We start from the raw sequence: 57,671 nt of genomic DNA, 5'->3' as shown, positions 1-57,671 counted from the left end.
AAGCCTGCTGGATGAATTCTTCGGAGGTTCTCCATTTGGCTCCTTCCAGAATGTGGATAAGCCGTTGCGCTCCCATCAGGTAAGGGTGAATGTTAAAACCCTGCCGGCACAAAACCGTCCACCCTCATTTACTGGCATGGTAGGCTCCTTTGAAATGAAGACCGAGCTTTCGCCTCTTCAGGCGAATGTTAACGAACCTGTCACCCTTTCCATCTCCATTTCAGGGAATGGCAATCTCAGGATGCTGGAACAGCCTGATGTCCAGTTTCCGGTTAATTTGGAGGCTTTTGATCCCAATATTACTGACAATATCCGCGTATCAGCATCCGGGGTTTCAGGGAGCAGGAGTTTCGAATACCTGCTAATCCCACGGACAGGTGGAACGTTTGAAATTCCGGCCATCCAGTTCAGCTATTTCGATCCGGTCGGTGGTCGGTATGTGACCCGGACAGGCGAACCCTTTTCCGTTGAAATTTCAGGATCGGCGCAGGCTATGGGTGAAGGCCCGGGCGGCGTCAATCAGGAAGAAGTCAGCTACCTGACCTCAGACATACGGTTTATTCAAAACAAGGTGTTTCGTCTTAAACCGATTGGTTCCATGTTTTTCCGCAGCAATTTATTTTATGCCCTTCTTTTGGGGACGATCGTCTTGTTTGGCTTGTTCCTCTTCGTGTGGCGCAGGCACATTCGCATCCATGGCGATACAGCTCTGATGCGCAACCGCAAAGCCCGGAAAATGGCTGCTAAGAGGCTGAAGAAGGCAGGTGCCTTTCTTGAAAAAGGAAAAAGCAATGAATTTTATGATGAGATTTTCAGGGCCTTGTGGGGATATCTTTCTGACAAGTTTAATATCCCGGTTTCTGAACTGAATAAAGAAGAGGTATCCTTGGTCTTTAAGCAAAAAGAAGTTTCACAAGAAATGGCTCAAAAGTTCCTGGAGGCCCTCAATGAATGCGAATTTGCACGCTTCGCTCCGGGTGCCCCTGAGGTGCGCATGGAAGAGATCTATCAAAGGGCAATGGACACCCTTGTAACCCTGGAAAAGGAATTGAAAAACAAAAAATCTTAAGTTATGGGCAAGCAGGTGATTATCCTTTTCTTTGCCATTTTCTTTTTTGGGATACCAGTTCGTGGGATTGAACCCAATGAACTGATTGAGCAAGCTAATCAAGCTTATGTAAATGGTGAATATTCCTATTCCATTGAACTTTACGAGTCGGTAATTAAACAAAAACTAGAAGCGCCTGAGTTGTACTATAACCTTGGCAACGCCTATTTCAAAGAGAACAAATTTGGCCCGGCCATCCTTAATTATGAGCGTGCCCTCAGGCTAAAACCCTCAGATGAAAACATCAGGTTTAACCTTGAAATTGCCCGATCACGCATTGTTGACCAGATCAATCCTGTCCCCCTGATTTTCTATGAAAATTGGTGGAAAAGTTTCTATTCGTTGTTCAGCCCCAACACCTGGGCTGTATTGTTGATCCTTTTGCTGGTGGTCTCCCTGGTTCTTTTGGGTATTTTTTTCTTCTCGTGGATTCGTGGGATCAAAAAAACCACCTTCTCTCTGGCCGTCCTGTTTTTGCTCCTGACATTTGTATGCATGGGTGCTGCCAGGGCGCAGTACTATCATTTATTCCAGAAACAGGAGGCTATCGTAATGACTCCGAGGGTTACAGCCAAAAGTTCCCCTGATGAAACCAGTCCTGACCTGTTTGTGATTCACGAAGGGAGTAAAGCCCGCATCACAAATGAGCTAGGCGAATGGTATGAGATAAGGCTGGTCAACGGGAATGTGGGTTGGCTTAAAAGATCGGCGGTAGAAATCATTTAAGCAAAAAGCCTGCACTTGAAAATTCTCAAGGCAGGCTTTTTCAGTGGAATCAGGGAGCAAACCCCAATGGGGTTTATCAAATGGAAGCAATAACCCTTTACCGTCCGCTTCCTCCACCTTCTCTTCCCCGGCGTCTGGCCTCCTGGAAGAGCATTTTGTTAAAATCATGCTCGGCTTCATAAAGCAGGGCAATCTTTTTTATCGGAAGGATTTCTTTAAGTCTCTGGTGATACTCTCTTTTAATGGTCGAAGATTCTTCGAAGTAAATGATCTGGTCTTCAGCAAACCTTGCAGCCTCATCCTGACTCATTTCAGCAACCTCTTTCCCTGACCATTTTTCACGGTGAGCAATCGTAAGATCATCCCTTTTTTTGTTGTATTCATTGTATACAGGCCAAAAATCCTTGGCTTCGCTTGGGGTTAGCGCCATTCGTTCTGTCAGAAAAGCGATACGTCTTGATTTGATAGCCTCCATCCGTGAATCCTGTGCAAGGAGGTTCAGGTTTCCGAACAGGAAAAAGAGAAAAAGAATAACCATTGGAAAATCCCTCTGATTAACCAATTTATTCATTGCCTGTTTTTTCATCCTGCTTAGTTTTTGGGTTGGTAATCAATATCCTGCTGAGAGATTAATTCAATGGGTTCAATTCCGCTGTAATGAGCAGCATCCAGAAGATAATCCAGCATAAAATCTTCATTGTTACCTGCGGCAGTAGGTAATGCCTGTGGATCTTCCAATTCCGGATTTTCAATCAGGTCGTAAAGAAGCGTACGGTCCATCTCCGAAGCCCTTGCAAAATAATCGTCATACATAAAGTCTTCGGAATCGGCCAAGAACCCTTCTTCCTTTCCATTGCGGAGCAACAAAAAACTAACAACTAAAGCGATGAGCAATAAAAAGGATGCAGCCATACTGATTGCAGCGCGTAACCGGATGACCTTGGCTCTCCGGAAAGGTAATGCTTGCTTATCTTGCCCAATCCTTTTACTCAAGGATTGTGAAAACGAATCAAAATAACCATCAGGGACCCGAAAACCGGTTTCCTGGTTTTGGGATGCTAGTGCTGGCAATCCCAACTCATGCAATTCCCGGGTTATTTCATCTTTATCTGGGTTCATTCTTGTGTCCATTACTATTTTTAGATTACAATAATAATCAATGGTTTAATCACGAAGTCAGAAATTTTTCAATTTTTTTTGCGGCGTGATGGTACGAGGCCTTCAGGGCTCCTTCCGAGGTGTCTAAAATCCGCGACATCTCTTCGTATTTCATTTCATCATAATACCGAAGATTGAAAACGACTCTTTGCTTTTCCGGTAGGGTCAGAATGGCTTGTTGAATTTTTTTCTCAATCTCCCTGCCTTCAAAATAGGCATCGGTTTCCAATGAATTGCTGAGTTGCTGTTCAACATCTGTGAGGGGCAATAGAAAACGCTTTTTTTTCTTTTTAAGGAAAGATAGGGCTTCATTGGTTGCGATCCTGTACAACCACGTAAAAAGGCCTGAATCACCCCTGAAATCAGGCAGGGCTTTCCAGGCTTTGATAAAAACCTCCTGTGCAACGTCATTGGCATCCTCGTGGCTGATCACGAGCCGCCGGATGTGCCAGTATACTTGTTCCTGAAATTTTCTGACGATCAGGTCGAACGCATATCGGGGATTTTCCGATTCCTGGAAACGCCGGATTAACTCCTCGTCAGAATAATGCGTCATTTTTTAAAAATGCTTCGACTTAATCGCTAATACTTTATAGGCTGCCTTAACAATACTGGCGCCATTCAGTCCGTATTTTTCCATCAGCTGGGCAGGTGTGCCGCTTTCTCCAAAACGATCATTGACCCCTATCAGTTCAACAGGGGTGGGTTGATTTTCGGCCAATAGGCGGGTTATCGATTCCCCCAACCCCCCATTTACCTGGTGCTCCTCAGCAGTAACTACACAGCCTGTCTTTTGAACTGAATGTAAGATGGTTTTTTTGTCCAATGGTTTAATGGTGTGAACATTTATTATCTCCGCACTGATTCCTTTCTGGTAAAGCATTTTTCCTGCTTTCAGGGCTTCCCAAACCAAATGCCCGCATGCAAAGATGCTGATATCAGTTCCCTCATTGAGTATGATGGCTTTCCCGATCTCAAAGGGTTCATCTGCACCGGTAAAATTTGGAACGGAAGGTCTCCCGAAGCGCAGGTAAACAGGTCCTTGATGGTCGGCAATGGCTATTGTGGCTGCCTTCGTTTGGTTGTAATCGCAGGGAACCACCACCGTCATATTGGGCAGCATCTTCATCATGCCAATGTCCTCAAGAATCTGATGGGTTGCGCCATCTTCTCCTAGTGTCAAGCCTGCATGGGAAGCACAAATCTTTACATTCTTTTTTGAATAGGCGATACTCTGGCGAATCTGATCATATACCCTGCCCGTGCTAAAATTCGCAAAAGTACCGGTATAAGGGATCTTGCCCCCAATCGTCAGGCCAGCAGCAATCCCCATCATATTGGCTTCTGCAATTCCCACCTGAAAAAAACGTTCAGGAAAAGTCTTTTGAAAATCATTCATCTTCAGTGAGCCAGTCAAGTCAGCACACAAGGCAACCACGTTGGGATTCCGAAGGCCCACCTCAAGCAAACCTGCTCCAAAACCTGATCTCGTATCTTTCTTTTCAGCGTAAGTGTATTCCTTCATCATGAGCACTTTTTTGGTTTCTTAATGTTTGATCAGTTGATATCCACGCGCACCGTTTGCCCGGATTCAATAACGAATTTCCTTTCGGTTGAAAAGGCCGTGTTGCTTGAGACCCTTGATCGGTATACCAGCCTGTAACTGCCTGGTTGCAGGTAAATGGTCTCATTTGAAATATTTTCGCGTAGGGAATAAATTTGGGTTAGCCCTCCCCCAGTTTCCTGAAGAATATTCGCATAACCCGGGGCGCGAAGTCTGATCACTGCAATGCCCGGCTGGGGAATTTCAACCTGGGTGGTGTAGTTTTGTTTTATTTCAACATCCTTCACATATACCCTAGGCAGGGAAAGCACTTCAATATCATATTTTCCAACAAGGTATTTTTCAGTATTTCCCAATTGTTGCAATTTCAGGGTTTCGCTATTCCCTGCTTTCCTCACGATGGCTTGGTAGTTCATGGAAACCTGTCCGCTGGTGCGGATGTTCATCAACCCCTGCGGTGCATCCACCGCAATGATGTTGTGCCGCCCTGATTGAATCCGGATATTTTTTAATTCAACCTGGGGAGTGGTATGGACCACCATTCGGTAATCCATTGAAGGGATCAGGAAAAAAATGGTATCGGGCAACCCTCTGTAATTCAAAGTATGAATGATACTTTCCAGCGGCCTTCCCGTTTCCTGGTCAAAGAAAGAAACGGCGATGTTGGTTTCAGTAGGTTTACCTTCATTGTCAATCAGGTTGATTTGCGAACTGGTCCTTCCCAGGACCTGCGAAATGATAACATTCATGCTGGCTTTGAAGCCAGATTCAGTAGAAGCATCAAAATAATGCCCTACACAATCGAAGGCTTCCCTGAAATCTCTTCCAATGCCAATGACATAGGGTTTAAGGAAAATGCCTTTTTGCTGAAGTTCACGCGAAACGACACATGGGTCACCCCCACATTCTTCCAGTCCATCGGTGATCAATATAATGATATTCCTGCAATTACTGCAAGGAGGGAAATCGTCTGCCGCACTCGCCAGTGAATTGGCTATCGGGGTGCTTCCCTTGGGTTGAATGCTTCGCAACTTAAGCCTTATTTTGCTGATTCCGTCAGGGCCAAAGGGCACCTCCAGGCGGGTATCATTACAGTCTTGAGGAGGGTAGCGTTTCTGATGCCCAAAAACCCGCAGGGCCACCTCCAGGTTATCAACGGTTTCCAGACTATCAAGCAAATTAGTGATCACGTTGCGGGCGATATTCATCCGCGTATCGCTTTGCCATCGGGCAAGCATACTGTGAGAAGCATCATAGAGGATCAGGATCCGGGTCAAGGGAGGTGAGGCATATTGCGCATGACTCTGGCCAGCAAAAAGACCAGAAATACCAAAAAACAGGACCCATATGATCAAATGCTTCCTCAAATGCTTGATTGTAAAAAAAAATTTAAAATCCTATACTCAATAATCCCCGAAGGTTTCTTCCAATTGCGCAAGGGCTTTGACCAGTTGTTCATCGTTGGGAGGACTGCCGTGCCATTTATGCGAGCCTTCCATGAAATCAACCCCTTTGCCCATAACAGTCTTCATAAGGACAATAACTGGTTTTCCTTTGCCACAATGTTTCCTGGCTTCTTCCATGGTTTCGAGGACTTTTTCAACAATATTGCCGTCCATTTCCAGGACATGCCAACCAAAGGCTTCCCACTTTGCCTTCAGGTTACCAAGCGGCATAACATCATCAACAGGACCATCAATTTGCTGCCCGTTATAATCTACAACGGCAATTATGTTATCAATATTTCTTCCTGCAGCAAACATTGCTGCTTCCCAAACCTGTCCCTCCTGCATTTCTCCGTCACCCAGCAGACAGTAAATGAGGTGCTGGTCCCCATTCAGTTTTTTAGAAAGGGCAGCCCCATTGGCAACACTCAGCCCCTGCCCAAGCGATCCACTGGCGACCCTGATTCCCGGGAGACCTTCATCAGTGGCCGGATGGCCCTGTAAGCGGCTGTTGATTTTCCTGAATGTGCTAAGTTCACTAAGATCAAAATATCCGCTGCGGGCAAGCACGCTGTACCATCCAGCCGATAAATGACCGTTCGACAAAAAGAAAAGATCTTCATGCTCCCCGTCAGGATGAAAATTTGGCGAATGCCGCAGGATAGAGAAATACATGGCTGATAAAAATTCCGCACATCCCAGCGGGGCTCCGGGATGTCCTGACTGCACGGCATGAACCATGCGCAGTACGTCTCTCCTGACTTGGGTTGCTATGGCTTTAAGCTTTTCGATTTCGGTCATATCTTTTTCTTTTTGATTGGACAAAGTTACAAAAATGAACATAGGTCAAAGCTGTGTTTCCCTGATCGCGGCCAAAAAATGATTTGCTGTGGACTTCGTAAAAAAAATTTTTTTCAGTCCGGATTTTTCAATAATTTTACCCGTCATCCATTACATACTTCTATATACCTGAGTGCATTATCTGGAAAAACCCGCAAAGGTCCATTTCTCTATGAAAAAATTCAGCGCCCTTGTTTTAATAGCTTCCCTCATTTTGCTTGTCACTTTATGGGCAACCCGGAAGTTTTCTTTTGAATTTTCATTCTTTAATGATTTGAACTTGCTTCACTGGTTGAGCTCATTAGTCAAAACAATAATAGTTCTTCTGGCCTATATTGCAGGCTTTTTTGCAATGTTAGTGATCACATTTGCTGATATTGTCTCTTCAATGATCTGGAAGGTTGAATTCCCGCTGATGCATCTCGTATATGACAAATTTTTCTTGGAATTCTCCAAGGGCTGGTACTGGGATCAGTTTCATGGGGGCTACCTTTTCACATCAGGGGTTTTGATTTTGTTGATCACCCTGATTATTCTTTCCATCCCCGACACGAAACGCCGGGCACGTTATATCTATAATCCTGCCCAATTTGCATCCCGCAACTAATCCGCTTTCAACTTGCGGTATTTTATTCTTTTTGGGCTTGTGTCTCCAAGTCTTTTCTTTTTGTTTTCTTCATATTCTGAATAACTGCCTTCAAAATAGATTACTTGAGAGTCGCCTTCAAAGGCCAGGATATGGGTTGCAACACGGTCAAGGAACCAGCGATCATGCGTAATGATTACAGCACACCCTGCATAGTTTTCCAGGCCTTCCTCGAGGGCCCTTAAGGTATTGACATCGATGTCGTTGGTAGGCTCATCCAGCAGGAGTACGTTAGCCTCGGACTTCAAAGTCATCGCCAGGTGCAGGCGGTTACGTTCACCTCCTGATAGAACCCCGCATTTCTTTCCCTGGTCTGCTCCACTGAAGTTGAACCGGGCCACATATGCCCTGCTGTTCATTGCACGCCCCGAAAGGTTGATTATTTCATGGCCTCCGGAAATGACTTCCCAGACATTTTTTTCGGGATCTATTTCTGCATGCGACTGGTCGACATAACCAATTTTAACAGTTTCCCCAACACTAAAGGTTCCTTTGTCGGCCGCCACCTGTCCCATGATCATCCTGAACAACGTGGTTTTTCCTGCCCCATTGGGGCCAATTATTCCAACGATGCCAGCTGGAGGAAGGGAAAATTCCAGGTTCTCAAAAAGCAGTTTATCGCCAAAGGCCTTGTTTACCCCGTGGGCTTCAATGACCTTGTTTCCGAGCCTGGGCCCATTGGGGATGAAGATTTCCAGCCTCTCTTCCTTTAGTTTAACGTCTTCATTGAGCATCTTGTCATAAGCCCCAAGCCTGGCCTTAGCCTTGGCATGGCGGCCTTTGGGACTCATCCGAACCCATTCCAGCTCCCGTTCCAGGGTTTTGCGGCGTTTGCTCTCAGACTTTTCTTCCATCTCAAGCCGCCTGGCTTTTTGTTCAAGCCAGGAGCTGTAATTTCCTTTCCACGGAATTCCCTCACCGCGGTCAAGTTCAAGGATCCACCCTGCCACATTATCCAGAAAATAGCGGTCATGCGTTATGGCGATTACGGTGCCTTTATATTGCTTAAGGTGGATTTCCAGCCATTCCACACTTTCTGCATCCAGATGGTTAGTAGGTTCGTCCAGCAGCAGGATGTCCGGTTCTTTCAGCAGCAGCCTGCATAAGGCCACACGGCGTTTTTCTCCCCCGCTCAAATGCTTGACAGGGTTATCGGGTTCAGGGCAGCGAAGGGCATCCATGGCCCGCTCAAGCCGGCTGTCAAGATCCCAGCCATTATGTTGTTCAATGAGGTCCGATAAAAAGCCCTGCCGTTCAATGAGCTCGTTCATTTCTTCATCGGTCATGGGCTCGGCAAACTTCAGATTCACCTCATCATATTCCTTCAGGACACTGACCAAATCCGCTACTCCTTCCTCAACAATTTCTTTTACCGTTTTCGCAGGATCCAGTTCGGGTTCCTGTGGAAGGTATCCAACCGAATACCCTGCCGAAAAGACTACTTCACCCTGGAAGGACTTTTCCTCGCCGGCAATGATGCGCATGAGGGTTGATTTCCCCGATCCGTTCAAACCTATGATGCCAATCTTTGCCCCGTAAAAGAAGGAAAGGTAAATGTCCTTCAGGACTTGTTTGTTGTTTTGGGGAAATAACTTACTGACCCCAACCATTGAAAAAATAATCTTCTTGTCGTCGCTCATGTCGTTTTATGAAATTATGATTTAATGCAAATTTCTATAAAAAACCGCTTCCTCCCAGGAAAAGATAAAACAAATCGATTGGAGCGAGCTGGTTCCCAAATTAAAGTGGGCAACCAAGGCGTAATGAAAATTAGGTGGTATCTTTACCAAAAAAATTTTGCGCTCTGAAATCCATAAAACAGCAATAAAATTGCATTCTTATGAAGCCCAATGAAATTAAGAAATTCCTTTTGGGAGTGGAGTTGTTCAGCGATCTGGAGGAAGCGGAACTGGATCATTTTACCAGTGAAATTGAATTCAGGCAGTATAAGAGTGGAGAACTCTTGTTCTCAGAAAATGCGCCCGGACAAAAATTCCTTTATCTGATTTATTACGGGGAAGTCGAATTGTTTAAGCAAACCCCATACGGGGAAGAAAAACGGCTATCCTTTTTTGGAAAATCTGACTTTTTGGGTGAAGGTACCATGATTTCCGACGCCCCCCACAGCACCAATGCCCGGGCCCTGAAAGACACCCAGGTCTTGTGTCTTAGCGGTCAACGCTTCAAGGCCATGTTTGAGACTCACCCCCAGGTGGCCCTTAAGGTGTTTTTGCGTATTGCAAGGATCATCTCCAGACGCATGCGGCAGAGTAATATGCGACTGGTTAATGTGGCTGCCCAGTATGAATCGGGGCGTACCCGCAACGAGCACGACCTTTTGGGCGACCGCGAAGTACCACACGAGGTTTATTATGGCATTCAAACCATGCGTGCCATTGAAAACTTTAACATTAGCGGGGTGACCCTAAGTTTCTTTCCCCTGCTCATTGAAGCGCTGGCCATGGTAAAAATGGCTGCCGCACGCGCTAACCATGACCTTGGACTTCTTCCAACCAATATTACCAATGCCATTGTAAGGGCTTGCCATGAGATTATCAATGGCAAATTTCATCAGCATTTTGTGGTCGATATGATCCAGGGTGGTGCCGGAACCTCAACCAATATGAATGCCAATGAGGTCATAGCTAACCGTGCACTGGAGATCATGGGACATGAAAAGGGTGACTACCAATACTGCCACCCGAATAACCACGTAAACCTTTCTCAGTCGACCAATGACGCTTATCCCACGGCCATAAAGATCGCCCTAATCAACAGTAACAAGAAACTGGTTGAAGTGCTTGAAAGGCTCATAGAGGGATTCCTGCATAAGGAGAAGGAATTTGAACATATCATAAAAATGGGCCGCACACAGCTTCAGGATGCAGTGCCCATGACCCTTGGACAAACCTTTGGGGCCTATGCTACCACCCTTGAGGAAGAAATCAGCAGGCTAAACGAGAATGCCAGCCTCTTCCTGGAAGTGAATATGGGTGGTACGGCCATCGGAACGGGAATCAATGCTGAACCCGAATACAGCGAAAAGGTTATCAAACACCTTGCCCATATCACCGGGATGAAGGTTAAACTGGCGGCAAATCTGGTGGAAGCTACCCAGGATACCGGGGCTTTTGTGATGTATTCTTCTGCCGTTAAGCGACTTGCTGTGAAATTGTCAAAAATCTCCAACGACCTCAGGTTGCTTTCCTCAGGACCTAGGGCAGGGCTGAACGAGATCAACCTTCCTCCCATGCAGCCCGGTTCTTCCATAATGCCGGGAAAGGTTAACCCGGTTATCCCGGAAGTGGTTAACCAAATCGCCTTCAAAGTCATTGGAAATGACCTGACCATTACCCTGGCAGCCGAAGCAGGGCAGCTTGAACTTAACGTGATGGAACCCATTATCGTCCAAAGTTTATTTCAGAGCATTGAAATGCTTAAAAATGGTATGACCACCTTCCTGCACCGCTGCGTGAAAGGCATTACCGCTAATGAGGAACACTGCCGCAATACAGTGATGAATAGCATTGGCCTTGTAACTGCACTCAATCCTGTGCTTGGGTATGAGACCTGTACCAAGGTGGCTAAGGAAGCCCTGGAGAAAAACAAAGGGGTATATGATCTTGTGCTCGAAAAACAGCTCCTGACCAAAGAGGAACTGGATGAGCTCCTTCTGCCCGAAAATATGATCAAACCCCAAAAGTTCAGAAAAACGGACAGATAAAACCGTCGTCATTATTACGGATAAAAGCCTGTGATTTCATGAGGTCTTCCGCTACCCTGCCCCCCTTTTGGTTCAATGGATGGAAACATCATCTGGGTTTTCTGTGTAATGAGGTTTCAGGGCTAAAAAGCACTGATCAGGAGGGCTTTAGACAATTTTGCTTAAAGTTAAACATAATGGGTGCTTCGGTATCAGACTTTTACCATGGCGCGATGGATACTGGGGAAATCGCATCCGAAATTACCGGGAAGTTGATGGCTTTGAATCTATTCGAAAAAGCCAGATTTTTTCAGTGGATTGATCATTTGGAAATCCAGTTCAGGGAACTGACTGTTTCAGATGGATCCAGATGGACTTTACTTAAAGGGAAAGATAAGGTCTTTTATTTGCACATTCATCCCTCAAGGCATTCCCTGCACACCCTCCGGATCAAAACCAGTATCCTAAAAAGCGCTGTGGCTTTGGTAGCTTATGAGCACTTTTTCCGGGTAATGGTTTCCTCACCAGATACAGTGAATTTCCTCCGCATGGAATATCTTGGGTTTTCACCTGTAAAGGAGGATCAAATGAAGGGCATTTGGGGGCTTGCCCAAATGCTACGCGACCGTTGCAAAAAAACCTAACGGTTCAGGTAAAGAAATAGCAGTAAAACGGGAATGATTACCCCGGCAGCTGTGATCCAGGCGCCTCTCCGGGTGATTCCGTTCTTTCCCTTCAGAATAAACAATCCCGTAATGGCCAGGATCATTAATCCAGCAGCATATAAATCGGAGAACCAGGTCCACAGTTTCTTAGGGGTGTTGTAATGCAGAAAGTTGACTTCATGAAGGATGGGTCGGCGTTTTATCTTTTCAAAGCTTGCTTCACCACTTTCGAGATTAACCGTAAGGCTTCCGCCTTCAATGAAAATACGAAGGTTGTTTTCGGTTTTTACCTGTGTGCGGTATTGACCCTCCTCTCCGATCTGTTCAAGGTAAAACAGGGAGAGCTCCTCGCCTTCTGTGCCTTTCCGGGGCTGTTCCAACTGATACTTTTCCTGGGTAATGTTATAATTCGGGTTCCACTCATGACGGTGGTTGAGTGCAATCCCGGAAAGCCCGTAAATAATGGACATCCCGAAGAAGAAATAACCCAGATCACGATGTACTGCCCGGTTCAACTTTCGGATATTCATATCGCAATAATTTTCAAACACATCTTTTGTTGATCATTTAAAAAAAAACCGGCATTTGCCGGTTTTTTTTCTTGACCAGGGCAATTATTTCAGTTCAAAGCCGGTCATTTCAATATAAGCCACAATGTTCGGATCAATTCCAAGTTCCTTCATTTTGGCAATGGCCTCTTCGGTAGTTTCACACTCGTGGCCTTCTTCTCCTTCGTGGGCGTTTTCAAGTTCCGCCTCCAAGGCGTCCATATTGCTGACTGAAGTCTTCAGAATCCCGGTAACAGCAAGTTCCTTGCCTTCCAGTTCAGGATTGAACTGGCTTGCAAATTCACCAAGCATCACTTCAATACTCAAGCCCTCGCCACCAATTTCGGCAAGACGAAGTTTGTCACCACTGTGGCGGCACATGTGGTTAATCACTCCTTCAATGGATACTTCCTGGTTTTCAAAATCCATGGGGGTCGTAACCAGTTCAGCAATACCAATGGTCGCAACTTCTGCTTCCTCTTGCTTGGCTCCCTGTTGACCGCAGCTTGCAAAAAATAGCCCGGCAAAAAGCAACAATGCAAATCGTTTCATAAGTTTCTTGGGGTTTAGTGGTTTTAAATAATTCGTGGCAAATATAATTAATAATTACAGAACCCTTGTTGGCATAATAATATTATTTTTTTATAAGGGATTTTACTAATAAATTTTTATTTCCAAAAAATATCGTTTCCTCTACTCCGTTCTTATTTCAGGTTTATCCAGAGTGAATTTTAAAAAATGCATATTATTAGAAAAGCAAGTGCTGCCGGCAGGTTTTATCCAAGGGAAGAAAAGCCCTTGAAAGAACTCATTCATGATTTATTGGGGCAGGAAAAATCTTCAATAATACCTTTTCAAAATAAAGAGATTCTGGGTGGGGTTGTGCCCCATGCAGGCTATGGTTATTCCGGCCGAAATGCGCTACACTTTTTTTATGGGCTATCCCTTGCTGCCTTGAAATTTGACACTGCCATAATCCTTTCTCCTAATCACTCTGGCTGGGGCCCAGGACTGGCCCTTGATAGTCACCATGCCTGGGAAACACCCCTGGGAGTCGTTGATCTCGATCGCGACTTTTACCCTTTGTTGCAAATTCAGCAATTCTCCGATGCCCACCGCGACGAGCATTCCGCCGAAGTGATGGTACCTTTGTTGCAATTTTTCTTTAAGAATGATTTCCGCATCCTGCCTGTAAGTATGTGGGACCAGTCGCCACAAACTGCCCAATCTCTTGCACTCCAACTGGTGGCTGCCAACAAAAAGTTAGGAAAGAAAATCCTGGTGATCGCTTCAAGTGATTTTTCCCATTATGTCAGCCCTCTTCAGGGCAGGGCGCTCGATGACCTCGCCTTAGAACGTATGACCAGCCTTGATATCAATGGAATGGCGCGGGTAATTCACCAGAACAACATTTCCATTTGCGGGTATGGCCCCATTATGACCCTGATGGCTATGGGTAAGTTGTTGTTTGAAACCCCACAGATGACGGTCCTTAACAGAAGCCACTCTGGCCAGGCAGTCGCCTCAAATGAGGTCGTCCATTATGCCTCCTCGGTCTTGTTCAACAAAGCCTCCTAAAACGACCTCATTCCCTTTCGGAAAATTTCTTAATTTTACGACAGAATCTCCCGAATGGGTATATAGGTTAATATAAATGGTCATGGCACAGAAACCCGAAACCAAACTGATCGAAAAGATCCTGGCTGATTATGAACAAACCATTGCAAGGCTTGTACTTTTCAGCCTTACCGAAAGACCATTCCCTCTGGGCATGAAAAAAACCATCGATGTGCTGAAAGGCAACAAATCCTCTTTTGCCATAAATCACGAACTGAATAAGCTCCATACTTTTTCAGCGCTTCCAGGTTTTACCCGTGACCAGCTTTCCGATATTTTGGACATTCTGATTCATATTGGCTTGATCCGTGTCGAAAAACTTGAGGTGACAGAGGATGTATTTCCTATCCTTTCCATTACCCCGAAAGGAACAGATTACCTTTACGGAAAACTGGACACTGAATTTGTCCTGCTTGACGCTATCATGGACAAAGACGTGCCCGAGATATCCGAAGAAGACCAGGACCTTTTTTATAAGCTGAAACTTGCCCGCCGCCAGCTTGCCGAAGAAAATGATATTCCCGCGTTTATGGTTTGTCAAGATGCTGTGCTCCGCAGCATGTGTATCAATAAACCAATGGAGAACGAAGACCTTGAAAAGATTAAGGGTGTGGGTGAAAAGTTTATGGAAAACTACAGCAAGCAATTTCTTTATGTCATTCGCCAATACGTTACCCGCGAAAAGAATACCTGATTGATCTTATTTCGATTACCTTTGCGCAAAATTTCAAAACATGGAATTTCGCATCGGTGAATTGGCAGCATTATTTACGGCCGTATGCTGGACCGTTACTTCTCTTTCCTTTGAGTCTGCCGGACGTAAAGTTGGAAGTATTGCCGTTAATATCATCCGTTTGTTTATGGCCCTTGCCCTGCTTAGCCTGTTCAGCTATGTGCGCAGGGGGATGTTTTTCCCAATGGATGCCACTGCTTATAACTGGTTCTGGCTGGCTCTTTCAGGCATTGCCGGCTTTGTTGTTGGCGACCTCTTTCTATTCAAAGCCTTTACGGTCATCGGTTCCAGGCTTTCGATGCTGATTATGACCCTGGTCCCCCCCATCACAGCACTTATTGGCTGGGTTCTTTTGGGTGAAGTCCTTTCATGGCTGAGTATCCTGGGAATGTCCCTTACCATGTCAGGCATTGCCCTGGTGATCTTTAACCGCCGCAGGAAAAATACCGAACAAATCAACCGGATCCCGATTAAGGGATTGCTGTATGCAATTGGTGGGGCCTTTGGGCAGGCTACAGGACTGGTGCTCAGCAAATTCGGGATGGAAGACTATGATGCTTTTTCTGCTACGCAGATCAGGGTCATTGCAGGGATCATTGGGTTTTCAGTCATTGTCACCTTGTTCAGACGATGGACATCTGTGGGATATGCGGTCAAACATTCCAAAGCTATGTTGTTGATGCTGTTAGGTGCCACATTCGGTCCTTTCCTTGGCGTCTCTTCCTCCCTGATCGCCGTGCAAAATACCGAAACTGGCATTGCCTCAACCATTATGTCAATTACCCCTATCCTGATTATTCCTCCTACGGTGGTTTTCTTTAAGCAAAAAGTTACCTGGAAAGAGCTTGCAGGGGCCGTTATCAGCGTTTGCGGGGTTGCTCTTTTCTTTATCTAAACCTCCACTTTCCAATCAAAAACAATATGCCTCAAACCCTTTCGTTTGAAAATTGTTGATACTCTGTAAGCATATTTGCGGCGGTTTCCCTGGAGATTCTCCTTTCGTTGCACGATCTGAAAGAAAAAAATATAGTGACCTTGAAAAAACGATCTTCACGATCAGCCAAAAAAAGTAAGCCTAAGGCAAAGAAAATTGCGCTCATTATTCTGGCCGGTGGTGCTGGTTTCGCCTTGCTTGTCTTTCTCATCTTGCAGGGACTGATTCGCCTTGGCTTCTTTGGAGAGGTTCCCAACACACGCGACCTTAAAAGCCTGGAAAATAACAATTCCTCCGAGATTTATGCTGAGAGAGGGCAGTTGCTGGGAAAATACTTCATTTACGACCGTACAGCCATTTCTTTGGCGGATCTCTCTCCATTTGTGGTCCCTGCCCTGATCTCCACCGAAGATGTTCGCTTTTACGAGCACGGCGGCACCGACTACAGGAGTATGGGCCGGGTGTTGGTGAAAAATATCCTGATGGGGCAGCGCAGTGCAGGCGGAGGCAGTACCCTTACAAGACAACTGGCAAAAAACCTTTATCCGCGCGAACGAAGAGGCATTCTCTGGCTGGTAGGCGAGAAATTCCGCGAAGGCATTATTGCCAGGCGGCTTGAAAAGGTGTATACCAAGGATGAGATCTTGAATCTCTATCTCAATACCGTTCCTTTTGGCGAAAATGTCTTTGGGATCTCAGCCGGGGCTCAGCGTTTTTTTTCAAAACATCCCCACGACCTGCTTGCCCAGGAGGCCGCCACCCTGATAGGAATGCTCAAGGCGACCTCCACCTATAACCCCCGCACAAACCCCGAGGCATCGCTCGAACGCCGTAATGTAGTCTTGTCGCAAATGGAAAAGTACGGGCATTTAAGCCAGGACCGGGCCGATTCGATAAAAGCCCTGCCTCTGACCATCGAATACAGCCCGTTTTCCCACATTCACGGTCCCGCTCCTTATTTCAGGGAAATGATCAGGCTCGAATTGCAGGATTGGATTGAAAAATACAACAAGCAACAAGGAACGGATTATAACCTTTATACCGATGGCCTGAAGATATACACGACCCTCGATTTTAACCTGCAGCGACTGGCCGAACGTTCGTTTTCCCGTCAGATGAAATCGCTTCAGCAGGCCACCGATGCCCACTATCGTAATGCATCGTCCTCCAGGGTCAGGGCATTACTGAACCAGGAAATGAAACGTTCGTCCCGCTATGCCGCCCTGCAGAAAACGGGTTTGAATGAACCCGACATTATTGAAGCTTTCAGCGAGCCTGTCAACACCCTGGTCTTCGACTGGGATGGCGGCAAGACCGTTTCAATTAGTCCTATGGACTCCATTTTTGCTTCCCAGAAGGTTGTACACGGTGGTTTGGTATCCATCGATCCTTTTACGGGCAATATTAAGGCCTGGATCGGGGGCAATAACATTCGCTTCTTCCAGTACGACCAGGTGGCCTCTGTCCGGCAGGCAGGATCTGCTTTCAAGCCTTTTGTTTATGCCGCCGCCCTCGAAAATGGTACCGATCCCTGTGAAATGGTATCGAATGAAGCACCCATTTTTGAAGAATACGAGAACTGGAGCCCTCAGAACCATGACGGCATTTATGATGGCTTTTACAGCATGGAGGGCGCGCTGACCTATTCGGTGAATACTGTTTCGGCAAAATACATTGTTGATGCGGGTTTCAGCGGGGTCATTGACCTGGCCCGCGCCGCTGGCATACAGGGCAGGCTTCCGGCCGTGCCTTCACTGGCCCTGGGCACCGCTGAAGTGTCGCTGCTCGACCTTACCAAAGCTTACAGCATCTTTGCTAATAAGGGCATTCCCGTTGAGCCTCGTTATATTCTTCGCATTGAGGACGCTGCAGGAAAAACCCTGTTCAAAGCACCTTCACCCCCAGCTAAAGACCCTGTACTGAGCCAGGAAACTTCCCTGATAATGACCCAGATGATGAAAAGCGTTGTGAACGTGGGGACGGCAGCTTCTCTCAGAACCCGCATCGGTTTTGATTATGAGCTTGCAGGCAAAACTGGAACAACCCAAAACAACAGCGACAGCTGGTTTGTGGGATATACCCCAAAGCTGGTTACCGGGGTGTGGGTAGGCCTTGAAAATCCTTCGTTTAACCAGGTTTACCCCCTGCCGTTTGGCTCTTCACGATCGGCGGTGCCCATATGGGGCGATTATCACGGAAGTATGCTCCAGAACAGCCGCACCCGTCCCTTTATGGAAGGACAATTTGAACCCCTCCCGGAGGACCTTGCAGAGCTGCTAAACTGCCCGATGTACCTTGACTCCCTGCCACAGCCAAATATTCTGGAAATGATATTTGGTAAACCCGAAGATTTTCCACGCGAAAGACCTGATAGAAAACGCGATACCCGCCGAAAAGGATTACTCGAGCGAATCCTGGAAGACCTCTTCCCCGAGAAAAAATAAAAAATCACCAGCTTAATAAGGGTTGGGCAGCAATCCCCTGGAAAGATTCCTTTTTTCAGGGGATTGCTTTTGTTTTTGCTTTTTTTTTTCTTTGAAAAAACCAACGATCAATTGCTGGATGATTTGACCTCTAATCCTCAAATTCTCACATCCCTGCATTATCCCAATTTTTTTCGGGCTCTTACCCTGCTTCGACCTACCAAAGTCCTGCCATGGTCGTGTGTACTCGAACCAGACACGACCATGGTACGACCATGGTATGAAGCAGGCAGGAAATTGTCTAATGAATAAATAATTTTTTAAGATAAATTAAATATTTACTTAATAAGTTGATTTATAGTTTAGTACAGACATCTTCCGCCTAAAAAGTGTTTCTTATTCTGAAAGGACAAGTGAACTTTTTCGTATAAAAAGGCTTCCTGGTTGAGCTGTGATTTTCTGGTTTTTCAGCCTCATACACGTTCTATTATAGTTTTTCTATATTTTGGTGTAAAAGAAAATCTTGTTTTCAGGCAATTAGAGATTTTTCTCTATGCTGATTGAAGCTTGAATTATGCCGGGAATAATTCGCTGACCTTTATTTTTTTTCAGTGGTTTTTATACTTTTGAGGGGAAGTTTTTTGAAAAGCAAATAAGCTTGTCAATCGATGGTAGAAAATATTTATGATAAACTCAGCAATCCCATTGCGCTGGTTGTCTTTTTACTGACGTTATTGTTTCCTGTGCTGGTAGGTCTGCTTGCCCTTCTGAGGACCCGCAGCCAGTCTGACTTTTTTATCGGAGGCCGATCAATGAATGCCTTTGTTGTGGGCTTGTCCGCGGTTTCTTCGGGGCGCTCGTCCTGGCTGGTGCTTGGGGTAAGCGGCATGGCTTATGTCTCGGGGGTTAGTGCCATATGGGCCATTGTTGGGTACACCCTGGTGGAAGCCTGGCAATTCATTTACCTGGGCAGAAAACTGCGCAAAGAGACCCAGACCATGGAATCCATTACCCTCTTAGATTATTTTGAGTCGCGCTTCAATGACCGTTCGGGTTGGCTGCGTATCGCGGGGGTTATTATCATCGGTATTTTCATAACTGCCTATGTGGCCGCACAATTCAATGCAGGCGCCAAATCCCTTTCTACAGCACTCGACTTGCCCATGGTGCTCTCCCTGGCCATATCGGGGCTGCTTATCCTGGTGTATATGGTTCTGGGCGGTTTTGTGGCGGTGGCATACAACGATGTGGTGAGGGCCCTTATCATGCTGGTTGGACTGGTGGTTCTCCCGGTAATAGGCATCATCCAGCTTGGCGGCTTGGCGACCATGAACCAGTTGTTGCATCAACTCAACCCGGCATACCTTGATCCTGTTTCACTGGGAGCCGGAGTCATCATTGGTTTTCTTGCCATTGGTCTGGGGTCGCCGGGGCAGCCGCATATTGTGGTTCGTTATATGTCCATTAAAGACCCCGTGAAGCTTAAATACAGCGCTATTTTTGGCACTTTCTGGAATGTGGTGCTGGGTATCGGAGCCGTATGTATCGGGCTGGCAGGACGGTTGCTTGTACCCGATATCGATGCCCTTCCAGATTCCGACCCCGAGATGATTTACCTGGTGCTATCGTCCAATTATTTTGGCCCGGTGCTTTATGGCTTGCTGGTTGGTGGTGTCTTTGCCGCCATCCTTTCAACGGCCGATTCGCAGCTGCTGGTGGTGGCCTCTACCTTTGCCCGCGACCTCTATGAAAAAGTGATACACCGGAAAAAGGAAATTGACGAAAAAAAGAAACTCCGGGTAGGCCGGCTGGTATTGGTTCTCTCGGGGCTTCTTGCCCTGGTGCTGGCATACAGTGCGCAGGAACTGGTATTCTGGCTGGTGTTGTTTGCCTGGGCCGGCCTGGGGGCTGCCTTCGGCCCCGCCCTGATCTTATCCCTGTTCTGGAAAGGATCCACCAAGCAAGGCATCCTGGCGGGCATGATCACCGGCACGCTCACGACCCTTATCTGGTGGCTGTGGCTCAAGGAGCCCACCGGAATCTATGAACTGATCCCTGCCTTTGCATTGGCGCTGCTGGTGGCTGTGGTAGTGAGCTGGCTTACAAGAGAAAAATGAAGAAGCCATTTATCCCGATAAACTAGTTCAACTTTCCCGGGATTTAAACGCATCAAACTTTCTTATCTTTTATTGTTTAGGGCTGGCTTATTATGCGTACCTGGTTTTGTAAGAATTTTATTTTCAATAATTTAATGTTTCGTGAGACCTCTACCTATGACTCTCAGGGAAAAACCTTTAAAGAAATGAGAACGAGGAAGACAAGCTAAAGGTTTATGTTTAATTTTGTATACCAAAAATAATTTTGCAATCCCCAAACCATTCAATGTATGAAAAGATTTTTGTTTATTGCCTTGATCGTCTTGCTGGCAGCCTGCCAGCCATCAAAGAAAGAGACATACACCTTAACCGGAGAGATTTCCGGTGTGGACAGTGGCTGGGTATACCTGGTCGACCGTGTAAGCGGCCTTTATCAAATGGTTGATTCAGCCGAGGTAACTGAAGGGCGTTTTACCTTTTCGGGGAGCCTGGAATTTCCAACGCTGTATTACCTGGAGATTAACAGGGGCAGCAGCCCGCGGCTTGCTTTCTTCCTGGAAAACACCGAGATGCAACTTCATCTGGATGCTGAAAACCCTTCGGAGTTTATCCTTGCGGGCTCTCCCTCGCACGATATCATTCAGGAATTCAACCTGATGGTTGAAGAGATCGATGCCGGGATGGAAGTTTTACAACAGCAGATCCTTGAGGCAGAAGTGCTGGAAGATGCATCCCTGGCAGAGAGCCTCAGGGCGCAGTATGAAGGGGCGGAAGAGCAGAAAGCAGTTCAGATCCGTCAGTTTGTTGACCAGCACCTGGACAAAACGGCAGGCATTTACCTGGCCACTCGTAACCTTTCTTATGATATGGATGGAGAAGAATTGGACGCCCTTGTCAATAGCTTTGATCCCTTACTGGCTGAATCGCTTTATTACGTGAGCTTGCGCGAGCGTGCCGATAAACTGCTTGCCTTATCGGTTGGCAATCTTGCCCCTGAATTCAGCCTGCCCGACCCGGATGGGAATATGGTGGCATTGTCCGATTTCCGCGGGAAATACCTTTTGGTAAGCTTCTGGGCTTCCTGGTGCCCCTATTGCAGGGCAGAGAACCCCCATCTGGTAAAGGTTTACGAACAATATAAAGATCAGAATTTTGAAATCCTGGGCGTTTCCCTCGACCGTAATAAAGAGCCCTGGCTGAAAGCCATTGACGACGACGGTCTGAGTTGGACCCATGTCAGCGATTTAAAAGGATGGGAGAACGAAGCATCGACCCTTTACGGCGTGGCCAGCATTCCCAGCACCATATTGCTTGATCCTGAAGGGAAAATCATCGGCAGAAACCTGATGGAAGAAGCGCTGGATGAAAAAATGACTGAATTGTTTGGGCCGGAGGTATAATCAATGGCCGGTTGGTTTTTGTTTGAAAATCAAAAGGTTAATTTAGCAGGCATAATCCAGCAAAAAAAGCAGATGTTCATGTCTGGGTAGAAAAATGAATTATTGTCCTGTTGGGCAATTCCCGAAATTATTGTTTAAAAACAAAACAGGGTGCCTCCAAACTTGGGGACACCCTGTTTAAATTTGAGTGATTCAATAAATCTTACCTTCTGCCACGCGCATTGGATCTGCGTTCAAAATCCTGACGAGGACCCCGGGGGCTGCGATCCATCCCCTGACGCGGGCCTTGTTGTGTGCGTGCATCAAATTTTACCCTTTGCTCATCAGTAAGCAGGTTCCGGATTTCCTGGCGGTGTTCTACAGCTTGCTTTGCCATTTCACCACGCAGGGTGGTCATCTGATCAATTACTGCATTTACCGCATTCATGTCAGGGTTCTTTTCCGTCATCAGCGTCTGTTTGCGGGCACGCAGCTCATCCATCTGGTTGCGGAACTTCAATCGCTGTTCCAATTGTGCCGTGCGCAGGGACTGAATTTTAGCTTCCTGTTCAGCCGTTAAATTGTCGATGTTGAGGGCAGCCTGACGGGGCTCAGGGCGTTGCCTGTCAAAATTCCGGCCACGCTGGGCAGATACAGTCGTTGCGCTAAACATTAGAATGGCCAATCCAAGGGTGAAAATCAATTTATTTTTCATAACAGTTCAATTTTGGGGTTATTATTTTTGTTTCATTTATTTGATAACGAAGGTAAAGAAAGGTTTAATTAGGCTGGGTTAAAGAAACCTTAAAGAAACCTTACATAAAGGTTACAGCTTTTGGGAAATCGCCCTGGAAAACAAGGAATACCCTTTTTTAGGGACTGGTCAAGAACAATTTTCCGGAATGGGATGTTTTAAGTTGAAATGATTTTTTACTTTTGTGACTGATTACTTTGAAAACCCAACCATTTACTCTTTAGCAATGAACTTAAAATTTCTTACTCCCAAAGTATTGATAGTGAGCGGCATTATTTTGTTTGCAGCCATTATGCGGTTAGTGCCCCATTACCCGAATTTTACACCGGTTGCAGCCCTTGCGCTCTTTGGTGGTGCCCATCTGGGTAAACGCTGGCTCGCTTTTATGGTTCCGCTAGCTGCCCTGTTTCTGAGCGATCTGTTCCTGGGCTTTCACGGCTTTATGGTGCCTGTTTATTTAAGTTTTGCAATGGTAGTTCTGCTGGGCACACTGATGCATAAGAATATCCGGCTTGTTAACGTTTTCGGCGGCGCTCTTGTAGCAGCTGTCCTTTTCTTTCTGATCACCAATTTCGCAGTGTGGATCGGTAGTCCATTTTACCCTCAGAATTTTGCAGGACTGATGCAGAGTTATATAGCTGCCATTCCATTTTTCCATACCACTGTCCTGGGTGACCTGTTCTACAGTGGGGTGTTCTTTGGCGGGTATTACCTGGTTGAACAATATTATCCTTCACTGAAACAAGCATAATGCTTTCAGTGTTTTCAAAAAACAGAAAAGGCTTCCAAAGGGGGCCTTTCTTTTTTATTGCATTTTTGATGGGGGTAAACGAGCAATCGGGTTGTCCATTCAGCCGAATATGTGTAAATTTGTAAATACCTGAAAAACGCCCGAGCCCATGGCTATCACTTTTTTTAAAACGCCCAGGAACAAGCAGTTTAACTATCGCCCTGTGTATTATGATGCAAAAAAGGAGGAGCGAGAGAAGCGCTTAAAAACTGCCTATGAAGAAGGCGGGGATCACTACGAACAGGCCTTGCGCGATCGCATCCAGATGCGATGGAAAAGAACTTCGGGTACCCGTGACCGTCAAGCTTCAAACCGGCGGCTGGTGATGATCCTGGTGGTCATTTTTGTGCTTGTCTATTACTTTTTTCTCAGGTAGTTTTCCATGCTGAAACCCCCAACGCATGTCTGATGTAATCAAACTCCTCCCCGATTCGGTGGCAAACCAGATTGCGGCAGGTGAGGTCATCCAACGGCCTGCATCCGCCGTCAAGGAATTGCTGGAGAATGCTATTGATTCAGGGGCAACACAAATAAAACTCATCGTAAAAGATGCTGGCCGGACGTTGATCCAGGTTGTGGACAACGGGAAAGGAATGAGCGAGACGGATGCCCGGATGTGCTTTGAGCGGCATTCCACTTCAAAGATCAATCAAGCCAGTGACCTGTTCTCGATCCGTACGATGGGTTTCCGGGGAGAGGCGCTGGCATCGATTGCTGCCATAGCCCGGGTGGAGCTTAAGACCCGCCCGGAAGGTGCTTCTTTAGGCATAGAAGTCATTATTGAAGGCTCCGTCACCGAGTCACAACAGCCCTGTCAAAGCCCTTCAGGAACCAGTATTGCCGTAAAAAACCTGTTTTTTAATACCCCCGCCAGGCGAAACTTCCTGAAATCGGATGCCATTGAAAAGGGCCATATTTTTAATGAGCTGGTCCGGGTTGCCCTTGCATACCCTGAAGTGGCCTTTATGTATTATCAGAACGGTCAGCTTACCCACCAGTTTGAAAAGTCAAACCTGAAGCAACGCATCGTCAACCTGTTTGGAAACAATTATAATCAAAGGCTTGTCCCTGTAGAGGAAAAAACAGAGATCGTTTCCATTAACGGGTTTGTGCTGAAACCTGAATATTCTAAAAAGAAACGCGGCGAGCAATTTTTCTTCGTGAATAACCGCTTCATCCGTTCACCATACCTGAATCACGCCATTGATCAGGCTTTTCAGGAACTGATCCCTGAAGACCTTTTTCCGAGCTTCTTTTTGTTTTTGGAGACAGATCCAGGGCAAATCGACGTGAATGTCCATCCCACAAAGACCGAAATCAAATTTCAGGACGAACGCTACATTTACCAGATTCTGAAGTCTGCGGTGAAGCGGGCGCTTGGACGTTATAATATTACCCCTACCCTTGATTTTGAGCGGGAGACGGCCTTTGATGATGTGCATATCAGGAAGGATCAGCCGGTGCGCCCTCCCACGATAACGATTAACCCAGACTTCAATCCATTTGAGACTTCCTCTGGCGGTCCCCGCCCTTCCCGCGATTTAACCGGACGCATAAACCCCTCTCAGTGGGAAAAGTTATTTCCGGGTGATGATGATGTTCCGAATGTGGAACGTCCAGTTCTTCCTGCGGCCGGAACCCCTAAGCAGACTACCCTGACGCCCGACTGGGAGGAACCTGTTGTGGAGGCTGGCCCAAAAAAACCTATGCATCTTCACCAGCGTTTTATCCTGGCTCCGGTGAAGTCGGGCCTAATGGTCATTGACCATCAGCGTGCGCATGAGCGAATCCTGTTTGAACGCTTTCTGAAGGCCTCGCAGGAGCGTAAGGTAGGATCGCAAAGCCTGCTTTTCCCAGAAAACATAAGCCTGAGCGAGCAGGATGCTGAGTTGCTTAAAGAGATGCTTGCAGAGGTCCGAGCGTTGGGTTTTGCCATCGACCATATGGGAAAAACAGGGTTTGTGATCAGCGGAGTGCCCGGCGAGATCAAGGAAAACGAATACCTTCAGGGACTGATTGAGGGGATTCTGGAAAACTTCCGGATGAACAAGGTGGAGTTAAAGCTTGATGTGCACAACAACCTGGCACGATCGCTTGCCAGGCGTCTGTCCCTGAAGCACGGAAAACCTATGAATGACGAGGAAATGCTGGCCCTAACCGACGCCTTGTTTGCCTGTGAGATGCCCTATCAGTCACCTGCTGGAAAGCCTACGCTAACAATCATTCCTTTGTCTGATCTTGCGGATAGATTCAAATAATCGAATTTTAGTAATTTTGCCTACCTGTTTTCATTATTGCCTGCCCCAAACAATTTATTAAGGAATGGCGTTGATAATAAATACACTTAAAACCCCCGCCCCATGCGATTAGCTTCCGGAGGCTTTAACATGCTCCCCCCTGCCGTCAAGAACCTGCTGATCATTAACGGTTTGTTCTTTCTGGCAACCATCGCCCTCGATACTACATTCAACATTGATCTTTACCGGATCTTTGGTTTACATTTTTTCGGGGCAACAAATTTTAACCCATACCAATTGGTGACCTACATGTTTATGCATGGGAATTTCACCCACCTGTTCTTTAATATGTTTGCCCTGTGGATGTTTGGTAATCTGCTTGAAAATGTTTGGGGTTCGAAACGCTTTATCATTTATTACTTTGTGACTGGGTTTGGGGCTGCCCTGATTCATTACCTGGTGGTTTACTTTCAGATGCTCCCTACCCTTCAGGCCATTGACCAGTTTTTGCAGAACCCCAGCAATGAAGGGGTTCTTGCCTTTGTCAATTCTGAACATTTAAAGGTGGTTAGTTATGATATACAGGCCAATTTTGAGGCTTTCAGGCAGGAATACAACACCCTGATGAACACTAACCCACAGGAGGCCCTTGTCAGGGCAGTAAATTTCATGAACCAGTACCGGGTTGATTTTCTGAATGCACCAGTGGTGGTGGGCGCTTCGGGTGCAGTTTTCGGGATTCTGCTGGCCTTTGGAATGTTGTTTCCGAACTCGTTGATTTATGTGTTTTTTGCCATTCCCATTAAGGCTAAATATTTCGTCATGATCTACGGTGCGCTGGAATTGTTTTTTGGCATCTCGGGACGTGGCGGGGACAATGTGGCTCATTTTGCCCATCTTGGGGGCATGATTTTTGGTTATCTTCTGATCCGTTATTGGCGAAAGAAAAGGAAGGACAGGTTTTATTAACTATTCATAACCATTAAGATTTGGGATGTTTAAAGAATTAAAGCAGTTTTTTCTGAAAGGCTCGATATTGGCCAGGCTGATCATGATTAACCTGGGGGTTTTCATACTGGTCAATTTTGTGCGTCTGATCTTTTTCCTCTGGAATGTTCAGGGAGCCGGGGAAGTGATGACGAACTGGCTTGGGATCTCTTCAAACCCAGTGGTGATTTTAACCAGGCCTTGGTCGGCGCTGACCTATATGTTTCTGCACTTTGACTTTTTCCACCTGATCTTTAATATGATCATGCTGTATGTCGGGGGCAGGCTTTTCAGCGATTTTATCGGGGCTGGAAGGTTGACAGCCACTTATATTCTCGGTGGGCTTTGGGGTGCATTGTTTTTTATTTTGGCCTTTAACCTGTTTCCGGTTTTCAATGATGTCAGGTCTGTTGGTGTTGCCTTGGGTGCTTCGGCATCGGTATTAGCGATTTTTATTGCCATTTCGGTTTATATGCCTGACTTTGAACTACCTTTACTATTGGTGGGGCGGATCAAATTGAAATATATTGCCCTGGTATTCGTTTTGATAGATATTTTAAGCATCGAACGGGGTAATCCCGGTGGTCATATCGCTCATCTCGGCGGTGCTTTCTGGGGCTTTGTATATGCCAAAATGCGGCTTTCAGGGAAAGATCCTGCCCGTGGGATCAGCAATTGGTTCAAATCGGTGGGTTCAATGTTCTCAAGAAAGCCCAGAATGAGGGTAAATCATAGCCAAGGAAGGCCCCTGAGCGATGAAGAATACAATGATAAGCGTGCGGACAGGCAGAAAGAGATCGACCGGATACTCGATAAAATCTCACAGAGCGGTTACGAAAGCCTGAGTAGCAAGGAAAAGGAATTGTTGTTTAAAATGGGTGACAAGGAATAATATCATTGGGTTCATATGACAGGTAAACGAAAAAAAAGTCTGTCTTTTACCGGGAAGGCATTTCTGATGATCAACGCAGGGGTTGCGTTGCTTTTACTACTTTCCTACCTTGCGGCCTACATCAGCCCTGCCCAATTCTGGCCAATGGCTTTTCTTGGTCTGGCTTATCCCCTTCTGCTTTTTGCAAACCTGTTTTTTATTGTTTTCTGGCTTATTTTCCGGAAGAAGTATTTGTTGCTTTCGCTGGTGGTTGTTCTGTTGGGTCTCGGGCATATTAGGAATTATTTCCAGTGGAATGAAATCCACAAATCATTGCCTGAGGAGGGTGTTAACCTGAAGGTTTTAAGTTATAATGTTCGCAATTTCGATTTATATAATTACGGACCTGGCTGGACACTGAATTTCACCAACCGTAATAATATTTACCATTATCTGGAGCAGGAGGATTTTGATATCATTTGTTTTCAGGAGTTTGTACATGACCGCAAGGGTCAGTTTAAGACCCTGGACACCTTATCCACCTTTCTGCGTGCCAGGTATAGTCATTTTGAGTATACCCGATCATCCAAGGATGTGAATTTTTTTGGATTGGCTACCTTTAGCGCTTACCCCATCGTGCATAAAGGCAAGATCATTTTTCGAACTGGGGCAGGCAACCTTTGCATCTACACCGATCTTTTGATTGGCACTGACACCGTAAGGGTTTATAACCTTCATTTCGAATCCATTGGGTTAAGTGAGGAAGATCACATGTTTGTAGAAAATATGATCAACATAGCACAGGGTAGCAAAGAGGAGCAAACTTTCAAGGAACAGGGTCGAAGAATCATTGGCCGTCTGAAAAGGGCCTTTATAAGTAGGGTGCCTCAGGCAGAAGTAGTGGCAGCACACATCAGCGAATGCCCTTACCCGGTAATCCTGGCAGGGGATTTTAACGATACTCCTGCCTCCTATGTTTATCGGCTGCTGTCGCGCAATCTACATGATGCTTTCCGCAGTGGCCGTGGTTGGGGCAGTACCTATACCCGAAGCATCCCTGGCTTCCGGATCGATTATATCCTGTATAGCTCTCATTTTAAGCCATACAATTATCTTAGGGGGGATTCGAAGTTCTCCGATCATTTTCCGTTAAGTGTAGTGCTGAACCTGCCGAATGCAACAACTGGCAGGTAAGATTTGAAAGATTCAGAAGATTTGATTATCTTTAATTTTTATTTTTTTATTCAACAAATTATTTGCTATGAAAAGAATCATTGTTCTGGCTTTTCTCGCCGTTTTCTTTATTAATACGGGTGTCGCCCAAGATTACAATACCGGAATTGGCGGTCGTGGTGGGGTTTTTAATGGTCTTACTTTCAAGCAATTCATTTCTTCCAATGATGCTTTTGAGGTGGTAGGTGCCATCCATTATGGCGGCTTGTTTATCTCAGGGATGTATCAGCGGCACACCAACGCTTTTGACGTGCCCGGACTAAACTGGTATTATGGGGCCGGAGCTTTTATTGGCTTTTACAGCGATGCTCGCCACCCCTCATGGACCGTTGCCGGTAATCATACTGGTTTAGGGGTCAACGGCGTGGTTGGCCTTGAGTACAAAATTGACGAAATCCCTGTTTCTATAGGGGTCGATATTATTCCTGCCCTGGATATTATTGATGTAACACGTTTCTGGGTCGGTGGTGGAATTACCATTCGGTATGTATTCTAAAGTTATTATTTTTTTGTCTTGGGGTTATCAGTTTGCCTGGTAACCCTTTTTCTTTTTCAGCCGGGCAAATGATTATTTTTGTAAAAAAATTACTTCATGGCGTTTAAACTGGTTTCCGATTTTCAGCCTACGGGTGATCAGCCTGAAGCGATTGCACAGCTGGTAGAAGGCCTTCAGGCGGAGATCCCTGCGCAAACCCTGTTGGGGGTGACCGGGTCTGGAAAAACCTTTACCATCGCCAATGTGGTGGAGCAGGTTCAGCGTCCCACGCTGGTACTCAGCCACAATAAGACCCTTGCTGCTCAGTTATACGGGGAGTTTAAGCAATTTTTCCCGGGAAATGCCGTGGAATATTTTGTCTCTTATTATGATTATTACCAGCCTGAGGCCTACATTCCCACTACAAATACCTATATTGAGAAGGACCTGTCTATCAACGATGAGATTGAGAAGCTGCGCTTAAGTGCTTCGAGTGCCTTGCTTTCAGGTCGTCGGGATGTGATTGTTGTCAGCTCGGTTTCGTGTATTTATGGTATTGGAAACCCGGAGGATTTTAATGAGAACATTGTACGCATCTCAAAAGGAGACGTAATAAGCCGGAACAAATTGTTGCATCAGTTGGTTACCAGCCTTTATAGCCGTACACAGGCAGATTTTAATCGTGGAAATTTCCGGGTTCAGGGTGATACAGTGGATGTATTCCCGGCTTATGCCGATGTGGCTTACCGTATTATTTTTTGGGGCGATGAGATCGAAACGCTTGAGACCATTGACCCGACAAACGGAAAAAAGATTGGGGAAATGGAGCACATGGCCATTTACCCTGCCAATATTTTTGTTACTTCCAAGGATCGTATGGAATCGGCTATAAGGCAGATCCAGGATGATCTGGTCAAACAGACAAACTTTTTCCGGGATCAGGGGCGCGAGCTGGAAGCCAAGCGGCTGGAAGACCGGGTCAACTATGACCTTGAAATGATTCGCGAGCTGGGGTATTGCCCGGGAATAGAAAACTACTCCCGTTATTTTGACGGCAGAAAGACCGGGGCCAGGCCTTTCTGCCTGCTTGATTATTTTCCTCCTGACTTCTTGATGGTCATTGACGAGAGCCACGTAACCATTCCCCAGGTTCGCGCCATGTATGGTGGTGACTTTTCGCGAAAGCAAAACCTGGTGGAATATGGCTTCAGGCTTCCAGCGGCCCTGGATAACCGTCCTTTAAAATTTGACGAATTTGAAGAGATCATGCATCAGGTGATCTTTGTAAGCGCCACCCCGGCCGAATACGAGCTGCAGAAAAGCGAAGGCGTGGTGGTCGAACAGCTGATCAGGCCCACAGGATTGCTCGAGCCGGTGATTGAAGTGAGGCCAAGCCTGAATCAGATTGATGACCTGCTTGAGGAGATCAGTCTTCGGTCAGATAAGGATGAACGGGTGTTGGTGACGACCTTAACAAAGCGCATGGCGGAAGAACTGACTAAATACCTGACAAGAGCAGGAATTAGCGCCCGTTATATCCACTCGGATGTGGATACCCTGGAAAGGGTTGAAATTCTGCGTGATCTGCGGCTTGGGAATTTTGATGTGCTGATCGGGGTTAACCTCCTTCGCGAAGGGCTCGATCTGCCTGAGGTATCCCTGGTGGCAATCCTCGATGCTGATAAGGAAGGCTTCCTGCGTTCAGAACGCTCGTTGATACAGACCTCCGGAAGGGCAGCCAGGAATATTAACAGCAAGGTGATCATGTATGCAGACAAGATCACCCGGTCTATGCGGATAACCATTGATGAGACTGACCGGAAACGGGAGAAGCAGCTGAAGTACAATCAGGAAAATGATATCACGCCAGCCCAGATTCGCCGGTCGGTAGAATCCATTCATGGCCAGACCTCTGTGGCTGGCATTGGGAAGAATGTTCAGAAGGCATACATTGAAAAGGAAACGACAGATATTGCTGCTGACCCTGTAGTTCGGTTTATGAGCAAGGAACAATTACAAAAGGCTATGATACGCACCAGGAAGGAAATGGAAAAGGCCGCCAAAGCACTTGATTTTATTGAAGCGGCCAAATTCCGTGATGAACTGTTATCACTTGAGAAACTTATGAATGAGAAATTTTATTAATACAACCTTATGGACTTTAATGAAAAAATGAACGCGAAAGCTCGTTTCCTTCATCCTCTTTTTGAACCCGATCTTCATCCGGGAAATACGTTCAGGCTTGATTTTTCAAAGGACAACAAAGATCTGCTTTCTATTGATTTTGACAATACCCTTCAACTTGATGAATATATCTTTTCACAGGTTAAAGGCAGTGGTAAACAATATGGCTACGGCGGATACATGGAAAACCGCCAGGTTTACCAGCGCAGTACCTTGTTTGCAAAGGACCGTGGTGAGTCCAGGAGTATTCATCTGGGTGTGGATATCTGGGCACCTGCCGGGCAAGACATTTTTTCGCCGCTTGATTCAAAGATTCACAGCATGCAGAACAACGCAAAATATGGAGATTACGGACCAACGATTATTCTTGAACATCAACTTGATGGCTTTATTTTCTTCACTCTTTACGGGCATTTGTCGCTAGAATCTTTAATGGGTTTGCATCCTGGCGACCGTATTGGACCCGGAACCCCATTCTGTCAGGTGGGTAATTTCCCGGTCAATGGCGACTGGCCGTCCCATTTGCACTTCCAGGTCATTACAGATATGATGGGTAATTGGGGCGATTTTCCCGGAGTTTGCCTGGCTTCCGAAAAAGAATATTATAATCAAATTTGCCCTGATCCCATTGTTTTTTTCAGGGAGCTTCCATCTTAATTCCTGGTAGTTTTTTCTTCCTTTCGGGATTACTATATATATAAAAAATTAGTATTTGTCAATACGACAAATTAGATTAAGTTTGCAGAGCATTTTTTTAACCTAAAACTTTTTGACGTGGACGTTTTTAATAAGGCAACTGCCAATTTGGGGCCCATTGGGCAATATGCAAAGAGTGTACACGGGTATTGGACTTTCCCGAAACTTGATGGTGAGATTTCCACCAGGATGAAATTCAGGGGAAAAGAGAAGCTGATCTGGAGTTTAAATAATTACCTTGGACTGGCGAATCATCCGGAGGTAAGGAAGGCTGATGCCGAGTCTGCCGCCGAATATGGGTTGGCCCTGCCGATGGGCGCCCGGATGATGTCGGGTCAATCCGACAAGCACGAACAACTGGAAAGAGAACTTGCTGCCTTTGTTGGAAAAGAAGCTGCCTACCTGTTGAATTACGGCTACCAGGGTATGGTATCCATTATTGAAGCCATGGTAGATCGCCATGATGTGATTGTATACGATTTCGAATCTCACGCCTGCATCATTGATGGGGTGCGCCTCCATTTCGGTAAACGCTTTGTTTACCCCCACAATAATATGGAGAACCTACGCAAGCAGCTTGAACGTGCTACCAAAATTACCAAGGAAACCGGGGGGGGTATCCTGGTCATCACCGAAGGAGTTTTTGGTATGTCGGGCGATCTGGGGAAACTTGATGAGATCGTTGCTATGAAGAAGGACTTCGAGTTCCGCCTCCTGGTTGATGATGCACATGGCATTGGAACCATGGGGCCAACTGGTGCTGGTACTGGCGAGTATCTTGGGGTTCAGGATGGCGTGGATATTTACTTCGGAACTTTTGCAAAATCCTTTGCTTCAATTGGTGCTTTTGTTGCATCCACTAAAGAGGTCGTCTTTTATCTGGCTTACAATATGCGCAGCCAGATCTTTGCAAAGTCCCTGCCCATGCCATTGGTCATTGGAGGCTTGAAAAGGCTTGAATTGATCAGAAACCATCCTGAATATCGTGAGAAACTCTGGACTATTTCCAATGCCCTTCAAAAAGGCTTAAAAGAGCGCGGATTTAATATTGGAAATACCCAATCACCGGTTACGCCGGTATTTCTCAGCGGTGACCCCACTGAAGGTGCTAATCTGGCTTTTGACCTAAGGGAAAACTTCAATATTTTCTGTTCTGTTGTGGGCTATCCGGTGGTACCTAAGGGGGTTATTATCATAAGGATTATTCCTACGGCTGTTCATACCCTTGAAGATGTGGAATATACCCTTGAGGCCTTCACCGAGATCAAGGCTAATCTTGATTCAGGAAAATACGGAACAGGACAGTTTGCAAATATTCAGCAATAAATAAATCTGAAAATCAGATAATACAAAAGACTGCTAAGGGAGATAGCCTTGCGGTCTTTTGTCTTTGTTGCCAATTGTGAAATAATTTTTGAGTTCAAAAAACAAGACGAAAGGAATCCTGGGAAAGAAATATCAAAATGAATCTTTCTTTCGGCTGCGGGCAGAAACAGAATTTTGTTCCTGGCATTCCTTAAGCTGACTTTCTATATTCATCAATTCAATCACTTGCCCTAGCTTTTCAGCAATGTTTTTGATCAGGAGTTTTTCATTCATATGAAAAGCGTCACGGGAACTTTTGGGTTTCTCTTCCAGATAACCAACCCTTACATGACCCAATTTCTTTTTCCGAATTTTTATGGGAGCGGTGAAATTCCACGGAGTCTCCCGGAAGTTTTTGGAAACGAATCTTTTCGACTCAAAAACGATCTCTACCCAACAATCGTGGGAAAACTTAAGTCCATTGGGAATAATCTCAAGCGAACGTTCAAATATTTCGTTATACGTAATATTTGGTACTCCACTGATATCCGATATATCAAACAGGCAATTGATCTGGCGATTTAACCCGTTGGTGTCAACCGTAAGCTGCTGCAATTTTTCTTCTATAGCCAGCTTTTCAGTCATATCAGATAGGATAATGGCAGCCCCAGGCTCCCCTTTCTGCGTGGCCTGGTAATGACACTTCAACCTGTACCAATGTATTTTATTGCCACGCACGGCCTGGACCTGATCAACAAACTTCAGCCCTTTTCGAATGCTGCCCTTTAAAGTAAGGGGATGCTGATTGCCTGATATTAGCCAGGAGGGTATTGGCTGGTGAAGGATTTTTTCTATTGGCAACCCAATTATCATAGCTGCCCTCAAATTGGCAAACAATATAAATCCTTTCTCATTCACTTGAAGGAATCCTTCATCCAAATGGTCCATCAGTTGCTGGCATTTTTGCTCGCTTTCACGAAGCGTACCATTGATCCTCTCCATTTCACCCAGATACCTTTCCAGAAGGCTGAGATACTTTTTCTTCTCACGGTTACGCAGATGGACAAAGACAAACAAAAGGCCAGTATTAATTGTAAGCATGACAAGCAGGACAAGGATCATAAAATTCTGACCATCCTCAATGGAAGGGAGCTTGATGTGACCGGTAATCAACGATATAAATAAATTAAAGGGTTCTTGAAGGATCATACCTTGAATCGGATTTGGGTTTAATTTTAGCAAAAAACCATCTTATCCCCGTATTTTAATAGAGCCGGGATCTTTTTACCAGGAAGGAAAGCAAAACCTGTTCATGTCCCTGGTTGATGTCGGCCGCTACAAAATCAATGTGGTATTGCATGCATTTCAGTTTGATCTCATTGAAGCGCGCAGCCATGCTTTTGTGGTATTGATCTTTAAATTCCATTGGATTCATTTTGACCTCTTTCCCGGTTTCCATATCAATAAATTTCACAGGGCGGTTATCAAAATCAAAATCCAGCTCTTTCGATTTTTCATATACATGAAAAAGAATCACTTCGTGCTTGTTGTGCTTAAGATGCTGAAGGGCGGAAAAAAGCTCAGGAAGTTCCGACACGTTTTCGATCATGTCAGAGAAAAGAATCACCAGTGAGCGTTTATGGATATTTTCGGCCAGGTGATGCAACAGTTCGGCCGTATTGCTTCGTTTGCTGAGGGTATGGCTGGTGGGGTTATAAAGTTTCTCGAGTTCTGAGAAAATCATTTTGTGATGCACGATGCTTGACCTTGCCGGGGTATGCAGTTCTGTTTCCTCGGCAAGGATACTTAGCCCCACCGCATCGCGCTGCTTGCGCAAAAGATAAGAAAGGGCGGCAGCACACTCCACTGAGAACCCGATTTTGGAGGGCAGCGCTTTATTATGCCCGAAAGCAGGAAAATACATGGAAGAAGAATTGTCTATCACCAATTGACAACGCAGATTGGTTTCTTCCTCAAAACGTTTTGTGAAGAGTTTTTCTGCACGGGCATATAGCTTCCAGTCAATATGCCGGGTGCTTTCTCCTGGATTGTAAATCCGGTGTTCGGCAAACTCAACTGAGAACCCATGGAAAGGACTTTTGTGAAGGCCAGTGATAAAACCTTCCACCACTTGCCTGGCCAGTAATTCGAGATTCCCGAATTTCCGGGGCAACTCCGGATCCATATTCTTAATCATATCTGCCGGATAATTTGAAGGGGTGGCGGAAAATGTCCCGGCACCCCCTTAAAAGTTCATTTTAGTCAGGTTTAAAGCAGTTTTTCCAGTTTTGCCGTAAGGACAGATTTTGGAACGGCTCCTACCTGCTTATCCACCACTTGTCCGCCTTTAAAGAACAGAATGGTGGGGATATTGCGGATGCCATATTGGGTGGCAACGCCCGGGTTGCTGTCCACATCCAGTTTGCCAACGACTGCTTTCCCGTCGTATTCCTTTCCAATCTCGGCGACAATCGGGCCTACCATTCGACAAGGACCGCACCACTCAGCCCAGAAATCAATGATAACTGGCTTATCTGATTTTAATACAATCTCTTCAAAATTGGAATCTGTAATTTCTAATGCCATGGTTAATGCTTTTTATGGATAAAAACAATTGTTACAAACCTACTATAATTTTTAAAAACTGCAAAGCCTAAAAATAAGCTGAATTGATTTTTATGGTTAAAGTTAATGTTTTGAAAATGAATGTCATACCTTTAATTCAAACGATAGGTGAGTTCATATTCATTTAACAATTCCTTCAAAAAACCAATGGGTTCTACCCTGATCTTGCGCGAAAGCAATTCAACGGAAGCAATTTCTACACGGTCAACCAATGCAATTTTCAGCTTGGATTTGCCTTTATGTTTCCTTGCTACATCCACCAGACGGGTTACCATGGTCTGGTCGATTTCGTTGACCGGGAGGTAAAGAATCAGGTCAGAGAGCGACTTTTCGGCCAGCTCCGTAAGCAAACTCATACTTTTTACCCTGACCTCCAAATGATTGGAGTTATACCTTTCCTGGATACGGGCTTTGATGTAAACGAAGGTCTGGTTTTCGAGGAAATGCTTCATTTTTAAATACTCCTCGGCAAAAAGGAATAACTGGATGGAGTCATAATAGTCTTCCACAACAAAATTCCCAAAGGGTTTGCCATTCTTTCCGGTTTTGTGAACTGCCGAGGTAATGATCCCTGCGAAGGCCACCTCTCTGTTTTTAAGCGCACTTATGTTGTGAAGGTCGCCGATATTAATATTGCAGGTGGCATCAATTTCTATGCGGAAATCATCCAGTGGATGCCCTGAAATGTACATTCCTGTCACTTCCTTTTCTTGCCTGAGCATCTCCAGTTTGCTCCACAGGGGGCAATCAGGGAGTTCAGGATCGGGGATGGTCACCTCTGCGCTTTCATCAAACAGGTTCATCTGTGAACTGTTTTCCCGTTGTGCAATCAGGTTTGAATGCCTGATGACCTTATCAATGAAAGTGGTCGTTCCGTTGTCTTCAGAGAAAAAGAACTGGGCCCGGTGGTGACCTTCAAAGCAATCGAAGGCGCCTGCCATGGCAAGTGACTCGAATACCCGCTTGTTAACCGACCGGAGATTTACCCGTTTAGCAAAATCAAAGATGTTATGATAGGGCCCATTGGCTTCGCGTTCCTCCACGATGGCTTCCACAGCACCCTCTCCAACGCCCTTGATCGCACCAAGGCCGAAGCGGATCTCCCCTTTTTTATTCACAACAAAATTGAAACGGCTTTCATTGACATCTGGCCCGAGCACTGGGATCTTCTGGCGCTGGCACTCCTCCATCATCTGGGTGATCTTTTTGATGTCGCTGAAGTTGTTGGTGAGCACCGCAGCCATATAATCGGCAGGATAATTGGCTTTCAAATAAGCTGTGCGGTAGGCCAGAACGGAATATGCGGCGGAGTGCGACCGGTTGAAGCCGTATTCGGCAAAACGGGCCATCACATCAAAGATGTTTGAGGCTTTATCTTTGTCGATGCCTTTTTTTACGGCTCCTTCAATGAAAAATCCTTTCTGGCGGTCCATCTCCTCCTTCTTCTTCTTACCCATGGCGCGTCGCAGAATATCCGCACTGCCCAGTGAGAAACCCGCCATAATCTGTGCAGCCTGCATGATCTGCTCCTGGTAAACCATAATACCGAAGGTCGGTTTCAGGATCTCTTCCAGCCAGGGATGCGGATATTCGGTTTTCTGCCGCCCATGCTTACGGTTGATGTAAGTGGGGATAAACTCCATGGGGCCCGGACGATAAAGGGCGTTCATGGCAATCAGGTCTTCAATGTTGGTGGGCTTAAGCTCCTTGAGATATTCGCGCATACCCCCCGATTCGAACTGGAACGTCCCAATGGTATCACCGCGCTGGTATAGCGCATAGGTTTTTTCATCATCCAGGGGAACATTGACAATGTCAATACTCAGGCCATGGGTTTTCTCGATGTTCTTAACTGCTTCCTTGATAACGCTCAGGGTTTTCAGCCCCAGGAAGTCCATTTTCAGCATCCCAACCGACTCCACGTATTTCCCCTCATATTGTGTCACGGGAAGGTCAGAGTCTTTCTGGGTGCTCAGTGGAAGGCAGTCCACCAGGTTAGTAGGTCCTATGATGACTCCGCAGGCATGCACTCCAGTCTGACGGTTCGATCCTTCCAGTATCAGGGCATATTTCAGGGTTTCCTGTATCAGTGGATTGGGGTCCTTCAGAGCCTGGGCCAGTTCGGGGACCTCCTTGTAGGCGTGTCTCAGGCTAACGCCCGGCCGGTCCGGCACCAGTTTGGCCAGCCGGTCGGCTTCGAGCAGGGGCAATTTGAGTACCCTGGCCACATCGCGGATAGACGACTTGGCAGCCATCGTGCCAAAGGTTACAATCTGGGCCACCTTTTCACGCCCGTATTTGTTGATTACATATTCCATTACCTTCTCTCGCCCTTCATCATCAAAGTCAATGTCGATATCAGGCATGGATATCCTTTCCGGGTTCAGGAAACGCTCAAATAGCAGGTTGTATTTAATGGGGTCTATCGCTGTAATACCCGTGCAATAGGCTACGGCAGAACCAGCAGCACTGCCCCTTCCCGGACCAACGGCTACCCCCATCTCACGCGACTGGTTAATGAAGTCCTGTACGATAAGAAAATATCCCGCAAACCCCATGCTTTTTATGATATCCAACTCGTAGTCAAGCCTTTCTTTCACCTCCTCCGACAATTCCGGGTAGAGCTTTTTCGCCCCTTCATAGGTCAAGTGTCCCAGGTATTCATCTTCACTTTCAAAGGCTTCGGGAAGCGGGAACACCGGCAGCATGATTTCTTTTGTGGTGATATCGTATTCCTTCACTTTGTCGACGACCTCCTGGGTGTTGAACAAGGCTTCTGGGACATCCTCAAACAATTCGGCCATTTCCTGGCGTGTTTTCAGGTATTCCTGGCCAGAATATTTCATGCGATTCTCATCATCGAGGTCCTTACCCGTTTGTAGACATATCAGGATATCGTGGGCGCGGGCATCCTCGGCGTTTACATAGTGTACATCATTGGCCGCTATGACCTTAACATTGTACTTTTTTGATAGCTCCAGCAGCTGCTGGTTGACGGGTTCCTGTTCCGCCAGCCCGTGGCGCTGCAATTCGAGGTAGAAGTCCTCACCGAAAATATCAAGGAACCCCCTAAGAACCTCTTCGGCTTGTTCCATTCCCTTTTCCATCAGGGCTTGGGGAATCTCTCCGCCCAGGCAGGCAGAAGATGCAATCAGGCCCTCACTGTATAATTGCAGGATCTCCTTGTCAATCCGGGGAGTATAATAAAAGCCCTCCAGAAACCCTATGGAAACCAGTCGTGAAAGGTTTTCGTATCCTTTGCGGTTTTTTGCCAGCAAAACCAGGTGAAAGCCACTGCGGTCCTCCCTGCCCCGTTTCTCCAGGCGGCTGCCATCAGCTACATATACTTCACAGCCAATAATGGGTTTAATGCCTTTTTTGCGGGCTAACTCTGAAAAAGGCAATACCCCATACATATTGCCGTGGTCGGTAATGGCAAGCGCTTTCATGCCATCGTCGGCCGCTTTTTGCAGCAGGGGCTCTATCTGCGAAGCCCCGTCAAGAATGGAATATTGTGTATGTACGTGAAGATGAGTATAATCAGGTATTTGCATGAACAGTAAATTTGAAACAATAAAAATATACAAAATCCCGGGGAAGGACGAGGATTATTTATCCACAAAAGGCATCATTTTTTTATTCTCTAGGCCTGTTAAGATTTTATTGTATCAGGATTAGTGGTGCGACGACTGAGAGGCAGAAAGATATGGGCAATAAAACTTTTTTATTTCAAAAAAAAGCCTGATATTTGCACCCCTGAAAAACACTATTGTTACAACTTAAAATTTAGTATTCAATGCCAACAAGAATCAGACTACAAAGGAAAGGTAAAAAAGGACAACCTTTTTACCACCTGGTAGTTGCGGATGGTCGTGCACCCCGAGATGGAAAGTTTATTGAAAGACTTGGCACCTACAACCCCATGACCCACCCTGCTACCATTCAAATCGACTTTGATCGCACGCTTTACTGGGTGCAGGTAGGGGCTCAACCCAGCGACACTGCCCGCAGCATTTTATCGCGCGAAGGCGTTATGCTCAAGCATCACCTGATCAAGGGTATTGCTAAGGGTGCGCTGACAGAAGAGCAGGTAGAAGAACGTTTCAATGTCTGGAAAGAAGAAAAAACGGGCAAACTGAAACAACTCTCTTCAGAGAAAGAATTGACCAAAAAAGAACAGCTTAAAAAGCGTGTGGAAGCTGAACGTAAGGTGAAGGAAGCCCGCGAAGCTGAATTGGCCAAAAGGCGTGAGAAAGACAGCCAGAAGGCTGAAGAAGTTGCCGAAGAAGCAACAGAAGAAGCCCCCGAGGCCGAAGCTCCTGAGCAGGGATCCGAAGAGCCCGCCGCTGAATAGCCTGTCTAATCATAACCTGGTAATCGACCATGAACCAAAACGATTGCTTTTACCTGGGTTATGTAACCAAAACATTTGGGTACAAGGGAGAGGTAATGGTTTTCCTCGATGTTGATACCCCCGGATATTACAAGAAACTGGAATCAGTTTTCATTCTTCTGGAAGGAAAACTGATTCCTTTTTTTGTGGAAAAGATACAAATCCGTCCCAATAGCGCAGAAGCTACGGTACGTTTTCAAAATGTCGATACCCCTGAAAAAGCCCAGCACCTGACAGGTGCTGAGATGTATCTTCCCCTCGAATTTTTACCCCCCCTGAAAGGCAACGATTTTTATTTCCACGAAATTACCGGTTTCCAAATAATAGACGCTGTTAAAGGCCCCCTTGGACCGGTGATTAGTGTCCTTGAATTGCCTGCTAACCCTGTGTTCCAGATCCAGGCTGGCGAAAAGGAAGTCCTGATTCCGGCCAGTGACCAGTTCATTCAAAAAGTGGACCGGAAAAACAAAAAGATCTATATTCAGGCTCCTGAAGGCCTGATTGACTTATATCTCAATGAACAGTAAGTCAGGCTCACCCCCGGACAAACGCTTTCACTTTAAACAATTTTCCCTTTCCGACCAGGGCTGCGCCATGAAGATTGGCACCGATGGGGTTTTGCTTGGGAGTGTGGCTGCTAATTATCAGGCTTCAAGGGCCCTGGATATTGGAACCGGGTGTGGCTTGATCGCACTGATGCTGGCGCAGGAAACAAAGGCAAATATTACGGCATTGGACCCGGAAGCAGGCGCTTTCACGATGGCGCTGAAGAATGTGGCCGAAAGTCCCTGGCCTGATAGAATTGTAGTATTGAAGGAGCGTTTTCAGGATTTTGCGGCAAGTGTGCCCGGAACTTTTGAACTGATTGTCTGTAATCCCCCGTATTTTCGAAACAGTTTGCAAAGCCCTGATCAGAAAAGGAATCAGGCCCGACACGATGACAGCCTGCCTGCTGAAGATTTATTTAAAGGGGTCAGCAAGATTATCAGCCCGGAAGGCATATTTTTGATCATTGTACCCGCCGAGCAGGAAAGCGAGATGGAGATCCTGGCTAAGAAACTGGGAATGAAAAGCCGGCGAAAAATCCTGGTCAGGCCGAATCCGGGGCAGAATCCCAAACGTATCATCATGGCCTTCTCGCCTGCCCCTGGCGCAATGCTCACCGAAGCCCTCAGCATCGAAACCGGGCAAAGGCACGCTTATTCCCAGGCCTATCAGGCGTTAACAAAAAACTTTTATCTAGATTTCTGATCAGTTCAGCAGGGCAGTTTCTTCGAGTACGGAAGGCTGTATTTCAAAATATTCGCGAAGTAACATAAACTGTTCAATCAGGTAGGGTAGCCAATCCCCTGTCTCTTCAGGCTTTCCTGTTTTCAGGCAAAACTCCATATTACGGCTGGTTTGCGCCATTTGCGAAGCGCCAAGGGTGCCGCTCAGGCTCCTGATGGACGTGGTAAGGGCCTGACAAGCCTTATAATTTCCTTCCTCATATTGTTTGATCAGGCGAAGGATAAAACCTTCCATTTCCTGGAAAAAGCTATGGAATAGATCATCAAGCGGAAAATCCTGCAGGGTGGCAAATTCCTTAAACAAGCCGTATGTTTTTAAGTTAACTACAGGCAGGCTGTCAAACTGGTAGTTCAGAGGTTCAGCCTTTGGCTTTCCCAGTGCTTTATTGTTTTTCTTCAGGAGATCCCTTAACTGGGCTTGTAGGGCGTTCTCTGTGCCCGGGAAGTCTATCAGTTTATCAAAACCCTCCCCCAGGAAGTAGTCAGCTTGTTTTCCAATATTTGCCCTGCACAGACCAACAACAGGGGGAAGATTCGAAAACCTTGCATGTAATTCAGAAAGGACTTCCAGGGTTTTATGGCCTGCATTCACCAAATCCATCAAAATGCCTTGGAAAGGTGAACAACCAAATATTTGAAAAGGGTTCAGCAGGCTTTCATGGTATTTCCGAAAAAATTGCCTGCTATCATTGGCAATGCTGAGTTGGCAGCCCAGGGGTAAGACTGCAGGTTTGACAACGGAAGCCATGATGGGCTGATGCTGCAATAGCAGCAGGTTGTTTTTTACAGCAGGAATATTAGAATCCATAGACCATTTAACTTGTCGGATTCAAATGTAAAAAACCTTTGCAGTGAAAAACTAAGTATTATTACTGAAAATGAAGGCATTGTCTGCAGGTATAAAAAAAGGAAGCCTGGCATAGCCAGGCTTCCTTTTTCGTCATTAGCAGGAGTTACTCAACAATCTCTTCGGCTTCTGCTTCAGCTTCTTCAATTACTTCTTCAGTTGCTTCTTCAGTTTCTTCAACTGCTTCTTCAACAACTTCTTCAACTTGTTCTACTTCTTCAGCAGCTTCTTGTTGGTTAGCTGAATTGCATCCAAAAAAGAAAAGCATACCTGCTACGGTCAGTAATGCAAAAATCTTCTTCATTTGTTTTGGTTTAATTTAAATTGGTGAATGTTCTGAAATCGTGTACAAAATAACAATAAATCCCTGACAATAACAAGGGTATCTATTAAAATATTTTGTTGAATTAATAACAATGGATGTTACTGTACACCAGATCTTCTTTTGCGGGTTGTAGTCGAATCAACCACTTCTTTGACGGATTCTTCGGGTGCCCGGCGAATTCTCGTAACATCAGATTGGTCGGCTTCTTTTGCTTCGACCGAGCGGGTGCGAGTGGTTCCTTCGGGTTGCACAGGGGCGGTCACTTCCGGACTTATGGCATCAGCGGCAGCAGCAGCCTTGGCTGCTTTCAGGGCTTCAGCTTCAGCAATGGAATCCTGAATCCGCAACTCCTCAACAGCTGCGATCGAGTCCAGCCGTGCTTGTTCAGCAGCTTTCTGCTTGGCACTGGGCCCGCACGACACAAAACTCAATAAAAGGAAGGAAATCAAAAGCAAAGAAAATTTTTTCATAAGGGTAACGTTTAAAATAGTGATAAATAACTTTGCAAAATTAATATTTTGCGTGGAAGAAACCCATTGCCAATTGAAAAACCTTAATTTTGCAACAACAATTAATATCTAACATTTTATTCCTGTTAAAATTTTTTTATTATGAAAAAGCAATTCTTTGGCATTTTGTTTATTTTGCTTACGCTGACCCTTACCTTCACCAGTTGCCAGAAAGATCCGCTGATCACACTCAATGGAGGTGACGTGGAACTGGACCTTGGCGAAGATTTTGTTGACCCCGGGTATGAGACTGAAGGCATCAGCGGCGATGTTCAGGAACTCTGGAATCCTGAGTTCAGCAAATACAAGGTGAACCATTATGTTTTGACCTATGTTTATGAAACTGCCAATGCCCAGCGCAATGTTTATGTGAAGAGCGACCTGCTGGCAGGCACCTATAGCGTTGTGGATGTTTCCGATGATGGCACTTTTACCTACAACAGTTCCGTGGCTCAGTCGTCCCAGGCCTTTAACCGCCTGATCATTTCAAATCTGGGCGATTTTGAAGGCATTCCCGATGTTCTTATGGATATAGAAGGCGATGTAATCACCATTGAACGCCAGGAACTCTGGACTTCCCAGGAATGGGTGGAAGGAACCGGTACCTATAACGGCGAAACCCAGTCGCTCATTGAAATAGATTACACCATGACTTACCTGGTTGGAGGCGACCCCCGAACCATTACAGGCACCCTGACCTTCACCAAGTTGTAAATCCATTTTGCAATAAATATCAAGCCGTCACAGGGTTATCCTGTTGACGGCTTTCTTTTTACCGCAGCCCTGCCCTACCCTTTTCCCCGTGGCTTTCTAATTTTTTTCTGGGCTGTTCTCATTTTCTTTCACTTGATTTTTCTCTGCCTGTTTTTAAACCGATGGCGCCTGACCACTATCGTATCAGGCTCGGACCATCCTCGGAGTTTATACGGTTTAAACCGTATAAACTCCGTTTTAACTACGTATTAACTATGAAAATGGTTTGCCCTTTAAATGGATTTAAATGGTTTAAAAAAATAACTCATGAACTATTTCAGTTCTTTGATTATGAGCTTATTAAAGATTGTAATTGACCCTATATGCCGCTCAATGGAATGGGGTAATCAGGATGGAAACCCGGATATGGTCAAACGGTCACCCTAAACATTGAGGGTTTCGCCTTCAGATTTGGCTATGATCACAGCCCCGCATGAGTCGCTCCAAACGTTTACCGTGGTTCGGAACATATCGAGAGGACGATCGACAGCCAGGATGAGCCCCACCCCTTCCAGGGGGAGCCCCACTGCTGAAAGAATAACGGTAATGATGACCAGCCCGGCCATGGGGATGCCAGCAGCACCTATGGAGGCAAGAAGGGCTGTGAGGATTACGATCAGTTGTTGCAGGATGGTCAGATCAACCCCATAGGCTTGCGCGATAAATAACACTGCAATGCATTGATAAAGGGCTGTTCCGTCCATGTTAATGGTGGCTCCCAGGGGCAGCACAAAGCTGGTGGTTTTGTTTGATACCCCACTGTTAAATTCAACGGCTTCCATCGTCAGAGGCAGGGTTGCGCTGCTGCTTGAGGTGGAGAATGCCGTCAGAAGGGGTACTGACATCCCCCGGAAATGCTTCATTGGGTTGGCGCGTCCAAGCAGCTTGACCATTAAAGGCAGTGTGATAAAGGCATGAATGGTCAGGGCAACAATGACCGTAAGCATATATACGCCCATGCGTCCGAAGATGTTCATTAGATTGCCTGCGTTGTCGGCCATAATTCCTGCAACAATGCCAAAGACACCTAAGGGAGTGAATTTGATCACAAACATGGTGATTTTCATCATAATTTCGAAGATGGCATTGAAGAAAGTCACCACAGGTTCCCTGTATTCCGGGATAACCCTTGTGGCAAAGAAACCAAAGAAAATGGCAAAGAAAATAATAGCTGGCAGGTCACCATTAGCCATGGAATCAATAATATTGGTAGGGATAATCTTCAACAGGGTTTGCCCAAAGGAATCGCGGGTAGCGCCCAGTTCTTCCACCACTTTGCTAAAGCCCAGGTCTGCTCCTATGCCTGGTTTGATAAGGTTGACCAGGATCAGGCCGGTAACAATGGCAAACAAACTGGTAAATATATAGTAGGAGATGGTCTTAAGGCTCATTCTGCCCAGGTTCTTGGCTGAGCCTAAACCTGTGACTCCCGAAACAATGGAAGAGAAAATGAGCGGAACAATGATCATCTGGAGTGACCGAAGGAATAGGGTGCCCATCCATTCGACATATTTTACCTGGGCAGGAAAGAACATACCAAACAGGATGCTCAGGATCAGGGCGATCAGTATTTGCCAATGCAGTTGAATCTTTTTCACTTGCCAGCGGTTTTTAAAGTTAATGTAAATTGCGAACCGGCCATTGTAAGGCACCAAGGGAAGGGCAATATTACAAAAGAATTGGCAAAGCGCTAAATTTTTTTATCGTCGCAAGACACTGTAAAAATGGCATTCACGGGTGTTTTTAAATGCCAAAATGGCTTAAAGATTACAAAAATCGGTCTTGGTTAATAATTTGATGACTTATTGAAAAAATAGAAGGAGCATTATGAATTTGAATCATTTTACCATAAAATCGCAGGAAGCCATACAAAAGGCCCAGGAGATCGCCACCGGTTATCAACATCAGGCCGTTGAGAATGGGCATCTGCTGAAGGGTATTTTGGCTGTGGATGACAATGTAGCCCCTTATCTTTTAAAGAAAAACAATGTGAACGTGCAGGGTCTCCAGCAAGTGCTGGACCGTGAGATTCAAAGTTATCCGAAGGTAGCTGGGGGGGAGATCTACCTGTCGTCGGCCTGCAATCAGACTCTCCAGAAGGCCCTGGCCTCCCTGAAAGATTTTGGGGATGAGTTTATCTCCATCGAACACCTTTTACTGGCCCTGGTGTCAGGGAAGGATAGCGTGGCACAGATCCTGAAAGATACAGGCCTGACCGCTTCCGGAATGAAAGAAGCAACCAGGGAGCTTCGAAAGGGCTCTGCCGTAAAAAGCCAGACAGCTGAAGACACTTACAATGCCCTGAATAAATATGCGCGTAACCTGAACGACCTGGCCTTATCGGGAAAACTGGACCCGGTGATCGGGAGGGATGAGGAAATCCGCCGGATCCTGCAGATTTTGACCCGCCGAACGAAAAATAATCCCATCCTGATCGGTGAGCCCGGTGTAGGGAAAACAGCTATTGCCGAAGGTCTTGCCCACCGGATCGTGAATGGTGATGTGCCAGAAAACCTAAGGTCGAAAAGGATTTTTTCGCTGGATATGGGTGCCCTGATTGCAGGGGCCAAGTATAAGGGAGAATTTGAAGAACGCCTGAAAGCTGTCGTAAAAGAGGTGGTTAGCTCAGATGGTGAGATCGTTCTGTTTATTGATGAGATCCATACCCTGGTAGGTGCCGGGGGTGGAGGAGAAGGTGCTATGGATGCTGCCAACATCCTCAAACCAGCCCTTGCCCGGGGTGAACTCAGGGCGGTGGGCGCCACCACACTGAAAGAATACCAGCGCTATTTTGAGAAAGACAAAGCGCTCGAGCGCCGCTTCCAGATCGTCATGGTAAATGAACCGGGCAAACTTGATGCAGTCAGTATTTTGCGCGGGCTAAAGGAACGTTATGAGACCCATCATAAGGTAAGGATCAAAGATGAAGCCATTATTGCGGCCGTTGACTTGTCGCAGCGCTATATCACCGACCGCTTTCTTCCCGACAAGGCCATTGACCTGATGGATGAAGCGGCCTCCAAAATGCGGCTTGAGATGAACTCGGTGCCGGAAGAACTGGATGAGGTGGAACGCAGGATAAGACAGCTTGAGATTGAACGCGAGGCAATCAAACGAGAAAAGGATGAAGCCAAGCTGAAGGTGATCGCTGAGGAACTGGCCAATTTGCAGGATGAGCAAAACAGGCTAAGAAGCAAGTGGGAAAGTGAGAAAGAAGTTGTTCAGCAGATTCAGTCGCTGAAGCAGTCGATTGAAGAGTACCGCTTTGATGCAGAACAGGCAGAGCGCAATGGTGATTTTGGCAAAGTGGCCGAGATCCGCTACGGGCGTATTAAGGAAAGCGAGCAGCACCTGGAGGAAATGAATCAGAAACTGAAGGAAATGCAGGCCGAAAGTGCGCTGATTAAAGAGGAAGTGACCGCCGAGGACATTGCCGATGTAGTTTCGCGTTGGACCGGGATTCCTGTGAGCAAGATGCTTCAGAGCGAACGAGAGAAGTTGCTTCTGCTGGAAGATGAATTGCATAAGCGGGTTGTCGGGCAGGATGAAGCCATAGCAGCTGTTTCTGATGCCATCAGGCGAAGCCGGGCAGGCCTGCACGACCCAAAACGGCCTGTAGGTTCGTTCATTTTCCTGGGTACTACTGGCGTTGGTAAAACCGAGCTGGCAAGGGCTCTGGCAGAGTTCCTGTTTAACGACGAAAATGCTTTGGTCAGGATCGATATGTCGGAATACCAGGAGCGGCATACCGTAAGTCGCCTCATTGGGGCTCCTCCAGGTTATGTAGGCTATGAGGAAAGCGGACAGCTGACCGAAGCCGTGCGCCGCAAGCCTTATTCGGTGGTGTTGCTGGATGAAATCGAGAAAGCCCATCCGGATGTGTACAATATCCTATTGCAGGTATTGGAAGACGGACGATTGACAGATAACAAGGGAAGGACTGCTGATTTCAAGAACACTATCATTATTATGACTTCGAATATTGGTTCGGGGCTGATCCAGGAGAAACTTGAAGGATTAACTGATTTGAACCGAGAAGAGGTTTTGGATAGAACGCGTGAGGAGGTGTTTCTGCTGCTGAAGCGGACCATCCGTCCTGAGTTCATTAATCGTGTGGATGAGATCATTATGTTCAGCCCGCTCACGCGTGAAGAGATTGCCGGGATTGTAGAACTGCAGCTTCGCCGCGTTCAGGAGATGCTCCAAGAGAGTGCTATTCGCCTGGAGTTATCCCCTTCAGCCATTGACTGGATAGCCCGGGAAGGCTTTGATCCGCAATTTGGTGCAAGGCCATTGAAACGTGTGATTCAGCGAAACTTGCTCAACCGCTTGTCAAGAGAAATTCTTGCAGGCAGGATTGGTAAGGATGAGGTGGTAAAAGTGGATGCAGAAAAAAACGGACTAGTGTTCACCAAATAACCATTTGGTGCCTTTCAGTTTAAGCGGAACATTTCATTATGAAGTTTCCGCTTTTTTCTTTGGGAAAAATCCTACTTTTGCAATCAACCCAAAGGCAAACCAAATTGAACACTCCGCTATTCATAGCCCGCCGCATAGGATCCAGAAAAAAAGGAAAATCTTTTGCAGGCCTGATTCGCAAAATATCCGTCCTGAGCATTGCGCTGGGTCTGGCGGTTATGATCATTTCCGTGGCAGTGGTTACCGGTTTTCAGAGTGAGATTCGCGAGAAGGTCATTGGATTTGGGGCACATATTCAGGTGACCAATCTTGATTACAATGTATCGTATGAACCTAGCCCTATCAGCCGTGAGCAGGATTTTCTGGAGCCTTTGAAGAAATTGCCAGGGATCAGGCATGTTCAGGCTTTTGCCACCAAGTCAGGAATAATAAAAACCGACGAGGATATCCACGGCATTGTGATGAAGGGCATTGGGACTGACTTTGACTGGGCTTTCTTCCGGGATCGCATGGTTGCTGGTACCCCAATTATCTTAAGTGATTCTGCCCGTTCGGACGAAGTGATCATTTCCAAATTCATTGCAAACCGCCTCCGGTTGGAGCCCGGCCAGACCATTTTTGTGTATTTCATCCAGGAGCCCCCGGCCATCCGGCGATTTACCGTGGCCGGTGTTTATGAAACCGGCCTTGAAGAGCTGGACGAAGTGTTTATCCTGGGCGACATTCGCCACATACAAAGGTTAAATCAATGGAGTGAGAATCAGATTGGCGGATTTGAGGTCCTCGTAAATGATTTCAAGGAAATTGATACCATTAAACAGGCTGTATTCGAAATAATTCCCTATGATCTGAATGCACGGAGCATCCGTGATATTTATCCTCAGATCTTTGACTGGCTGGCCCTGCTCGACATGAATGTCTATGTGATTCTCTTCCTTATGGTGCTTGTGGCAGGAATAAACATGATCACAACACTCCTGATTGCGGTGCTGGAGAAAACCAATATGATTGGAATTCTGAAAGCGGTTGGGGGGTCAAATCTTTTGGTAAGGAAAGTGTTTCTTTACAATGCCTCTTTTACCATCGCCAAGGGGCTGTTTTGGGGCAATGTAGCGGGACTTCTCCTTTGCTGGATACAATACCGGTTTGGGGTCATTGCGCTTCCCCAGGACTCTTATTACGTCTCACAGGTGCCTATTAACCTGGATCTGATTCCTATCCTGTTGCTCAACCTGGGTACTTTTGCCATATGCATGCTGATGCTCATCGTTCCTTCGATGATTGTGACCCGCATCTCGCCCGTCAAAGCCATTACATTCAGGTAAATAATCAGAACAGCAATCCCAGGCTCAGGATAAACTGTTGGGGCCGGGTATCGAAATTGATGGTCTCTTCACCAATGGTGATTCCTTCACCAAACCTGGTGAGATTGCCTTCGTATTTAAAGTCGAGCATTAAGTTGCCCAATTCAAGGCCCGCACCTAAATGGTAACCCAGGGTTAGCTTATTGAGTTCCTGTTGGTAATCATCCTCGATGCCAAGGTCATTCCAGTTGTTCACGAGAAAGGAGAATACGGGCCCTGCCCCGATTTTCAGGCTGCCGAATTTTGCTCCGCCAAACAGCGGTAAGACAAGGTGGCTATACATTTGGGTAAAATATTCATCCTCCTGCTGGGGTTGGATGTATTCCAGGCGCATATCACGCCCGGTTTGTGTGTATAACAGTTCAGGCTGAAAGAAGCCGCCCCTGAAGACAAAAAAGGCCACGCCCCCGACGTGATAGCCTGTATAGGAATCGGAGAAGGCCGAAATGATGTAATCAGAGGTTGACCCGTTTTGTTCACTGGGCAGGCTTTTGAAGTTTAGGCCTGCCTTCAGCCCAAAACTAGTATATTGCCCATGGACTAAAGTGACTGAAAAGACCAGAATAGCCGAAATAAGAATATAGCGCTTCATCTTTTTTCGTTTTTGGAAAGGCTTTTTTTATAAAACTCCAAAGCGATGTTTTTGTTTTGCAAAATAAAAAAAGCCGGGTGGATTCCCGGCTTTCATTTTAAGATTCCCTCAGGATCTTGAGCTTTTCTTCGAGGATGGTAATTTCCTGTTTTGCCTTTTCTATCTTCTCTTCAAACTCGTTTTTGAGAATATCGGCTTTTGTTGAAGAAGCGAAGAATCCGATATTGTTTTCCCAAACCTTGATGTCATTTTGAATGGTGCTGATCTTGTTGAGCAGGAAATTCCTTTCCTTATATATGATATGATCGGCATTTGGGGTATGCTTGATGTTTTCGATCTTCGAGCGGAAGGACAGGGTGCTCTTGGCTTTTTTGCTGATACCCAGTTTTTCAAACTGCTCATCAATAGCCTTCCGGTATTCACCCTGTATCTTGTCTTTTTGTTTGATGGGAACATGACCGATCTCCATCCATTGCCGCTGAAAATCATTGATGACTTTCAGGTTTTCTGAGTTGTCGTCCGAATAGGCATAGGTGTGAATCTGTTCAATAATATCCTTTTTCTTCTGCAGATTCTCTTCCTGCATTTCGCCAATATTAGCGAAATATTCTGACTTCTTTTTAAAGAATTCATCGCAGGCTGCCCGGAAGCGTTTCCAAATCTTGTCGGAGAACTTGTTGGGAACAGTCCCTATCTTTTTCCATTCGTGCTGCAAGGCAATCAATTCATCCGTTGTCCTGCGCCAATCATTACTTTCTTTCAGGGCTTCGGCCTGAAGACATAAATTCAGTTTCTGGTTGTAATTCTCCGTCTGATTTTCCTTGAACTTCTGGAAGAATTCTTTTTTGTTGTTAAAAAATGAATCAAGCGCATTACGAAAGCGGGTCCAGACCTCGTTGTTAACCTTTTTAGGAGCAAAACCAATGGTTTTCCACATCTTAAAGAGTTCATTGATCTGATTGGTCAGGTCTTGCCACTGACGTGGGGTTTCCGGTGACTGGGAGGCCAGTTGTTCGGCTTTTTCGCAGAGTACCAGTTTGGCAGCAAGGTTTTTCTGCTGTTCCTCACGCAGGCCGTCATAATATTCTTGACGACGCTTGTTAAGCTTTTCGGTAGCAGCCCTGAATCGTTCCCATATTTCTTCTTTTTTGTCATTAGGAACCGGCCCGGTTTCTTTCCAGGCTTCATGCAGTTTCTGCAACCGCTGGAAAGACTTGACGATGGATGGCTCGAGAAGCAGTTCTTCTGCTTTTTCACACAATTCGGTTTTCAGCTCGAGGTTTTTCTTGAGGTCCAAGTCTTTGAGTTCCTTGTTGATCTTGACCTTATCAAAAAACTTTTCAACCAGGAAGTGGTAATTGTTCCAAAGGGTATTTTTTGCGTTTTGGGGCACGGGGCCGATATCGCGCCACTTTTCCTGCAGATCGCGGAACTGGTCGTAAGTTTTCTTGAGTTCTTCCTCCGATTCGATGAGGTTTCTCAGTTCTTCAAGGATTTTTTCCTTAACATCCAGGTTTTCTTGTTTATGCTTTTCGAGGGCTTGATCGAAGACGGCTTTCTTTTCCTTGTAAACATTAATCGCATGCTCGAACCGTTGGACTAAAGGATCTGTTGGGGTTTCCTGTGCTTGAGCACCTTCCTCAACTTCTTCCTGCGAAATTGATTTTTCATAATGAACGAGGTGATCATCCTTGGTGAGTTTCCGGAAAGCTGCTTTGATATAACCAATGTGTTTCCTGATGAAGTTAATATCCTCATGCTTTACGAGCGCTTCCAGCACTTGCACAAGTTCGTCCTTGTCCATTTTTCCGTAATGCTCATTGAGGTCTTCCGTTTCCTCCCCTTCTTCATGCTCGGCCTCTTCTTCCTCCTCTTCTTCCTCTTCCTCTGCGGATATCTCTGCCTTTTCAGTAGCAGGCGCCACTGGGGGAACGGTTGCAGTTTTCGTTTCTTCAACAGGGGGTTCCTCAGAAACGGCAGGTGTTTCTTCTTCTGATCCTGATTCTTCAGGGGTTACTTTGTCGTTGGGATCAGCAACAGGTTCAGCGGTTTCGTCAGCAGTGGGGTCCTCAGGGGTGGCCTCGGTTGAAGCCACAACGTCTTCGGGAGTTTTTTCTGTGGCTTCCGCTTCAGGTTCTGGTTCTTTTGCTTCTTCTTCAGGTTGGATGGCTTCCGTTTCGGAGGCGGCTTCAACCACTTCGGTGGTTTCAGAACCAGGTTCAATTACCTCTTTTCCCTGTTCAGGTTCACCAGCATTTTCGGCTTCATCGGTGGGTGCTGTTTGATCAGCTTTCAGGCTCTCATCCCCCTGCTGATCAACAGGCTGATCGGCTTTGGGGTCCAGTTGTTCCTTTTTTTTCATTAAGAAAAAATTAAAAATTAATACTAATTAAAGTTTTAGAGCAAAACGGCGTTAAAAACACTTTCCATTAAAGTGTGTAAACCAAAATTCCGGTATTCAGCCATGCCTTATTAATCAAAGCCCACAAAATTATAAATATTTTGATATGGTAAAAAATGTTTTTTGTTCATTTTTAACCATTTAAACGATCAGGTCAGCCTAATGAAGGGGGTTTTGGTTAAAAATCAGATACCCAAAATTAAGGGAAAGGGAAAAAGGCGCTTCGTAACGGTCGAAGAAGTTGAAAGTCAGGGATGCTGGTCCCAGCCGTGTATTGGCAACAAGAGAGGTGGAAAGCAGAAAATAAGTATTTTCAAAATAAGGGCTTAGGTAAGGCATATGGTCATCGCTTGAGAGGATCTCCCGGAAAGGCTGAAATGCATAAGCTTCAATCCTGAGGTCGGTATTTCTTGAAATGGAATAAATGCCTTTAAATCCCAATACTATAAAACTGTTGGCTCGGTATTTAGGCAGGAAGACACTTCTGGTCTCAGGCACATGGTCGAAACTCGGAGCGGTAAGCAGGCTGCTTGTATAATTTGAAAATAAACTTTTGTTAGAAAGAATCAATTCAGAAAAAAGGCCGATGGTGACATTCCTGGTACGGGCAAAGAAATTTTGGTAATCAATTCGCAACTGCCACCAATCGTGTTTATCGCGCGATCGCTGGGTCATAAGGGAAGTGGAACCCGGGATATGCCTTTCCAGTCCGGTAACGTAACGCAGGCCAAAGGAAAAGAAAGTACCCTCATTGGGAAATTGCTTGCGATTGAGGGTATTGCGTTCAAATACAAAATAAGGACTGAAAAAACTCAAATCGGTGCGATCGGTGGTATCCGTTCGTGCAAACTGATTGGTTTGATAATAATCGTAGCGTGTAATTCCGGATGTTGCCCCAAGTAGGATCTTACCGGTGTAACGGGCGGGAAAGCCAGCTTTAAGGTGAAGAAAATTTTGATTGATTCGCAGATACGATGGGGTCTGATCCTGAAAGAAGAGGGTATTGGTCTGGAAAAAATTGTAATTATTCAGGGTATAGCTTCCTTCTACGAAAAAAGGCATTTTTGTAGGAAAACCCATACGCCCCATTAAGTGTACAGAGTTGTAAAACCTTCCGACAAAGGCATTGGCCACGGCCGTATAAGCCTTGTACCCAAGCCGGTGGTATTGGGCCTCAAAAAAAGTCAGGTTAACCGGGCTGCTTGAAATATTGCCACCGAATTGCATGATCAAATCCTCATCCAGGGTAACGTCAAGGTACAAGTCGTAATAACCCGTATTGGGGTTGTATTCAACGCTTGGAACCAAAAGTTCAATATGCTCCTCTGCCAGAAGTTTAAAATATTCGACCTTGATTTCTTCGATCGGTGTGGGCTTACGCTCGTAAAGAAGTTTGTTAATGTAGTCCATTTGGGCTTCGTTAACACCCCTGAAGAAAATCCTGTCCACGATCACTGGCGGTTTTTTGCTATTGAAGGCATTTCTTCTGGCTTCTCTTTCCTGCTGGGAAACTTCTCTGGGAACCCTGTTCTTAATTTGTTTGATGACTCGTTGAGTGGCTACATAACCACTGTCAAGTATCATCTGGGAGTAGGAAAAATCGGTAACATTCACCCGGGGAATATCAGGTTTGATGAGGATGCCAATTTCTTCTTCGATGATATAATCTGTTCTGCTTACCAAAAGGTTCTCTAAATGAGAACGGACATCGTCTTCAGTAGGTGGATCAAAGTTTTGGGCCACAACGCTGCCAATAATAAAATCAGGGTTAAAATCTACCTGCATGACATCAACAGGGAAGTTGTTGTAAATACCGCCGTCGAACAAGAGCCTGCCATCAATTCTGATGGGCTTAAAAACAAAAGGATATGTCATAGATGCCCGGATGGCCGGGAAGATTTCTCCATCGCGGAAAACTACGGCTTTTTTTCGCTCAATATCGGCAGCAACGCAGCGGAAAGGAATGAAAAGGCTGTCAAAACTGCCTTCAGAAGCCACGTTTACAGAAGAAAGATATTGCACTCCCGCAAAATCCATTTGAACGGGCGAGACAAGGCTGGTGGGCAATTGGGGTTGCCAAACTGAGTCAATGGTAAATTTTATCGAAATCCAGGAGGCGTTCTCAGGCAACTGTTTGAAATAAAAGTTGTATTCCTCATCGATAGTCCCCAGGGCCCATGACTGGAATTCTGAACTGGTAACGATTTTCTCAATGCTGTCCGGCGAAAACCCGCTTGCGTACATACCGCCGATGATGGCTCCCATACTGGTGCCTGCAATGTAATCGATGGGAATATTGTTTTCTTCCAGTGCCTTTAAAAGCCCGACATGTGCAACCCCTTTAGCACCTCCCCCGCTTAATACGACGCCTACCCTTTGGGCTGAGGCGCCATTAACCAGTGAAAGGCATAGAACCAACAGGACAAAAGAGCGCTTTAATTTCATTTTTTCATGCCGGGAATTCAAAAGAGATATTTTATTTTCTTACATGTAAAGTTAAAAAACAATTGTAAGCCCCAATAAGAAAAAAGGCGAAAAAAGGGGGATCAGATTTTTTCAAGTGCTTGTTCTAAATCAGCTAGGATATCTTCCACATTTTCAATCCCGACGGAGAAACGCACAAGCCCATCGGTTATTCCGGCTTCAACCCGGTCCTCTTGTCCCATTTTGGAGTGGGTCATACTGGCAGGGTGCTGAATGAGGGTTTCCACACCTCCCAGAGAGACCGCGAGCATGCACAGTTTGACATTATTCATCAGGATCTTTCCTGCCTGCAGGCCACCCTTAAGTTCGAAGCTAATCATAGCACCCGGGCCAGCCATTTGCCTGCCCGCCAATTCATATTGAGGATGGTTTTTCAAACCGGGATATTTAACCCATTCAATTTTTGGGTGATCGAGCAGGAACTGGGCTATTTTCTGGGCACTCTGCTGTGATCTTTCTACGCGCAGCGACAAGGTCTTAAGACCCCGGATGACCAGGTAGGCCTGATGAGGATCCATATTGCAACCCAGGTTAACCATCATTGGCCTTAAAATATCGTACAAAGCTTTTTCACGGGTTACAACGATTCCGCCAACAACATCTGCATGCCCGTTTAGAAATTTGGTAATGCTATGGAAAACTACGTCGAACCCATAATCAAGGGGGCGCTGCAGGTAAGGACTGCAAAAGGTATTGTCGGCCACCGTGACCAGATTGTGTTCCCTGGCAATTTTTACCACCCCTTCCAGATCAGTGATATCCATAGTTGGGTTGGCAGGAGTTTCAATAAAAATCATTTTGGTATTGGGGCGTATAGCCTTGCGAATATTGTCAAGGTTCGATGTATCCACATAAGTGGATTCAACCCCAAAACGGGAATAGTGTTTCTCCATGACCACCCTCGAAGGGCCATACACAGCGGCAGAGCTAATCATATGATCGCGCTGGCTGAGCAATCCCATGTAAATGGTATTAACGGCGCCCATCCCTGAACTCACGGCTATTCCGCGGTAGCCATTCTCCAGTTCTGCCACCAGCTTTTCAAGGGCGTCAATGGTTGGATTGTTTATGCGGGTGTAAATGTAACCATCAGATTCTCCGGCAAAACAAGCAGCGCCATGGTCGGCATCCCTGAATTTAAAGGTGCTGGTCTGGTATATTGGTACCGTAGCACTTCCAAACTGGTCTTCAAAGGCTCCGGCATGAATTAACTTGGTGTTGAATCCTGATTTTTTTGTATCCATTTGCTTTTAATCTGATTTTGGGAAAATAATTTTTTAATACAACCCTGCATCCAGCATCATAAGGGTGCAGTCCTCTTCAGTTTCAATACCTTCAGCCCTGGCCATTTTTTCCAGTTTAGGGTTCCATGTGCCTGGATTGAAAATTATTCTTTTAGGTTTCAGGCCAATGATATAATCCAGGAAATGCTCCTGGTTTTTAGGGTTCATGTAAAGAGTAACTGTGTGAATATCTTTCAGAGGCGGCTGGCCTTTCTGCACCTTTATCGATTCGATGGTAGACTCGCGCAAACCAATGGCAAACACTTCGTGATTGTATGCAAGCAATTTTTTGACTGCACGGTTTGAATAGCGGTCGGGTTTATGGCTCGCCCCCAAAACCAGGGTTTTCTTACTCATACAGTTTATTCTGTAATGGTTTTAACAATAAATTCTGGGGAATTTGCAATGAGTTTTTTCACTGCGCAGGCATTGGCAGCCTTGATTACGGATTCTCGGTAACGCTCAGGGAAGTCTTTTGGAAGATGGATGTTGATCTCTATGGCACCAATCATACGTTTCTCCTCATTGCGAAGTGTTCTCTGAACCAGCGTAATGCCTTCGGTGGGGATACCTCTCTGATCACAAAAAGCCTTGACATAATATCCTGCGCAAGTGCCAATAGATGCCAGAAAAAGATTAAAGGGTGCCGGGGCACTATTGTCACCCCCCACCGCTGTTGGCTGATCGGTTTGAATAACAAACCCTTTATAATGGGCTTCAACACGTTGATTTTCGCCCAGAACAATTTTCATATCCATGGTGTCCTCAAATTTCTTTTATGATTCGGTTTGATTCATTAAGGGTAAAAGCTTCTCAAGAAACCAGTCAGGTGCAGGACAGGGCCTGTGGTTGGCATACTTAATAAAAGCCAGCACGGTATTTCCTTCACAGAGCAGGGTTCCGTCCTCATTATACACCTCATAATCAAAGATCATTCTTGAGGTGGGGACTTGGGTTACGATGGTGCGGATAGTCAGCAAATCATCATAGCGAGCAGGTTTAAGGTATTTAACATTCATCTGAGCAATGGGCATATATACGCCTTTTTCTTCCATTTGGCGGTAGGTCATCCCAAGTTTTCGCATGGCTTCAGCCCTGCCAACTTCAAAATATAGGGCGTAATTCCCGTAATAAGCGAAACCCATTTGATCGGTTTCGCCATAACGGACCCTCGCGTGTGTTTCGGAAACAAAATGCATGGAATAAATATTAAGCGCCTGCACCGTGGCAATGTTTGGATTTCTTACCACTTCCGCAGGGGCACGGTTCG

52 protein-coding genes and 1 pseudogene (1 of these 53 running past the window's edge) are annotated in these 57,671 nt (G+C 45.9%); 28 read left to right on the top strand and 25 right to left on the bottom strand.

Annotated elements, in window-relative coordinates; genetic code table 11:
• On the top strand, positions 1–1,069 hold the 3' portion of the coding sequence (locus tag V2I46_05440) for a BatD family protein (protein MEE4176935.1). It extends 782 nt beyond the left edge of the window; only the last 1,069 of its 1,851 coding nucleotides appear in the window; its start codon lies off the left edge, out of view; its stop codon occupies positions 1,067–1,069.
• Between the two features lie 3 nt (positions 1,070–1,072).
• Positions 1,073–1,834: a tetratricopeptide repeat protein gene (locus V2I46_05435; GenBank protein MEE4176934.1), complete on the top strand. Its 762-nt coding sequence runs from the start codon at positions 1,073–1,075 to the stop codon at positions 1,832–1,834.
• 97 nt (positions 1,835–1,931) lie between these two features.
• Here V2I46_05435 and V2I46_05430 read toward each other — a convergent pair whose 3' ends face one another.
• The 6 genes from V2I46_05430 to V2I46_05405 form a co-directional block, all read right to left on the bottom strand.
• Entirely contained in the window at positions 1,932–2,420 is a 489-nt protein-coding gene (locus V2I46_05430; protein MEE4176933.1) for a hypothetical protein, read from the bottom strand.
• A gap of 5 nt (positions 2,421–2,425) precedes the next feature.
• On the bottom strand, positions 2,426–2,827 hold the full coding sequence (locus V2I46_05425) for a hypothetical protein (GenBank protein MEE4176932.1): 402 nt from the start codon (positions 2,825–2,827) through the stop codon (positions 2,426–2,428).
• 175 nt (positions 2,828–3,002) lie between these two features.
• On the bottom strand, positions 3,003–3,548 hold the full coding sequence (locus tag V2I46_05420) for a sigma-70 family RNA polymerase sigma factor (GenBank protein ID MEE4176931.1): 546 nt from the start codon (positions 3,546–3,548) through the stop codon (positions 3,003–3,005).
• A 3-nt stretch (positions 3,549–3,551) separates the two neighbouring features.
• A complete protein-coding gene (locus V2I46_05415) occupies positions 3,552–4,520 on the bottom strand; it encodes a transketolase family protein (GenBank protein MEE4176930.1) in 969 nt (322 codons plus the stop codon).
• Positions 4,521–4,549: 29 nt separating this feature from the next.
• A complete protein-coding gene (locus V2I46_05410) occupies positions 4,550–5,911 on the bottom strand; it encodes a VWA domain-containing protein (GenBank protein MEE4176929.1) in 1,362 nt (453 codons plus the stop codon).
• A 48-nt stretch (positions 5,912–5,959) separates the two neighbouring features.
• Positions 5,960–6,802, bottom strand: a complete 843-nt coding sequence (locus tag V2I46_05405) for a transketolase (GenBank protein MEE4176928.1) — start codon at positions 6,800–6,802, stop codon at positions 5,960–5,962.
• Positions 6,803–7,013: 211 nt separating this feature from the next.
• Here V2I46_05405 and V2I46_05400 point away from each other — a divergent pair, with 211 nt between their 5' ends.
• On the top strand, positions 7,014–7,448 hold the full coding sequence (locus V2I46_05400) for a hypothetical protein (protein ID MEE4176927.1): 435 nt from the start codon (positions 7,014–7,016) through the stop codon (positions 7,446–7,448).
• Here V2I46_05400 and ettA read toward each other — a convergent pair.
• The gene (gene ettA / locus V2I46_05395; protein ID MEE4176926.1) at positions 7,445–9,127 is read right to left on the bottom strand and encodes an energy-dependent translational throttle protein EttA; all 1,683 of its coding nucleotides are present in this window, start codon (positions 9,125–9,127) and stop codon (positions 7,445–7,447) included. The genes V2I46_05400 and ettA overlap by 4 nt on opposite strands.
• 200 nt (positions 9,128–9,327) lie before the next feature.
• Between ettA and V2I46_05390 the strand changes: the two are divergent.
• The 3 genes and pseudogenes from V2I46_05390 to V2I46_05380 all read left to right on the top strand — a co-directional run bounded on the left by V2I46_05390 (position 9,328) and on the right by V2I46_05380 (position 11,834).
• Positions 9,328–9,681, top strand: a pseudogene (locus V2I46_05390) (cyclic nucleotide-binding domain-containing protein).
• Positions 9,682–9,762: 81 nt separating this feature from the next.
• Positions 9,763–11,211 carry an aspartate ammonia-lyase gene (gene aspA / locus V2I46_05385; protein MEE4176925.1) on the top strand — a complete coding sequence of 483 codons (1,449 nt, stop codon included), beginning with the start codon at positions 9,763–9,765 and terminating at the stop codon, positions 11,209–11,211.
• Between the two features lie 176 nt (positions 11,212–11,387).
• Positions 11,388–11,834 carry a hypothetical protein gene (locus V2I46_05380; GenBank protein ID MEE4176924.1) on the top strand — a complete coding sequence of 149 codons (447 nt, stop codon included), beginning with the start codon at positions 11,388–11,390 and terminating at the stop codon, positions 11,832–11,834.
• On the opposite strand, the gene V2I46_05375 is transcribed toward V2I46_05380, so the two are convergent.
• Positions 11,831–12,385 carry a PepSY-associated TM helix domain-containing protein gene (locus V2I46_05375; GenBank protein ID MEE4176923.1) on the bottom strand — a complete coding sequence of 185 codons (555 nt, stop codon included), beginning with the start codon at positions 12,383–12,385 and terminating at the stop codon, positions 11,831–11,833. The two genes, V2I46_05380 and V2I46_05375, sit on opposite strands and share 4 nt — an antisense overlap.
• A gap of 84 nt (positions 12,386–12,469) precedes the next feature.
• Positions 12,470–12,955, bottom strand: coding sequence for a hypothetical protein (locus tag V2I46_05370; GenBank protein MEE4176922.1), 486 nt, complete (start codon positions 12,953–12,955; stop codon positions 12,470–12,472).
• Between the two features lie 186 nt (positions 12,956–13,141).
• Between V2I46_05370 and amrB the strand changes: the two genes are divergently transcribed.
• The 6 genes from amrB (at position 13,142) to V2I46_05340 (ending at position 21,606) form a co-directional block, all read left to right on the top strand.
• Positions 13,142–13,981, top strand: coding sequence for an AmmeMemoRadiSam system protein B (gene amrB, locus V2I46_05365; GenBank protein ID MEE4176921.1), 840 nt, complete (start codon positions 13,142–13,144; stop codon positions 13,979–13,981).
• 82 nt (positions 13,982–14,063) lie between these two features.
• On the top strand, positions 14,064–14,714 hold the full coding sequence (locus V2I46_05360; GenBank protein ID MEE4176920.1) for an HRDC domain-containing protein: 651 nt from the start codon (positions 14,064–14,066) through the stop codon (positions 14,712–14,714).
• A gap of 40 nt (positions 14,715–14,754) precedes the next feature.
• Complete coding sequence (locus tag V2I46_05355; protein MEE4176919.1) at positions 14,755–15,648, top strand: DMT family transporter; 894 nt, start codon at positions 14,755–14,757, stop codon at positions 15,646–15,648.
• Between the two features lie 140 nt (positions 15,649–15,788).
• Positions 15,789–18,131: a transglycosylase domain-containing protein gene (locus tag V2I46_05350; GenBank protein ID MEE4176918.1), complete on the top strand. Its 2,343-nt coding sequence runs from the start codon at positions 15,789–15,791 to the stop codon at positions 18,129–18,131.
• A 647-nt stretch (positions 18,132–18,778) separates the two neighbouring features.
• On the top strand, positions 18,779–20,227 hold the full coding sequence (locus V2I46_05345) for a sodium/proline symporter (protein ID MEE4176917.1): 1,449 nt from the start codon (positions 18,779–18,781) through the stop codon (positions 20,225–20,227).
• A gap of 269 nt (positions 20,228–20,496) precedes the next feature.
• Entirely contained in the window at positions 20,497–21,606 is a 1,110-nt protein-coding gene (locus tag V2I46_05340) for a TlpA disulfide reductase family protein (protein MEE4176916.1), read from the top strand.
• Between the two features lie 202 nt (positions 21,607–21,808).
• Here the strand turns inward: V2I46_05340 and V2I46_05335 are convergent, their stop codons facing one another.
• A complete protein-coding gene (locus V2I46_05335; protein ID MEE4176915.1) occupies positions 21,809–22,300 on the bottom strand; it encodes a Spy/CpxP family protein refolding chaperone in 492 nt (163 codons plus the stop codon).
• A gap of 265 nt (positions 22,301–22,565) precedes the next feature.
• Between V2I46_05335 and V2I46_05330 the strand changes: the two genes are divergently transcribed.
• From V2I46_05330 to V2I46_05285, 10 genes are all read left to right on the top strand, one after another.
• Positions 22,566–23,090 (top strand): DUF6580 family putative transport protein, encoded by a 525-nt coding sequence (locus V2I46_05330; GenBank protein MEE4176914.1) that lies wholly within the window; start codon positions 22,566–22,568, stop codon positions 23,088–23,090.
• A gap of 148 nt (positions 23,091–23,238) precedes the next feature.
• On the top strand, positions 23,239–23,505 hold the full coding sequence (locus V2I46_05325) for a hypothetical protein (protein ID MEE4176913.1): 267 nt from the start codon (positions 23,239–23,241) through the stop codon (positions 23,503–23,505).
• Positions 23,506–23,530: 25 nt separating this feature from the next.
• A complete protein-coding gene (mutL, locus tag V2I46_05320; GenBank protein MEE4176912.1) occupies positions 23,531–25,387 on the top strand; it encodes a DNA mismatch repair endonuclease MutL in 1,857 nt (618 codons plus the stop codon).
• A 102-nt stretch (positions 25,388–25,489) separates the two neighbouring features.
• A complete protein-coding gene (locus V2I46_05315; GenBank protein ID MEE4176911.1) occupies positions 25,490–26,335 on the top strand; it encodes a rhomboid family intramembrane serine protease in 846 nt (281 codons plus the stop codon).
• Positions 26,336–26,360: 25 nt separating this feature from the next.
• Entirely contained in the window at positions 26,361–27,245 is an 885-nt protein-coding gene (locus V2I46_05310) for a rhomboid family intramembrane serine protease (protein ID MEE4176910.1), read from the top strand.
• A 15-nt stretch (positions 27,246–27,260) separates the two neighbouring features.
• Positions 27,261–28,418: an endonuclease/exonuclease/phosphatase family protein gene (locus tag V2I46_05305; GenBank protein ID MEE4176909.1), complete on the top strand. Its 1,158-nt coding sequence runs from the start codon at positions 27,261–27,263 to the stop codon at positions 28,416–28,418.
• 67 nt (positions 28,419–28,485) lie between these two features.
• Positions 28,486–28,953, top strand: a complete 468-nt coding sequence (locus V2I46_05300) for a hypothetical protein (protein ID MEE4176908.1) — start codon at positions 28,486–28,488, stop codon at positions 28,951–28,953.
• 96 nt (positions 28,954–29,049) lie between these two features.
• Entirely contained in the window at positions 29,050–31,077 is a 2,028-nt protein-coding gene (gene uvrB, locus V2I46_05295; protein MEE4176907.1) for an excinuclease ABC subunit UvrB, read from the top strand.
• Between the two features lie 27 nt (positions 31,078–31,104).
• A complete protein-coding gene (locus V2I46_05290) occupies positions 31,105–31,773 on the top strand; it encodes a peptidoglycan DD-metalloendopeptidase family protein (protein MEE4176906.1) in 669 nt (222 codons plus the stop codon).
• A gap of 117 nt (positions 31,774–31,890) precedes the next feature.
• Positions 31,891–33,138 carry an aminotransferase class I/II-fold pyridoxal phosphate-dependent enzyme gene (locus V2I46_05285; protein ID MEE4176905.1) on the top strand — a complete coding sequence of 416 codons (1,248 nt, stop codon included), beginning with the start codon at positions 31,891–31,893 and terminating at the stop codon, positions 33,136–33,138.
• Between the two features lie 132 nt (positions 33,139–33,270).
• Here V2I46_05285 and V2I46_05280 read toward each other — a convergent pair whose 3' ends face one another.
• From V2I46_05280 to dnaE, 4 genes are all read right to left on the bottom strand, one after another.
• Positions 33,271–34,326, bottom strand: coding sequence for a PAS domain-containing protein (locus tag V2I46_05280; GenBank protein ID MEE4176904.1), 1,056 nt, complete (start codon positions 34,324–34,326; stop codon positions 33,271–33,273).
• A 55-nt stretch (positions 34,327–34,381) separates the two neighbouring features.
• Complete coding sequence (locus tag V2I46_05275) at positions 34,382–35,314, bottom strand: DUF58 domain-containing protein (protein ID MEE4176903.1); 933 nt, start codon at positions 35,312–35,314, stop codon at positions 34,382–34,384.
• Positions 35,315–35,385: 71 nt separating this feature from the next.
• On the bottom strand, positions 35,386–35,703 hold the full coding sequence (gene trxA / locus V2I46_05270; GenBank protein MEE4176902.1) for a thioredoxin: 318 nt from the start codon (positions 35,701–35,703) through the stop codon (positions 35,386–35,388).
• 131 nt (positions 35,704–35,834) lie between these two features.
• On the bottom strand, positions 35,835–39,296 hold the full coding sequence (dnaE, locus tag V2I46_05265; GenBank protein ID MEE4176901.1) for a DNA polymerase III subunit alpha: 3,462 nt from the start codon (positions 39,294–39,296) through the stop codon (positions 35,835–35,837).
• A gap of 242 nt (positions 39,297–39,538) precedes the next feature.
• Here dnaE and V2I46_05260 point away from each other — a divergent pair, with 242 nt between their 5' ends.
• Genes V2I46_05260 through V2I46_05250 form a run of 3 tightly spaced genes read left to right on the top strand, consistent with a single transcriptional unit; the run spans position 39,539 to position 41,386 of the window.
• Complete coding sequence (locus V2I46_05260) at positions 39,539–40,096, top strand: 30S ribosomal protein S16 (protein MEE4176900.1); 558 nt, start codon at positions 39,539–39,541, stop codon at positions 40,094–40,096.
• Positions 40,097–40,125: 29 nt separating this feature from the next.
• Positions 40,126–40,662, top strand: a complete 537-nt coding sequence (rimM, locus tag V2I46_05255; GenBank protein MEE4176899.1) for a ribosome maturation factor RimM — start codon at positions 40,126–40,128, stop codon at positions 40,660–40,662.
• Positions 40,652–41,386: a methyltransferase gene (locus V2I46_05250; GenBank protein ID MEE4176898.1), complete on the top strand. Its 735-nt coding sequence runs from the start codon at positions 40,652–40,654 to the stop codon at positions 41,384–41,386. The genes rimM and V2I46_05250 overlap by 11 nt, the downstream gene beginning before the upstream one ends.
• On the opposite strand, the gene V2I46_05245 is transcribed toward V2I46_05250, so the two are convergent.
• The 3 genes from V2I46_05245 to V2I46_05235 form a co-directional block, all read right to left on the bottom strand.
• Positions 41,387–42,232: an Hpt domain-containing protein gene (locus tag V2I46_05245; GenBank protein ID MEE4176897.1), complete on the bottom strand. Its 846-nt coding sequence runs from the start codon at positions 42,230–42,232 to the stop codon at positions 41,387–41,389.
• A gap of 145 nt (positions 42,233–42,377) precedes the next feature.
• A complete protein-coding gene (locus V2I46_05240; GenBank protein ID MEE4176896.1) occupies positions 42,378–42,575 on the bottom strand; it encodes a hypothetical protein in 198 nt (65 codons plus the stop codon).
• 119 nt (positions 42,576–42,694) lie between these two features.
• Complete coding sequence (locus V2I46_05235) at positions 42,695–43,066, bottom strand: hypothetical protein (GenBank protein MEE4176895.1); 372 nt, start codon at positions 43,064–43,066, stop codon at positions 42,695–42,697.
• Positions 43,067–43,207: 141 nt separating this feature from the next.
• On the opposite strand from V2I46_05235, the gene V2I46_05230 reads away from it, so the two are divergent.
• A complete protein-coding gene (locus V2I46_05230; protein MEE4176894.1) occupies positions 43,208–43,819 on the top strand; it encodes a hypothetical protein in 612 nt (203 codons plus the stop codon).
• 422 nt (positions 43,820–44,241) lie between these two features.
• Here V2I46_05230 and V2I46_05225 read toward each other — a convergent pair whose 3' ends face one another.
• A complete protein-coding gene (locus tag V2I46_05225; protein ID MEE4176893.1) occupies positions 44,242–45,456 on the bottom strand; it encodes a dicarboxylate/amino acid:cation symporter in 1,215 nt (404 codons plus the stop codon).
• Between the two features lie 229 nt (positions 45,457–45,685).
• On the opposite strand from V2I46_05225, the gene clpB reads away from it, so the two are divergent.
• Positions 45,686–48,277 (top strand): ATP-dependent chaperone ClpB, encoded by a 2,592-nt coding sequence (gene clpB, locus V2I46_05220; protein ID MEE4176892.1) that lies wholly within the window; start codon positions 45,686–45,688, stop codon positions 48,275–48,277.
• Positions 48,278–48,381: 104 nt separating this feature from the next.
• Positions 48,382–49,602 carry an ABC transporter permease gene (locus V2I46_05215; GenBank protein ID MEE4176891.1) on the top strand — a complete coding sequence of 407 codons (1,221 nt, stop codon included), beginning with the start codon at positions 48,382–48,384 and terminating at the stop codon, positions 49,600–49,602.
• A gap of 4 nt (positions 49,603–49,606) precedes the next feature.
• Here the strand turns inward: V2I46_05215 and V2I46_05210 are convergent, their stop codons facing one another.
• The 7 genes from V2I46_05210 to V2I46_05180 form a co-directional block, all read right to left on the bottom strand.
• On the bottom strand, positions 49,607–50,233 hold the full coding sequence (locus tag V2I46_05210) for an outer membrane beta-barrel protein (GenBank protein MEE4176890.1): 627 nt from the start codon (positions 50,231–50,233) through the stop codon (positions 49,607–49,609).
• 97 nt (positions 50,234–50,330) lie between these two features.
• Positions 50,331–52,595 (bottom strand): DUF349 domain-containing protein, encoded by a 2,265-nt coding sequence (locus V2I46_05205; GenBank protein ID MEE4176889.1) that lies wholly within the window; start codon positions 52,593–52,595, stop codon positions 50,331–50,333.
• A gap of 198 nt (positions 52,596–52,793) precedes the next feature.
• Positions 52,794–55,079, bottom strand: coding sequence for a patatin-like phospholipase family protein (locus V2I46_05200; GenBank protein MEE4176888.1), 2,286 nt, complete (start codon positions 55,077–55,079; stop codon positions 52,794–52,796).
• Between the two features lie 101 nt (positions 55,080–55,180).
• Entirely contained in the window at positions 55,181–56,362 is a 1,182-nt protein-coding gene (locus V2I46_05195) for a PLP-dependent aspartate aminotransferase family protein (protein ID MEE4176887.1), read from the bottom strand.
• 33 nt (positions 56,363–56,395) lie between these two features.
• Positions 56,396–56,758, bottom strand: a complete 363-nt coding sequence (locus V2I46_05190) for a CoA-binding protein (GenBank protein MEE4176886.1) — start codon at positions 56,756–56,758, stop codon at positions 56,396–56,398.
• Positions 56,759–56,763: 5 nt separating this feature from the next.
• The gene (locus V2I46_05185; GenBank protein ID MEE4176885.1) at positions 56,764–57,159 is read right to left on the bottom strand and encodes an OsmC family protein; all 396 of its coding nucleotides are present in this window, start codon (positions 57,157–57,159) and stop codon (positions 56,764–56,766) included.
• 18 nt (positions 57,160–57,177) lie between these two features.
• Positions 57,178–57,671, bottom strand: a 494-nt coding sequence (locus tag V2I46_05180) for a thioesterase family protein (protein ID MEE4176884.1), incomplete at its 5' end; no start/stop codon positions are given.

Source organism: Bacteroides sp. (genome assembly GCA_036351255.1).
Lineage (GTDB): Bacteria > Bacteroidota > Bacteroidia > Bacteroidales > UBA7960 > UBA7960.
This window is presented reverse-complemented; position numbering and strand designations above follow the sequence as displayed.

Bases quoted from the DNA above. Each gene is read 5' to 3' on its own strand.
- V2I46_05435 (MEE4176934.1), top strand. From the start codon at position 1,073: ATGGGCAAGCAGGTGATTATCCTTTTCTTTGCCATTTTCTTTTTTGGG.
- V2I46_05430 (MEE4176933.1), bottom strand. From the start codon at position 2,420: ATGAAAAAACAGGCAATGAATAAATTGGTTAATCAGAGGGATTTTCCA.
- V2I46_05420 (MEE4176931.1), bottom strand. From the start codon at position 3,548: ATGACGCATTATTCTGACGAGGAGTTAATCCGGCGTTTCCAGGAATCG.
- V2I46_05415 (MEE4176930.1), bottom strand. From the start codon at position 4,520: ATGATGAAGGAATACACTTACGCTGAAAAGAAAGATACGAGATCAGGT.
- V2I46_05405 (MEE4176928.1), bottom strand. From the start codon at position 6,802: ATGACCGAAATCGAAAAGCTTAAAGCCATAGCAACCCAAGTCAGGAGA.
- V2I46_05400 (MEE4176927.1), top strand. From the start codon at position 7,014: ATGAAAAAATTCAGCGCCCTTGTTTTAATAGCTTCCCTCATTTTGCTT.
- ettA (MEE4176926.1), bottom strand. From the start codon at position 9,127: ATGAGCGACGACAAGAAGATTATTTTTTCAATGGTTGGGGTCAGTAAG.
- aspA (MEE4176925.1), top strand. From the start codon at position 9,763: ATGCGACTGGTTAATGTGGCTGCCCAGTATGAATCGGGGCGTACCCGC.
- V2I46_05380 (MEE4176924.1), top strand. From the start codon at position 11,388: ATGGGTGCTTCGGTATCAGACTTTTACCATGGCGCGATGGATACTGGG.
- V2I46_05375 (MEE4176923.1), bottom strand. From the start codon at position 12,385: ATGAATATCCGAAAGTTGAACCGGGCAGTACATCGTGATCTGGGTTAT.
- V2I46_05370 (MEE4176922.1), bottom strand. From the start codon at position 12,955: ATGAAACGATTTGCATTGTTGCTTTTTGCCGGGCTATTTTTTGCAAGC.
- amrB (MEE4176921.1), top strand. From the start codon at position 13,142: ATGCATATTATTAGAAAAGCAAGTGCTGCCGGCAGGTTTTATCCAAGG.
- V2I46_05360 (MEE4176920.1), top strand. From the start codon at position 14,064: ATGGCACAGAAACCCGAAACCAAACTGATCGAAAAGATCCTGGCTGAT.
- V2I46_05355 (MEE4176919.1), top strand. From the start codon at position 14,755: ATGGAATTTCGCATCGGTGAATTGGCAGCATTATTTACGGCCGTATGC.
- V2I46_05345 (MEE4176917.1), top strand. From the start codon at position 18,779: ATGGTAGAAAATATTTATGATAAACTCAGCAATCCCATTGCGCTGGTT.
- V2I46_05340 (MEE4176916.1), top strand. From the start codon at position 20,497: ATGAAAAGATTTTTGTTTATTGCCTTGATCGTCTTGCTGGCAGCCTGC.
- V2I46_05335 (MEE4176915.1), bottom strand. From the start codon at position 22,300: ATGAAAAATAAATTGATTTTCACCCTTGGATTGGCCATTCTAATGTTT.
- V2I46_05330 (MEE4176914.1), top strand. From the start codon at position 22,566: ATGAACTTAAAATTTCTTACTCCCAAAGTATTGATAGTGAGCGGCATT.
- V2I46_05325 (MEE4176913.1), top strand. From the start codon at position 23,239: ATGGCTATCACTTTTTTTAAAACGCCCAGGAACAAGCAGTTTAACTAT.
- mutL (MEE4176912.1), top strand. From the start codon at position 23,531: ATGTCTGATGTAATCAAACTCCTCCCCGATTCGGTGGCAAACCAGATT.
- V2I46_05315 (MEE4176911.1), top strand. From the start codon at position 25,490: ATGCGATTAGCTTCCGGAGGCTTTAACATGCTCCCCCCTGCCGTCAAG.
- V2I46_05310 (MEE4176910.1), top strand. From the start codon at position 26,361: ATGTTTAAAGAATTAAAGCAGTTTTTTCTGAAAGGCTCGATATTGGCC.
- V2I46_05305 (MEE4176909.1), top strand. From the start codon at position 27,261: ATGACAGGTAAACGAAAAAAAAGTCTGTCTTTTACCGGGAAGGCATTT.
- V2I46_05300 (MEE4176908.1), top strand. From the start codon at position 28,486: ATGAAAAGAATCATTGTTCTGGCTTTTCTCGCCGTTTTCTTTATTAAT.
- uvrB (MEE4176907.1), top strand. From the start codon at position 29,050: ATGGCGTTTAAACTGGTTTCCGATTTTCAGCCTACGGGTGATCAGCCT.
- V2I46_05290 (MEE4176906.1), top strand. From the start codon at position 31,105: ATGAACGCGAAAGCTCGTTTCCTTCATCCTCTTTTTGAACCCGATCTT.
- V2I46_05280 (MEE4176904.1), bottom strand. From the start codon at position 34,326: ATGATCCTTCAAGAACCCTTTAATTTATTTATATCGTTGATTACCGGT.
- V2I46_05275 (MEE4176903.1), bottom strand. From the start codon at position 35,314: ATGATTAAGAATATGGATCCGGAGTTGCCCCGGAAATTCGGGAATCTC.
- trxA (MEE4176902.1), bottom strand. From the start codon at position 35,703: ATGGCATTAGAAATTACAGATTCCAATTTTGAAGAGATTGTATTAAAA.
- dnaE (MEE4176901.1), bottom strand. From the start codon at position 39,296: ATGCAAATACCTGATTATACTCATCTTCACGTACATACACAATATTCC.
- V2I46_05260 (MEE4176900.1), top strand. From the start codon at position 39,539: ATGCCAACAAGAATCAGACTACAAAGGAAAGGTAAAAAAGGACAACCT.
- rimM (MEE4176899.1), top strand. From the start codon at position 40,126: ATGAACCAAAACGATTGCTTTTACCTGGGTTATGTAACCAAAACATTT.
- V2I46_05250 (MEE4176898.1), top strand. From the start codon at position 40,652: ATGAACAGTAAGTCAGGCTCACCCCCGGACAAACGCTTTCACTTTAAA.
- V2I46_05245 (MEE4176897.1), bottom strand. From the start codon at position 42,232: ATGGATTCTAATATTCCTGCTGTAAAAAACAACCTGCTGCTATTGCAG.
- V2I46_05240 (MEE4176896.1), bottom strand. From the start codon at position 42,575: ATGAAGAAGATTTTTGCATTACTGACCGTAGCAGGTATGCTTTTCTTT.
- V2I46_05235 (MEE4176895.1), bottom strand. From the start codon at position 43,066: ATGAAAAAATTTTCTTTGCTTTTGATTTCCTTCCTTTTATTGAGTTTT.
- V2I46_05230 (MEE4176894.1), top strand. From the start codon at position 43,208: ATGAAAAAGCAATTCTTTGGCATTTTGTTTATTTTGCTTACGCTGACC.
- clpB (MEE4176892.1), top strand. From the start codon at position 45,686: ATGAATTTGAATCATTTTACCATAAAATCGCAGGAAGCCATACAAAAG.
- V2I46_05210 (MEE4176890.1), bottom strand. From the start codon at position 50,233: ATGAAGCGCTATATTCTTATTTCGGCTATTCTGGTCTTTTCAGTCACT.
- V2I46_05205 (MEE4176889.1), bottom strand. From the start codon at position 52,595: ATGAAAAAAAAGGAACAACTGGACCCCAAAGCCGATCAGCCTGTTGAT.
- V2I46_05200 (MEE4176888.1), bottom strand. From the start codon at position 55,079: ATGAAATTAAAGCGCTCTTTTGTCCTGTTGGTTCTATGCCTTTCACTG.
- V2I46_05195 (MEE4176887.1), bottom strand. From the start codon at position 56,362: ATGGATACAAAAAAATCAGGATTCAACACCAAGTTAATTCATGCCGGA.
- V2I46_05190 (MEE4176886.1), bottom strand. From the start codon at position 56,758: ATGAGTAAGAAAACCCTGGTTTTGGGGGCGAGCCATAAACCCGACCGC.
- V2I46_05185 (MEE4176885.1), bottom strand. From the start codon at position 57,159: ATGGATATGAAAATTGTTCTGGGCGAAAATCAACGTGTTGAAGCCCAT.